36 protein-coding genes (2 of these 36 only partly in view) are annotated in these 57671 nt (G+C 68.8%); 17 read left to right on the forward strand and 19 right to left on the reverse strand.

Annotated features, from left to right (window positions below; translation table 11 throughout):
* Together DVK44_RS30210 and DVK44_RS30215 are read right to left on the reverse strand one after the other, a co-directional pair.
* Window positions 1-212 carry the start of a class II fructose-bisphosphate aldolase gene (locus DVK44_RS30210; RefSeq protein WP_114663802.1) on the reverse strand. 652 nt of this gene lie to the left of the window's left edge, so only the first 212 of its 864 coding nucleotides appear in the window; it begins with the start codon at window positions 210-212; its stop codon lies beyond the left edge, outside the window.
* Between the two features lie 61 nt (window positions 213-273).
* Complete coding sequence (locus DVK44_RS30215; protein ID WP_114663803.1) at window positions 274-1155, reverse strand: SIS domain-containing protein; 882 nt, start codon at window positions 1153-1155, stop codon at window positions 274-276.
* 186 nt (window positions 1156-1341) lie between these two features.
* Here DVK44_RS30215 and DVK44_RS30220 point away from each other — a divergent pair, with 186 nt between their 5' ends.
* Window positions 1342-2172 (forward strand): DeoR/GlpR family DNA-binding transcription regulator, encoded by an 831-nt coding sequence (locus tag DVK44_RS30220; protein ID WP_114663804.1) that lies wholly within the window; start codon window positions 1342-1344, stop codon window positions 2170-2172.
* On the opposite strand, the gene DVK44_RS30225 is transcribed toward DVK44_RS30220, so the two are convergent.
* Together DVK44_RS30225 and DVK44_RS30230 are read right to left on the reverse strand one after the other, a co-directional pair.
* Complete coding sequence (locus DVK44_RS30225) at window positions 2159-3514, reverse strand: NAD(P)/FAD-dependent oxidoreductase (RefSeq protein ID WP_114663805.1); 1356 nt, start codon at window positions 3512-3514, stop codon at window positions 2159-2161. The genes DVK44_RS30220 and DVK44_RS30225 overlap by 14 nt on opposite strands.
* Window positions 3465-4841, reverse strand: a complete 1377-nt coding sequence (locus tag DVK44_RS30230) for an MFS transporter (protein ID WP_228447430.1) — start codon at window positions 4839-4841, stop codon at window positions 3465-3467. Before DVK44_RS30230 ends, DVK44_RS30225 begins: the two co-directional genes overlap by 50 nt.
* 56 nt (window positions 4842-4897) lie before the next feature.
* On the opposite strand from DVK44_RS30230, the gene DVK44_RS30235 reads away from it, so the two are divergent.
* Window positions 4898-5467: a CGNR zinc finger domain-containing protein gene (locus DVK44_RS30235; protein ID WP_228447431.1), complete on the forward strand. Its 570-nt coding sequence runs from the start codon at window positions 4898-4900 to the stop codon at window positions 5465-5467.
* 198 nt (window positions 5468-5665) lie between these two features.
* Window positions 5666-6640 carry an aldo/keto reductase gene (locus DVK44_RS30240; protein WP_228447700.1) on the forward strand — a complete coding sequence of 325 codons (975 nt, stop codon included), beginning with the start codon at window positions 5666-5668 and terminating at the stop codon, window positions 6638-6640.
* A gap of 43 nt (window positions 6641-6683) precedes the next feature.
* On the opposite strand, the gene DVK44_RS30245 is transcribed toward DVK44_RS30240, so the two are convergent.
* The 4 genes from DVK44_RS30245 to DVK44_RS30260 all read right to left on the reverse strand — a co-directional run bounded on the left by DVK44_RS30245 (window position 6684) and on the right by DVK44_RS30260 (window position 10782).
* Window positions 6684-7553, reverse strand: a complete 870-nt coding sequence (locus DVK44_RS30245) for a helix-turn-helix domain-containing protein (RefSeq protein WP_114663808.1) — start codon at window positions 7551-7553, stop codon at window positions 6684-6686.
* A 129-nt stretch (window positions 7554-7682) separates the two neighbouring features.
* Window positions 7683-8537 carry a carbohydrate ABC transporter permease gene (locus DVK44_RS30250; protein WP_114663809.1) on the reverse strand — a complete coding sequence of 285 codons (855 nt, stop codon included), beginning with the start codon at window positions 8535-8537 and terminating at the stop codon, window positions 7683-7685.
* Window positions 8534-9472 (reverse strand): carbohydrate ABC transporter permease, encoded by a 939-nt coding sequence (locus DVK44_RS30255; protein WP_114663810.1) that lies wholly within the window; start codon window positions 9470-9472, stop codon window positions 8534-8536. The genes DVK44_RS30250 and DVK44_RS30255 overlap by 4 nt, the downstream gene beginning before the upstream one ends.
* Window positions 9469-10782 carry an extracellular solute-binding protein gene (locus tag DVK44_RS30260; protein ID WP_181957563.1) on the reverse strand — a complete coding sequence of 438 codons (1314 nt, stop codon included), beginning with the start codon at window positions 10780-10782 and terminating at the stop codon, window positions 9469-9471. The genes DVK44_RS30255 and DVK44_RS30260 overlap by 4 nt, the downstream gene beginning before the upstream one ends.
* Before the next feature lie 381 nt (window positions 10783-11163).
* On the opposite strand from DVK44_RS30260, the gene DVK44_RS30265 reads away from it, so the two are divergent.
* A complete protein-coding gene (locus tag DVK44_RS30265) occupies window positions 11164-12579 on the forward strand; it encodes an MFS transporter (protein WP_114663812.1) in 1416 nt (471 codons plus the stop codon).
* A gap of 58 nt (window positions 12580-12637) precedes the next feature.
* Window positions 12638-13588, forward strand: coding sequence for a fumarylacetoacetate hydrolase family protein (locus DVK44_RS30270; RefSeq protein WP_114663813.1), 951 nt, complete (start codon window positions 12638-12640; stop codon window positions 13586-13588).
* Here the strand turns inward: DVK44_RS30270 and DVK44_RS30275 are convergent.
* Entirely contained in the window at window positions 13567-14370 is an 804-nt protein-coding gene (locus DVK44_RS30275) for an IclR family transcriptional regulator (RefSeq protein WP_114663814.1), read from the reverse strand. The genes DVK44_RS30270 and DVK44_RS30275 overlap by 22 nt on opposite strands.
* 282 nt (window positions 14371-14652) lie before the next feature.
* Between DVK44_RS30275 and DVK44_RS30280 the strand changes: the two genes are divergently transcribed.
* From DVK44_RS30280 to DVK44_RS30290, 3 genes are read left to right on the forward strand one after another with little or no spacing between them, the layout of a single operon-like run.
* A complete protein-coding gene (locus tag DVK44_RS30280) occupies window positions 14653-15387 on the forward strand; it encodes an RraA family protein (RefSeq protein WP_114663815.1) in 735 nt (244 codons plus the stop codon).
* Window positions 15384-15968, forward strand: coding sequence for a nuclear transport factor 2 family protein (locus DVK44_RS30285; RefSeq protein ID WP_228447432.1), 585 nt, complete (start codon window positions 15384-15386; stop codon window positions 15966-15968). Before DVK44_RS30280 ends, DVK44_RS30285 begins: the two co-directional genes overlap by 4 nt.
* A gap of 16 nt (window positions 15969-15984) precedes the next feature.
* On the forward strand, window positions 15985-17166 hold the full coding sequence (locus DVK44_RS30290) for an L-talarate/galactarate dehydratase (RefSeq protein ID WP_114663816.1): 1182 nt from the start codon (window positions 15985-15987) through the stop codon (window positions 17164-17166).
* Window positions 17167-17229: 63 nt separating this feature from the next.
* On the opposite strand, the gene DVK44_RS30295 is transcribed toward DVK44_RS30290, so the two are convergent.
* Genes DVK44_RS30295 through DVK44_RS30310 form a run of 4 tightly spaced genes read right to left on the reverse strand, consistent with a single transcriptional unit; the run spans window position 17230 to window position 26854 of the window.
* Window positions 17230-20328, reverse strand: coding sequence for a pPIWI_RE module domain-containing protein (locus DVK44_RS30295; RefSeq protein WP_114663817.1), 3099 nt, complete (start codon window positions 20326-20328; stop codon window positions 17230-17232).
* A gap of 44 nt (window positions 20329-20372) precedes the next feature.
* Entirely contained in the window at window positions 20373-24086 is a 3714-nt protein-coding gene (locus DVK44_RS30300; protein WP_114663818.1) for a pPIWI_RE_Z domain-containing protein, read from the reverse strand.
* The gene (locus DVK44_RS30305) at window positions 24079-25266 is read right to left on the reverse strand and encodes a pPIWI_RE_Y domain-containing protein (RefSeq protein WP_114663819.1); all 1188 of its coding nucleotides are present in this window, start codon (window positions 25264-25266) and stop codon (window positions 24079-24081) included. Before DVK44_RS30305 ends, DVK44_RS30300 begins: the two co-directional genes overlap by 8 nt.
* Window positions 25259-26854 (reverse strand): PD-(D/E)XK nuclease family protein, encoded by a 1596-nt coding sequence (locus DVK44_RS30310; protein WP_228447433.1) that lies wholly within the window; start codon window positions 26852-26854, stop codon window positions 25259-25261. The genes DVK44_RS30305 and DVK44_RS30310 overlap by 8 nt, the downstream gene beginning before the upstream one ends.
* Before the next feature lie 383 nt (window positions 26855-27237).
* Here DVK44_RS30310 and DVK44_RS30315 point away from each other — a divergent pair, with 383 nt between their 5' ends.
* A complete protein-coding gene (locus DVK44_RS30315; RefSeq protein ID WP_114663820.1) occupies window positions 27238-28737 on the forward strand; it encodes a serine/threonine-protein kinase in 1500 nt (499 codons plus the stop codon).
* A 27-nt stretch (window positions 28738-28764) separates the two neighbouring features.
* Here the strand turns inward: DVK44_RS30315 and DVK44_RS30320 are convergent, their stop codons facing one another.
* On the reverse strand, window positions 28765-30795 hold the full coding sequence (locus DVK44_RS30320) for an N-6 DNA methylase (protein WP_114663821.1): 2031 nt from the start codon (window positions 30793-30795) through the stop codon (window positions 28765-28767).
* A gap of 84 nt (window positions 30796-30879) precedes the next feature.
* Window positions 30880-33090, reverse strand: a complete 2211-nt coding sequence (locus DVK44_RS30325; protein WP_114663822.1) for a UvrD-helicase domain-containing protein — start codon at window positions 33088-33090, stop codon at window positions 30880-30882.
* Window positions 33091-33230: 140 nt separating this feature from the next.
* On the opposite strand from DVK44_RS30325, the gene DVK44_RS30330 reads away from it, so the two are divergent.
* The 4 genes from DVK44_RS30330 (at window position 33231) to DVK44_RS30345 (ending at window position 43554) form a co-directional block, all read left to right on the forward strand.
* Window positions 33231-34193 carry a serine/threonine-protein kinase gene (locus DVK44_RS30330; protein ID WP_114663823.1) on the forward strand — a complete coding sequence of 321 codons (963 nt, stop codon included), beginning with the start codon at window positions 33231-33233 and terminating at the stop codon, window positions 34191-34193.
* Window positions 34194-34268: 75 nt separating this feature from the next.
* Complete coding sequence (locus DVK44_RS30335; RefSeq protein WP_162794122.1) at window positions 34269-35813, forward strand: serine/threonine-protein kinase; 1545 nt, start codon at window positions 34269-34271, stop codon at window positions 35811-35813.
* 113 nt (window positions 35814-35926) lie between these two features.
* A complete protein-coding gene (gene drmD / locus DVK44_RS30340) occupies window positions 35927-39232 on the forward strand; it encodes a DISARM system SNF2-like helicase DrmD (protein WP_114663825.1) in 3306 nt (1101 codons plus the stop codon).
* The gene (locus DVK44_RS30345) at window positions 39229-43554 is read left to right on the forward strand and encodes an Eco57I restriction-modification methylase domain-containing protein (RefSeq protein ID WP_181957564.1); all 4326 of its coding nucleotides are present in this window, start codon (window positions 39229-39231) and stop codon (window positions 43552-43554) included. Before drmD ends, DVK44_RS30345 begins: the two co-directional genes overlap by 4 nt.
* Window positions 43555-43563: 9 nt before the next feature.
* On the opposite strand, the gene DVK44_RS36555 is transcribed toward DVK44_RS30345, so the two are convergent.
* The 3 genes from DVK44_RS36555 to DVK44_RS30360 form a co-directional block, all read right to left on the reverse strand.
* Window positions 43564-44292: a type IIL restriction-modification enzyme MmeI gene (locus DVK44_RS36555; RefSeq protein WP_162794124.1), complete on the reverse strand. Its 729-nt coding sequence runs from the start codon at window positions 44290-44292 to the stop codon at window positions 43564-43566.
* A 1161-nt stretch (window positions 44293-45453) separates the two neighbouring features.
* Window positions 45454-45675 (reverse strand): DUF397 domain-containing protein, encoded by a 222-nt coding sequence (locus DVK44_RS30355; protein ID WP_114663827.1) that lies wholly within the window; start codon window positions 45673-45675, stop codon window positions 45454-45456.
* Window positions 45672-46514: a helix-turn-helix domain-containing protein gene (locus DVK44_RS30360; RefSeq protein WP_114663828.1), complete on the reverse strand. Its 843-nt coding sequence runs from the start codon at window positions 46512-46514 to the stop codon at window positions 45672-45674. Before DVK44_RS30360 ends, DVK44_RS30355 begins: the two co-directional genes overlap by 4 nt.
* A 281-nt stretch (window positions 46515-46795) precedes the next feature.
* Here DVK44_RS30360 and DVK44_RS30365 point away from each other — a divergent pair, with 281 nt between their 5' ends.
* Window positions 46796-47995 carry a hypothetical protein gene (locus DVK44_RS30365; RefSeq protein ID WP_114663829.1) on the forward strand — a complete coding sequence of 400 codons (1200 nt, stop codon included), beginning with the start codon at window positions 46796-46798 and terminating at the stop codon, window positions 47993-47995.
* 140 nt (window positions 47996-48135) lie between these two features.
* On the forward strand, window positions 48136-50517 hold the full coding sequence (locus DVK44_RS30370) for a DUF2786 domain-containing protein (RefSeq protein ID WP_162794126.1): 2382 nt from the start codon (window positions 48136-48138) through the stop codon (window positions 50515-50517).
* A gap of 72 nt (window positions 50518-50589) precedes the next feature.
* Here DVK44_RS30370 and DVK44_RS30375 read toward each other — a convergent pair whose 3' ends face one another.
* Window positions 50590-53136 carry a GmrSD restriction endonuclease domain-containing protein gene (locus tag DVK44_RS30375; RefSeq protein ID WP_114663831.1) on the reverse strand — a complete coding sequence of 849 codons (2547 nt, stop codon included), beginning with the start codon at window positions 53134-53136 and terminating at the stop codon, window positions 50590-50592.
* Between the two features lie 146 nt (window positions 53137-53282).
* Here DVK44_RS30375 and drmA point away from each other — a divergent pair, with 146 nt between their 5' ends.
* Both drmA and drmB read left to right on the forward strand, forming a co-directional pair.
* Entirely contained in the window at window positions 53283-57206 is a 3924-nt protein-coding gene (drmA, locus tag DVK44_RS30380; protein ID WP_114663832.1) for a DISARM system helicase DrmA, read from the forward strand.
* Window positions 57203-57671, forward strand: partial view of a DUF1998 domain-containing protein gene (gene drmB / locus DVK44_RS30385; protein ID WP_114663833.1) — the start only. It continues 1427 nt past the right edge of the window; the window shows 469 of its 1896 coding nt (coding positions 1-469); the start codon lies at window positions 57203-57205; the stop codon falls past the right edge of the window. Before drmA ends, drmB begins: the two co-directional genes overlap by 4 nt.

Genomic DNA, 57671 nt, shown 5'->3' on the forward strand with positions numbered 1-57671 from the left:
GCCGCGAGCGCGGCGACCGCCGCGGCCAGGGGCGTCACACCGCCGTGGTAGCGGACGGCGTTGTGACTGATCTGGAGGATGGCGGGCAGCCCGGTCCGCTCCGCCGCGGTGGCGACGGCCTCGGCGTGTTCGAGCGTGATGACGTTGAACGCGGCGACACCGGTGCCCGACTCCCGGGCGGCGGCGACCAGTTCGGCGGTGGTGCTCAGCATGGTGGAGTACTCCTCGCGGTCGGTAACGTTACGGGCCGCGTCGCGGTCGCTGGTTCGGGCCTCACGCGTCCAGCACCACGGACCGCGTCAGATTCCGGGGCCGGTCCGGATCCAGCCCCTTGCGCCCGGCGAGCGCGGCGGCCAGCCGCTGCACCCGTACGAGATCGACCTGCGGATCCTCGGGATGGTCCACGAACAGCGCGCCGGTCGGCGCCACATCGGCGCGCAGCCCGTCGGCGTCGGGGCCGAAGTGCCAGACGATCCGGCCGGGGGCGGCGATGCTGACCGGCCCGTGCCGGTACTCCATGGAGGGATACGCCTCCGTCCAGCCCTGGGTGGCCTCACGCATCTTCAACGCGGCCTCGCGCGCCACACCGTGGGCCCAGCCCCGCCCCAGGAAGGTGATCTGGTCCGCGCTGAGCCACTCCTCGGGCAGCGGCTCGGTCCGTACCGACTCGGCCGCCGCGGCCAGCGGTTCGACCGGCTCGCCGAGGCTCGCCCGCAGCGCGGTGAGCGCCGTCGTCGCGAACAGGGTCTGTACGACGGAGCGTTCGTCGGCGAAGGAGAGATCGACGAGCTGACCGGCCACCCCGGCGATCGGGGTGGCGGTGTCGGCGGTGAGCGCCACGGTCGGGCGGATCCCGCGCTGCCGGTCGAGCAGCTCCAGGATCTCCGTCGTGGTCCCGGACCGGGAGATCGCCACCAGCCGGTCGTACGGGCGCCCTTCCGGGAACTCGGACGCGGTCCAGAAGTCCGTCTCGCCGAGCCCGCGCCGCTCGCGCAGCACCGCGTACGCCTCGGCCATGAACCACGAGGTCCCGCAGCCGACCACGGCGACCCGCTCGCCGGGCTCCGGCAGTCCGGTGCCGCCCTTGGCGACGACGGCGGCGGCCCGGCGCCAGGCCGACGGCTGCCGGTCGATCTCCTCGTCGATGAACGACATACATGCTCCTCACGTGCGATGGGGGCAGTGCTTGAGGCAGGTCTGAGATGCAAGGTCCCCGGAAGCGTAGGCGCTCGTAAGTGGCCGCTCAATGGCATCTGTGAGCAGTTTCGAGCATTTCTGCTACGATCCGGCAACCTCGCGCGCCGGCCCCCGTGCGCCGGGGACGAGGGAGGGACCAGGGCCGTGAACCGCTACGCCCGGATGAACGCGCTGCTCGACGCCATGGCCGCCGAGGGCCATGTCGATGTCGACAGCCTCGCCAGACAGTTCGGTGTCTCGCCCACCACCGTCCGGCGCGACCTCAACCACCTGCACGAACAGCAGCTCGTGACCCGCACCAGGGGCGGCGCCGTGGCGACCACCGTCAACTACGACCTGCCCATCCGCTACCGCCGCGCCAGCCACGCCCCGGAGAAGACCCGGATCGGCCGGGCCGCCGCCGCGCTCGTGGGCACCGGCGACGTGGTGGGCATCAACGGCGGTACGACGACGACGGAGGTGGCCCGCGCGATAGCGGAGGGCCGCCCGGACGACGACACGCCGGGCCACGACCTGGCGCGTTCCGACGCGGCGCGCCACGACACGAGGCCGCCCGAGCAGATCACCATCGTCACCAACGCCATCAACATCGCGGGCGAGCTGACCGTCCGCCGGCACGTCAAGCTGATCATGACCGGCGGGGTGGCCCGGCTCCAGTCCTTCGAACTCACCGGCCCGCTGGCCTACGACACCCTCGCGCAGATCGACCTCGACTACGCGATGCTCGGTGTCGACGCCTTCGATCCGGCGCTCGGCGCCAAGGCGCTGGACGAGGACGAGGCCCGGATCAACCGGCTGATGGCCGAGCGGGCCCGTACGGTCGTCGTCGTCGCGGACAGCAGCAAGCTGGCCGCCCGCGCCTTCGCCCGGATCTGCCCGCCGGGCGCCGTCGACTACCTGATCACCGACACCGGCGCGCCGCTGGTCGTGGTCGAGGAGATCCGCGACGCCGGGGTGCGGGTCATCGTGGTCTGAACGCGTGTGTCCGCGCCTGGATCTGATCGGGCGTCAGATAGGTGTCGGTGTACTCGAAGTCGCGCAGGGTGGCCGGGCGGCGGAGCTGGAAGCCGGTACGGACGTAGTCATCGCCCGCCGTGGCGTTGAGGATCCAGTTGGTGAGCGTACGGACCTTGGCGACATTGGTGCGCAGCGCCATCAGATGGTAGCCGCGCGCCACCGCCTGCGCGGGGAGCCCGGTCAGCTGGAGGCCGAGCGGACGGGAGACGGCGTCCTTGCCGCCGAGGTCGACGACCAGCCCGAGATCCTTGTGGATGTAGGGGCGGGCCGGTGTCCCGCGCAGCGCGGCCACCACATTGGCGGCGGCGGTCCGCCCCTGGCGCTGTGCGTGCTGTGCGGTGGGCGGGCAGATCGCGCCGTCGCCCTTGGCGAGGTCCGGCACGGCGGCGGCGTCCCCCAGCGCGAACACCCCGTCGGCGCCGGGGACGGTGAGCCGGCTGGTCACGGCGAGCCGGCCGCGTACGGTCTCGGCGCCCAGGGTGGCGACCAGCGGACTCGCGGTGACACCCGCCGTCCAGACGAGGGTGCGGCACGGCAGCGCGCGGCCGTCGGTGAGGGTGACCAGCTCCGGCTCGACCTTGGCGACCGAGACCCCGAGCGACACCTCGATCCCGCGCTGCCGGAGCACCCGTAGCGCGTCCGTGCCGAGCCGGTCGCCGAGTTCGGGCATCAGCTTCGGCGCCACGTCGATGAGATGCCACTTGATCAGCCGGGTGTCCAGCCGCGGATAGCGGCGGGCCGCGGCGGTGGTGATGAGCTGGAGACAGGCCGCGGTCTCGGTGCCCGCGTAGCCGCCGCCCACCACGATGAACCGGAGCCGGGAGGCCCGCTCGGCCGGGTCGGTCGCCGCGTCGGCCAGATCGAGCTGGGCGATGACATGATCGCGCAGGTACGCGGCCTCGGCGAGCGTCTTCATGCCCCGGGCGTGCTCGGTCAGGCCCGGGATGTCAAACGTACGGGTGACACTGCCGGGCGCCAGGACGAGGTGGTCGTACGGTTCGTCCACGATCTCGTCGGTGATCTTCCGGACGACACATACCTTGGCCTTGGTGTCGATACCGATGGAGCCGCCCGGGATGACGCGGGTGTGGTGCAGCCCCCGGCGCAGCGAGACGGCCACGGACTGCGGGGTGAGCACACCGGAGGCGACCTGCGGCAGCAGCGGCAGATAGAGCTGGTAGCTGAACGGCGCCACGAGGGCGATCCGGGCCTCGCCCGGCGACAGCGCGCGTTCCAGGCGGCGGGCGCACTCAACTCCGGCGAAGCCGCCGCCGACGATCAGGATCCTTGCTCGTGTCATGCTCCGACTCTGCGCGCCGCGCGGGGGATCCAGTACCGGTGGAGCGGCATTCGGGGGAACGGGGGCCGGGACCGGCCCCGGCCCCGCGCAGTGCTCCGTACGCGGCGACGGCCAGCAGCTCGCACAGGGCGGCGGCCGTCAGGGCGGCGGCCAGGGACCGTTCGGCGAGCGGCCCGGCGAGCGCCGCGCCCACGGCGAACCCGGTGATCTTCAGGCTCGCCCCGGTGGTGAAGATCTGGCCGCGCAGCCGCTCCGGCGCCTCCCGGTGCCGTACCGCGAACAGCGCGGTGAGCTGCGGACCTTCGGCGATTCCGGCGAGTACCACGGCGCCGGCGAGGAGTACGGGCCCACCGGCCGCCGCCAGCAGAAAGGCCACCGCCAGGACCAGCGCCCCACACCACAGGACGGTGTCGGGACGCGGCTGCCGGGGGAGGGGGAGCCGGGCGAGCACCGCGTTCGCCCCGAGCGACACGGCGGCGACCCCGGCGAGCAGCAGCGCGCCCCGGTCCCCCGAACCGAGATCCCGCGCGCCGAGCGCCGGCGCACACACCACCAGCGCGCCGGCACCGGCGGAGGAGATCACCGAGGTCAGCGTGGCACGGGCGAGCGGCCGGTTACGGCCGATGACGCGGAACCCGGCGGCGAGATCCCCGAGGACGCGGGTGGCGCCGGAGGTGCCGGAGGCGCCTGGGCTGCCCGTGGCGGCGCTGCCCGCGCCGCCGGAACGTTCCGAGTCGGCGCGCCCCCGCCCCCGCCCCCGCGCCCGCGGCAGCGGCAGCGCCAGTGCCGAAGGAAGCGCCAGGCAGATCAGCGCGACGGACGTCAGTACGCCCGCGTGCGCTCCGTACAGGCCGGCGATCAGGCCGGCCAGCGCCGGGCCTGCCAGGCTCGCGGCGTTGAAGGTCATGGCGTCCAGCGCCGTGGCACGCGGCAGCGCTCCGGGCGAGGGCACGACGCGCGGCAGTTGGGCGGTCCAGCCGCCGGACAGGGCCGGGCCCAGCAGTCCGGCCGCCGCCGCGATCAGCAGTGTGACCGCGACCGGCGCGCGGCCGAGGCACAGCAGGACGGCGACGAGCGCCGCCGCGTAACCGGCGAGCGCGCCGGCCAGCAGCCGCCCCGGCGCCGCCGAGCGGTCCAGCAGGACGCCGAGTACGGGACCGCCGGCCGCCGCCGAGACCAGCACGGCCGCGAGCAGCGACGACGCGGTGGCGGTCGAGCCGGTGACGGCCAGGCCCGCGAGCAGCAGCGCGGGCCCCGACATCTCGTCGCCGGTACGGGCCACCGTCGCCCCCGCCGTGTACACACTCAGCGCGTAACGCTTTCTCATGCGCGTCACGTTACGTGTGTAACGTAAAGAGTAATGACATGCGTTACATTGCCCGGATGGAACCCTCCCTCGACGACAGCCACGACGACTGGTCCACCCGGCACTCCGTCCGGGCCACCGCCCTGCGCACCGTCGCCCTCGTCAACGCCCTGTCCGTCGAACACCCCGACCCGGAGGGCGTCGCGGACGTACTGCGCGCGCACGGCGAGAGCGGCGACCTCGGCCTCACCCCCGACGACCTCGGAGACCTGCGGGCCGCCGCCCTGCTGCTGCGCGAGGTCTTCGCCGCGCGGCGGGTGGACGACGCGGTCACCGCCCTCAACCGGCTGCTCGCGCGCGGCGGCACCGGCGCGCTCCGCCTCACCTCGCACGGCGCCACCACCCCCTGGCACCCCCATCTCGACAGCGACGACGACGCGCCCTGGGGTGAGTGGTTCCTCGCCTCGTCCTGCCTCGCGCTGACCGTCCTCCTCTGGGACGACCAGCGCCCGCCCGGTGCGCTCTGCGCCTCTCCGGCCTGCCCGAACGTCCTGCTCACCCAGGGCGGCGGGCCCCCGCGCCGCTACTGCTCCCGGCGGTGCGCGACCCGGGAGCGGGTGGCGGCCCACCGCCGTGCGAAGGCATAAGGCATGTTGGAAACTGTCGGAAATTTTCGGAACTTGTTTGTCTTCCGTGCCGCGCTCCGCGTGTGTAGCGTCGGCACGGACCGGTTGCCGTCCGTACGGTGCCGTCCCGGCACGCTTCCCGCACCGGCCTCGGCCATGTCACAGGAGAGTTCGTTGAAACAACCGCCCTACCTCGCCGCCGCCGACCGCTACGCCGACATGCGGTTCCAGCGCAGCGGTCACAGCGGGGTCAAGCTGCCCCAGGTCTCGCTGGGGCTGTGGCACAACTTCGGTGACACCGCGCCGCTGGAGAAGCAGCGCGCCGTGCTGCGCCGCGCGTTCGACCGGGGCGTCACCCACTTCGACCTCGCCAACAACTACGGCCCGCCCTACGGCAGCGCCGAGGCGAACTTCGGCACGCTCTACGCCCAGGACTTCCGGCCGTACCGCGACGAGCTGTTCATCTCGTCCAAGGCGGGCTACGACATGTGGCCGGGCCCGTACGGCGAGTTCGGCTCGCGCAAGCACGTACTCGCCAGCCTCGACCAGTCGCTGGAGCGGATGAAACTCGACTACGTCGACCTCTACTACTCCCACCGGTTCGACCCCGAGACCCCGCTCGAAGAGACCATGGGCGCGCTGGCCACGGCCGTGCGGCAGGGCAAGGCGCTGTACGTGGGCCTGTCCAACTACCCGACGGACCAGATGCGGCGCGGCGCGGAGATCCTCAAGGACCTCGGCGTCCCCCTGCTGATCAACCAGCACGCGTACAACATCCTGGACCGCACCATCGAGCGCAGCGGTCTGATCGCCGCGTCCGACGAGGTCGGCGCCGGGGTCATCGCGTTCTCGCCGCTCGCGCAGGGACAGCTGACCGACCGCTATCTCAACGGTGTGCCGGCCGACTCGCGGATGGCCGTGGGCCACTTCCTGAAGCGGGACGCGCTCAGCGACGAGAAGGTCGCGCTGCTGCACGCGCTCAACAAGCTCGCGGGCGAGCGCGGCCAGACCCTGGCCCAGCTCGCGCTGGCCTGGGTGCTGCGCGACCCGCGTGTCACCTCGGTCCTGATCGGCGCCAGCGGTGTCGAGCAGCTCGACCAGAACCTGGTGGTGCTGGACTCGCCGGCCCTTGCCGAGGACGAACTCGCCGCGATCGACCGGATCCTCGCGGACCACGGGATCACCACCCCGTAGCACACCCCGCACTCGCGACGGACGGGCGCGCCCGTCCGTCGCGTCAGCGGTCCAGCTCCGCCCGGAACCCGGTCAGCAGCTCCTTCGTCCGCGTCGCGGGCTCCGCGTGCGTCACCATCCGGTCCATCGCCTGCATGTGCGCCAGGACCTCGCTCTCCTCGTCGAGATAGAGCGCGCCCGTCAGATACTCGATGTACACCATGTCGCGCACCTCCGGGATTCCGAACCGGAAGAGCACGAACGGGCTGTACGTGCCGGGGTGCGGCCCCGTGGCGAACGTGGCGATCTGGAGCGTCACCCGCGGCATCTCGATCGCCTCCAGCAGCCGGTCCAGCTGCGCCCGCATCACCGCCGTCGACCCCACCGCCCTGCGCAGCACCGTCTCGTCCAGCACCGCCCAGAACGCCGGCGCGTCCGGCCGCTCCAGCAGCGACTGCCGCTCCAGCCGCAGGGCCACATGGCGCTCCACCCGGTCGCGGTCGACCGTACGGCCGATGGAACCGGAGGTCAGCACATGGCGCGCGTACTCCTCGGTCTGGAGCAGCCCGGGCACGAAGTGCGGCTCGTACGCGCGAATCGTCCTGGCCGCCTCCTCCAGGCTGACATAGCCGCTGAACCAGTCCGGCAGGACATCGTGGAACCGCTGCCACCAGCCCGGCTTGTTCGCCTCGTCCGCCAGCCGCAGGAAGACCTCGGTCTCCTCGGGGTCCAGCCCGTAGGCGGGCAGCAGCAGCTGTACGTACGGGATCTTGAGCGCGACCTCGGCCATCTCCATCCGGCGGACGGTCGCCGCGGTGACCCGCAGCAGCTTGCCCGCCTGTTCCCGGCTGAGCCCCGACTTCTCGCGCAGTGACTTCAACTGCCGTCCCAGGACGAGCTGTCCGATCGTCGGGGCGGACCGGGGCTCGCTCACACCCCACCACCGTGTGCCAGCGCCATGCCGGGCAGTCTGCCACAGCAACTGGCGCGGGGGCAGAGCCGCTTGACAACTCTTACGGAACTGATCACCGGCCCCCGTCCGCCACGGTCCGCCACCGCCCGCTCACTGACCGGCCAGTCCCGTCCGCGCCAACCCCCGGACGATCTGCCGCTGGAAGAGGGCGAAGACGACCAGCAGCGGCAGCCCCGCGATGACCACCGACGCCATCATCTGCGCGTACCGCAGACCGTACGAGGACTGGACGTTGACGAGCCCCACGGGCAGGGTCATCCCGTTGGGGTCGGTCGTCACGAGGAACGGCCAGAGGAAGTTGTTCCAGGTCGAGATGAACGTGAAGATCGCGACGGCGGCGAGCACCGGGCGCGACAGCGGCACCACGATCGTCCAGAAGACCCGCCAGCGCCCCGCGCCGTCCACGAACGCGGCCTCCTCCAGCTCGCGCGGCACCCCGTCGAAGAACTTCACGAGAATGAACACCATCGCGGGCACCGCGACCTGCGGCAGGATCACTCCCCAGTAGGTGTCCACCAGCCCGAAGCTCACCATCTCCGCGAAGAGCGGCGCGATCAGCACCTGGGGCGGCACCATGATCCCGGCCAGGACCACCCCGTACAGCGCCTTCCTGCCCCGGAAGTCGGTGCGCGCGAAGCCGTACGCGGCCATCGCGCAGCACACGACGGTCAGCAGGGTCGTCATCACCGAGATATAGGCGGTGTTGAACATCCAGCGCCCGATGTCACCGGCCTCCCACACCTGCCGGTACGCCCGCAGCGTCACGGTCGAGCCGATCCAGCGCAGAGGGGTACGGGTCGCCTCCGCCTCCGGTTTGAGCGAGGTCGCCACCGCCCACGCGAGCGGCGCCACCCACACCGCGGCGAGCACCACCGCCCCCGCGAGCAGGGCGAGCCGGCCGGGGGTCCAGCGGGCCCGGCGTCCCTCGTCGGCGACGGCGCTCATCCGGACTCCTCACCACGGCGACGGGACAGCCGCAGCTGCACCAGGGAGACGATCACGATCAGGGCGAAGAAGAGATACGAGACGGCGGAGGCGTAGCCGATGCGGTATCCGGTGAAACCCGCCTGGTAGACGTACTGGAGGATCGGCCGGGTGGAGTCGTCGGGACCGCCGCCCGTCATGATGTACACCTGATCGAAGATCTTGAGCGACGCCAGGACCTGGAGCACGACCACCACCCCGGTCGTCCGGCGCAGCAGCGGCAGGGTGATGTGCCACAGCCGCCGCGGACCGCTCGCGCCGTCCAGCTCCGCCGCCTCGTACACGTACCGCGGGATGGACTGGAGCGCCGCGAGATACAGCAGGAAGTTGAAGCCGACCGTCCACCACACGGTGGCGAGGACGATCGACACCATCGCGTACCGCTCGTCGGTGAGCCAGCCGATGCCGGGACGCAGGCCGACGGAGGCGAGCACCTGGTCCGCGAAGCCGAAGTCCGACGGGTAGATCACCCAGAGGAAGAGCAGCCCCACCACCCCGGAGGGCAGCAGGAACGGCGCGAACCAGGCGAGGCGCCAGAGCCACTCGACAACGCGGAGATGGTGCGAGAGCAGGGCGAGCACCAGCCCGCACACCACCAGCGGGACCGTGGACAGCACGGTGAACCAGACGGTGTTGCCCATCGAGGACCACACATCGGGGTCCCGCACGGCCTCGGCGTAGTTGTCCAGACCGACGAACTCGCCGCCGGATCCGGTGATGTTGTCGCTGCGCAGGCTCATCCTGACGCCGGAGACCAGCGGCCACAGCAGGAAGAGGGAGTAGGTGATCAGGAAGGGGGCGACGAACAGGAGCCCGTGCTCGGTCCACTTGCGGCGGATTCCGACGGGCTTGGTGGTGCCGGTGGTTTCAGCGGTCCGGGCGGAAGGCGAGGTCACGCGGAGCCTCCCGTACCGCCGAGCGGGTCCGGTGTGTCCAGCAGCTGCCGCAGCCGCGCCTTGGCCTCGCGCAGCGCGTCCCGGGGCGTACGGGAGCCGGTCAGCACCCCGGAGAACACGGCCCCCAGCTCGATCCACAGGAGGGAGGCCGAGCCCGCGAACCAGGCCGGCCGGTCGAGGACGACGTCGTTGATGACGGAGCGGTACGCGGACTGCGGGGTGAGCCGCAGATAGTCCGGGTCGGCGAGGGTGGGCAGATACGCGGGTACGTGACCGCCCTCCGCCCAGTCCGCCGAGTGCTTCAGCATCCAGGCGGTGAACGCGTGCGCCGCCTCGTTCGACGCGCCCGAGCGGCCCTGCTGGTGGGGCAGGACGAAGGAGTGGCAGTCGGCCTGGACGGTGGCGCGCCCGAAGAGCGCGGGCACCCGGGTCATGGAGAACGGCAGCCCGGAGGTCTTGAACGTGGTCACCTCCCACTCGCCGTTGAGGTGGAAGGCGGTCCTGCCGTCGTTGAACACCCCGATGGAGCCCGGGTAGTCGGTACGGCGCACCATCAGGCCCTCCTCGGCGAGCCGCGCCATGAAGTCGAGAACCTTGAGGGCCTTGGTGTCGTCGAGGGCGAGGCGCTTCCCGTCCTCGGAGAGAACCTCGCCGCCCGTCTGCGAGTAGAAGGTGGCGAAGAGCCGCCAGGGCGTGGCGGCGTCCGGGCCGATGGTCTCGGTGGTGAGCGCCGGTACGCCGGTGTGCCGGCGGGCCGTCCGCAGCGCGGCGAGGAACTCGGCCGTGCCGCGCAGGGGTCCGAGCTGTCCGTCGGCGCCGAGCAGGCCGGCCTTCGCGCAGATGTCGAGGTTGTAGTAGAGCACCATCGGATGGGTGTCGAGGGGGATCGCGTACTGCTCGCCGTCGACCTGACCGCGCCGCCAGATGTCCGGCGGGAACCGGTCGGGGGTGATGCCGTGCCCGGCCAGCAGGTCCAGGTCGAACGGGTCGAGCAGCCGGCCGGGCGCGAAGCCCGCGAGCCGGGTCAGATGGAGTACGGCGACCTCGGGCGCCCGTCCGCCGGCCCCCGCCATGCCGAGTTTCGTGTAGTACGGACTGCCCCACGCCAGCTGGGTCGCCTCCAGCCCGATGTCCGGGTGCGCGGTGGCGAAGGCGTCGACCATGCCCGTCATCGTCACACCGTCGCCGCCGCCGAAGAGATGCCAGTAGCGCAGCCGGGTCTTCCCGGCGGTGGCGCCCGAGGGCGCGGCGCAGCCCGCGGTGGTGGCGGTGGCGGTGGTGAGGGCGCCGGTGGCGAGCACCGCGCCCATTCCGGTGAGCGCGTGCCGGCGGCTCGGGGCGGATCGCCCTGCTGGATCCGGCTGCCCTGCTGGCTCAGGCCGTTCTGGCTGTTCCGGCCGTTCTGATCGTCCGGGTCGTCCCATACCTCACCTCATTGTTCGGTATTTCGGATGACGCACGTGAGGGCGAACGGGACGCGACCGTAGGGGCGTTGGGGCTCCGCGTCAACGACGCGCACACGGGAACCCCTGGCTCTCCGCCCGCTTCCGCGCCGCCGAGTCTTGACACGTCGCGGCGCGAATCCTACGGTACCGAGTGCCGATAAACGGAACTGCATCCCAATGAATGGGACTTCATGGAGCGCCTGACCGTTCGGCTCCTGTCACTGACGACGGAAGAAGTGGCCGCGTATGACCTCGCACGTCAGTAGCCCGGACCTGTCCGGGCAACACCTTCTGAGCGCCACCGGGAAAATACTCCGCCGGGTGGTCCCGCTCTTCGCCATCATGATGATGTGCAATCAGCTCAACCGTTCCAATATCGGCTATGCCCAGTCGCATCTGGAGGCCGATCTCGGTATCGGGGCCGCCGCCTACGGGCTGGGTGCCGGGCTGTTCTTCGTCGCCTACACGCTCTTCGAAGTTCCCAGCAATGCGCTGATGGCCCGGTTCGGCGCCAAGATATGGCTCTCCCGTATCTGTGTGAGCTGGGGAGTGGTCTCCGCCTGCATGCTCTTCGCGCAGGGGGAGTGGAGCTTCTATTTCCTCCGGTTCCTGCTCGGAGTGGCCGAGGCGGGATTCGTGCCGGCCGTTCTCTACTACCTCACCAAATGGCTGCCGAACTCGCACCGGGGCCGGGCCAACGCCCGTTACGCGGTGGGCGCGCTGGTCGCCTTCTCCCTCTCCGGGCCCCTCTCCGGTCCCCTGCTCGCGCTGGACGGGACATGGGGACTGACCGGCTGGCAGTGGATGTTCCTGACGGAGGGTCTGCTCTCCGTCGTGGTCGGGGTTTTCGCCTTCTTCTGGCTCGACTCGAAGATAGAGGAGGCCCGTTGGCTGACCGACGAGGAACGGCGGGCGCTGACGGAGGCCATCGCGGCCGACGACGCGGTCGCCTCGGCCCAGCACGGCGGCGCGCCCGGCGGTCTGTGGTCGGTGGTGCGCGCCCCGAAGGTGCTGCTGCTCTCCTTCATCTACTTCTCGGTCCAGATGTCCATCTACGCGAACACCTTCTGGCTGCCCTCCATCGTCCGCGGTATCAAGGGCACCAATGACATGACGGTCGGGCTGCTCTCCTCCCTGCCGTGGATCTGCGCCATTGTCGCGATGTTCACGCTCGCCCGGATCGGGGACCGCACCGGCCGCCGCAAACCGCTGCTCATCGGCGCGCTGCTGATGGCCGCGGTCGGCTCGTATCTCGCGGCGATCTCCTCGCCCGTGGTCGCTCTCGTGATGCTCTGTGTTGCCGCCATGGGATTCAAGAGCATCAGCCCGATCTTCTGGCCCATTGTGCAGGGGACGATCCATCCGATGGTCATCGGAATGGCCATCGCGCTCATCAACTCCCTGGCGAATCTGGGCGGATTCGTGGCGCCGTACGGATTCGGCCTGGTGCAGGAGCACACCGGCAGTACGGCCTGGGGGCTGATAGCGCTGGCCGCTTTCTCGCTCATCGCCGCGTGCGCGGTGTGTTTCCTCTCCGACGCCCCGGCGGCGACACGGAAAGACGTGCGTACGGATACGGACAAGGGGACGGGGGCGGGTGCCTCGGGACCCCCGCCCTCCGTGCAGGGCGCTCCCTCAGCACATGGCACTCCGTCCCACTGAATAGGATGCCCCCGCCGTACGGTGGCGGGGGCGCCGTCCCTCCCCGGGAGAACCCCTCATGCATCTGGCCACCCTTGTCCACCAGAGCCGTCGCAGGCTCGCCGGCCGGCACGGCCCCGGCCCCGAGTCCGGCCCCGGACACGCCTGGTATCTCGCGCCGCCCGGTGTCACGCTGGAGGACGTCATCGCGGGCGTCGCCCCACCGCCGGATCCGGACGGCGAGCCGGTCACCGACGCCGCCCCCGTCCTGCCGTACCGGCCGGGCACCCTCCACGGAATCGGCCTCAACTACCGTGACACCATCGCGGAGATGGGCTGGGAGACACCGGCCGAGCCCTATCTCTTCCCGAAGCTCGCCTCCAGTGTCATCGGCCCCGGCGAAGCCGTCGTCTTCGACCCGGAGCTGACCCGGCGGGTCGACTGGGAGACGGAACTGGCCGTTGTCATCGGCGCCGAGGCCCGACACGTACCGCGGGCACGGGCGATGGACCATGTCTTCGGCTACACCGTCGCCAACGACATCTCCGCCCGGGACCTCCAGGACCGTGACGGGCAGTGGCTGCGGGGCAAGGGGCTCGACACCTTCTGCCCGCTCGGCCCCGTCGTCGTCACGGCCGACGCGGTCCCGGACCCGCACCGGCTGCGGGTACGGACCCGGGTCAACGGCGAGACCGTCCAGGACGGCACGACCGCCGACATGGTCTTCCGTGTCCCCGAACTCATCGCCCACCTCAGCCGGTTCTTCACACTGCGCCCCGGCGATGTGGTGCTGACCGGGACCCCGGCCGGCTGCGGGGACTTCATGCGGCCCCCGCGCGCCCTGCGCGACGGCGATGTGCTGGAGTCGGAGGTCGAGGGGATCGGACGGCTCGTCAATCCCGTACGGGAGACGGCGGCCGGGCCCGAACCCGAACCCCGCCCCGGTGACCGCGCGGCCGCCGCCCGATCCGGATCCGGCCCGGCAGCGGCGCGGCGCCCGGCGGTCCCTCAGGAGGCGGGCGGCAGATAGCCCAGGTCCGCCGACAGCTCCCGGCACACCTGTGCCACGACCGGACCGTACGTCGCGACGAGCGGCTCCATCCGCTCGGCCACGCCCGCCACACTGATGCAGGCGACCGGCAGACCGGTGTGGTCGTACACGGCGGCTCCACAGCAGCAGCTGGACTCGTCGAACTCCCGCAGATCCGACGACCAGCCGCGCTCGCGGGTCCGCTCGATCTCAGTGTGCAGCTCGGAGACGGTGGCCGCGGTCACCGGCGAGAGCGGCGAGCGGACCAGCTCCATCAGCGTCTCCTCCAGCTTCGGCTGGGGGAGAGCCGCCAGATAGGCGCGGCCCAGGGAGGTGGAGTGCAGCGGCCGGGAGGCCCCCAGCTCCGCCGTCACGGCGGCGGGCCGGGTGCCGCGCTCGCGGTGCACGAACACCATCGTGAGGCCGTTGGGCACACCGAGACTGACGGTCTCCTGGGTGAGATCGGCGAGCTTGCGCAGGGCGGGCGCCGCCGCGTCCCGCAGATTCGTCGAGGCCACCGCCGCCGAGGCCAGCCGCACCGCCGCCGCGCCCAGCCGCCACTGGCCGGCGGCCGGGTCGTGGGCCAGCCAGCCCTGCTCGTGCAACCGGTCGACCAGCCGGTACGCGGTGGAGCGGGTCAGCCCCAGCGCCCGCGCGATCTCCGGTGTCGAGGCGCCGCGCGCCCCGGCCACATGGGTCAGGATCGCGAGCCCCCGGTCCAGCGCCCCGGCCGCCCGCTCGCCCGTACCGCCCGTGCCGTCCGCCCGCTCCGCCTCGCTCATGGTCCCTCTCGGTCTCTCCCGCGCTCCGCGGCCGTACCCGGCCCGGCGGATGAGACTACCGACCCATCAGTGGCGCTGTCACCGGGACTTGTGCGGCTCTGGGACCGCTTGCTACGTTCAATGTACCCAACCAACAAGACTAAGTCCCAATTAATGGGATTACCTGATGCGTCGGGCAATGCAAAAGGAATGCGATGAGGAGTGCGATGAACGACCCGCCCCGCATCAGCGGCCACCCCGACCGAACCCCAGCCCCCTCCCGACGTTCCGAGGTGAGCCCGAATGTCCCCCGCTCATGAGCCCGCGCCCCTCGACCCCCGGGTCCTGGACAAGCTCCGCCGTACCAGCACGGCCACCCTGGCCACCCGGCTCTTCGCGGTCGGACTGCGCCAGCAGTTCCTCGTCGGGCTCTCCCCGCTCAACCCGGATCTGGACGGATTCGTCGGTGAGGCGTTCACCATGCGCTTCATCCCGGCGCGCGAGGATCTCGACACCCTGGAGAGCCTCCCCGGCGAGGACAACCTCCAGTGGCTGGGCGTGGAGAGCCTCGGCCCGGGACACGCGCTGGTGATCGACAGCCGCGGCGACATCTCCGCCGCCTCGGCCGGCGACATGCTCGTCACCCGTGCCCTGCACCGCGGCGCCGCGGCGTTCATCACCGACGGCGCGTTCCGCGACGGCCATGTCCTGCGGACGCTGCCGCTGCCGACGTACGCGCGCGCCATCACCGCGACCACCCGCCTCACCAGCTTCCACGTCGCCGACCTCCAGGTGCCCATCGGCTGTGCGGGGGTCGCCGTGTACCCGGGTGACGTCCTCGTCGGCGACCGGGACGGTGTGATCGTCGTACCCCGCCATCTCGCGCCCCGGATCGCGGACGAGGCCCTCGAACAGGAGGAGCTGGAGGCGTATCTGCACACCCGGGTCCACGCGGGCGAGGCGCTGCTGGGCGGGCTGTACCCGCCGAGCGACGAGACCAAGGAGCAGTACCGCCAGTGGAAGAAGGCCCGAGCATGACCAACGCCCCCGAAGCGACCGAAGCACCTGAAGCGACCGAAGCCCTCGCCGCGCCCCCGGCCCCCGCCGCGACCCCGGCCCCCGCCCCGCCCGCGTACCGGGATCTCGACGAGCCGGGACGCCGCGCGTGGATGGAGGCCGCCATCCGTACGTACTTCGACGGCTGCAACGAGGCCGACACGGCGAAGACGGCCGCCGGCTTCCACCCCGACGCCGTCCACTACTTCCCGCCCGGTCTCGACGGGCCCTGGACCGGCGCCGCCACCATCGCCGCGCACTGGCGCCGGCTCACCCTCACCATCGGCTCCGCCTGGACCATCGACCGGCTGATCACCGACCCCGCCACCCACCAGGCCGTGATCGAGTGGACCCACTACAAGACCGCGCCGGGCGGCTTCCTGCGCGGTGACGAGTGGTACGCCTTCGACCCGGACACCGGCCTGATCACCGAGATCCGCGCCTACTACGCGTCCCGCTCCGACGGCCGCGACCACGTCGAACTCGAAGGCTTCGACTACGGCGCCCGCGGCTACCAGCTGTCCTGCCCCGTCGACCGCCCGCACCCCGACGCCCAGTACTGAACCGAGGAGACACCGCATGACCTCCGCCATCCGCCCGGACCGGTCCAAGCCCTTCGCGAGCGCCCCCGGGGAAGCCTCCCTCGACCGTATCTCCGCCGTGCGCGTCTCGCTCGTACGGCTGCCCCTGCACGCCCCCATCAGCGACGCCAAGGTACTGACGGGCCGTCAGAAGCCGCTCACCGAGATCGCGTTCCTCTTCGCCCGCATCACCACCGAGGGCGGCCACGAGGGGATCGGCTTCGGCTACTCCAAGCGCGCCGGCGGACCCGGCCTCTACGCCCACGCCCGGGAGATCGCGCCCGAACTCATCGGCGAGGACCCCAGCGACACCGGACGCCTGTGGACCAAGCTCGTCTGGGCCGGCGCCTCCATGGGCCGCAGCGGTCTCACCACCCAGGCCGTCGCCGCCTTCGACATCGCGCTCTGGGACCTCAAGGCCCGGCGCGCCGGACTGCCGCTCGCCAAACTGCTGGGCGCCCACCGTGACTCCGTACGCTGCTACAACACGTCCGGCGGCTATCTGTCGATGCCCATCGAGCAGGTACGGGAGAACACCAGCCTCTCCCTGTCGCGCGGTATCGGCGGCATCAAGATCAAGGTCGGCCAGCCGGACACCAAGGAGGACCTGCGCCGCGTCCAGGCCGTCCGTGAGCACATCGGCGACGACGTCCCCCTGATGGTCGACGCCAACCAGCAGTGGGACCGCACCACCGCCGCCCGGATGGGCCGCACACTGGAGGGCTTCGACCTCACCTGGATCGAGGAACCCCTCGACGCGTACGACGCCGAGGGCCACGCCGCCCTCGCCGCCTCGCTCGACACCCCCGTCGCCACCGGCGAGATGCTCACCAGCGTCGCCGAACACACCGGCCTGATCATGACCGACGCCGCCGACTTCATCCAGCCCGACGCCCCCCGCGTCGGCGGCATCACCCCGTTCCTCCAGATCATGGCCCTCGCCGACCACAAGGGCCTGGCCATGGCCCCGCACTTCGCCATGGAGATCCACCTCCACCTCGCCGCCGCCTACCCCCGCGCCACCTGGGTCGAGCACTTCGAGTGGCTGGAGCCGATGTTCAACGAACGCCTCGAACTCCGCGACGGCCACATGACCGTCCCCAGCCGCCCCGGCCTCGGCCTCTCCCTCAGCGACCAGGCCGCCGCCTGGACCTCGGACGAGATCACGGTCACGGGCTGAATCCCACAGGCCGAATCAGGGGAGCCGGTACGGGCCCGGTGGACCTGGGCTCGTACCTCTCCCTCAGAACAGCGGTAGTTGTTCCAGGGGATCGGACTCCGCGACGGCTGAGCCGTCCTCCGCCCGGTCGGGGTCCGGGTCGCCGCCCCCGTCATCGGTCGCTTCCACGTCGCCGCCCGGCACGTCGCCCTCCTCCTCGACGAGCATCGGCAGAACATAAGCCTGGGCGAGGCCCGCGAGATGAAGCGGGAGAGGCAAGGACAGGGCGTCCGGATAATCCGGCGCCTGCCGCAACTGGTGCATGGCCATCGCGAGAGCCTCCGGACTGTCGGCCCCCTCGTGCCCGGCCGGTTCCGGGTGGCAGCCCAGAACGGCGATTTCCACCAGCCCGGGGTTCCAGGCCCCCGTCCCCGCCTGCGAGATCAGATTGCCCTTCTCCGTCACGCGTGCGGCGAGCCGGTCGAGGGAGGGGGAGATGGGAAAGGACTGGGCGCGCTCCGTTGTGCTGTAGAAGACGCGCCCATCGCTGTGAGACCTGCCTTCCACACTGTCGGGCAGCGCCCAGAATCCCGCCGGCAGGCCGTTGGCACCCTTAGGTCCGTCCGTGCCCCACCACTGGGCCGTCTCCCGCCCCGCGCCGCCGCGTACACGTACCAGTCTCAGATCCTCGTCGAGCCGCTCGGCCGGTGCGTGCCCCAGCTTGACCAAGTCACGGACCGCCTGCCCGTCCTGCAGCCAGGGCCAGTGCGACCTGCTGTTCTGGGCATGGGTGATGAGTACGGTCGGCCGTCCCCTCAGGGAGTGCAGCATCCGCTGAAGGAAGCGTGAGGTGACCTGACGTTGCTCCGCCATGTTTGCGCGCCACTGTCGGGAGGTGACCCGGGGCGGGGCGGGTGCCGTACTCGACTCGTTGCGCGGCGAGGGGATGGCGGAGACGGGCTCGCTGTACGCGTCCGCACCGATCTCCGCCTTCTTCACCAGGCCGAGGAGGAAGGCGGGGTACGGAATCCAGTCGCCGAGGTCGTCGTCCCAGCCCTGTACCCGGGCGAGACCGTCGGGGCCCTCAAGCGGGGTCACGAGCACGGCGACGGGCAAATGCCTGGGCAGCCTTGTGGGGCCGTCCTTGCGGCGTTTGACCATCCACAGCGCCGCGTAACGGAGTTCGGCCGGCAGATCTCCACCCCGGGTGTGCTCGGGGAGTACCCGCACACCGAGCTGTCGTAGACCGTCCAGCCACGCGTTGCGCACCCGGTGGCCCAGGTTGTCGGTGTTCTGGATCTTCCAGTCGTTCGACGGGGTGACGGCGAACTGGGTGAGGACGCCGGCGTCCGCACACCCCAGACGCATGGCGAACTTGGGGTCGGTGCCCGCGGCGAAGAAGGTGCTGCGATGAGCGATCTCCACCAGTCCTAGTACGGGCCTTTCCGGCACGGCGCCATCGGACTTCAGATGGCGCAGTACGGCGAGTCGACGGCTGCTGATGGCCGCCGCGATACGTGCTCCCTTGCCCTTGATTTCCGGGTCCGGTGCAAGACTGTCCCCCAACCCGTCCGTCAGTGGAAGGCAGTTCAACCGAAGGTCGAGTTCGGGTGTCCGCCACTCCAGTACGAATGCGCTGCCCGGCCTGGCAGAGTCGAAGGCTCGCTCCAAGGCATCGGGGTCCTCCTCACTGTTCCGGGGCGCACCGCCGTCACCATCGAGGCCCAGCACCTCGCAGAACGCTTCGATGGCCCGGTCCCGCAGTTCCGGGCTCTGCCACAGCAACCGCGCCTCCACGACGGGGAGTCCGGCGCCGGAAGTGTGATGGTCCGGTAGGCCGTCGCGCGCGTCGAGAGCTGACACCGTGGCGAGCGCGGCCCGCCTGGAATGCGCGGCACGGAGCGACTCGGCCTGCTTTGCTTCCTCCCCGCGAGGCTTGGGGCGTCGGTTGGCCGGGGCTGATACGCCGCGGCCGCGCCGGACCAGATCGGGGAGGCGTACGAGACCTTCCGGCAGGGCCTCCTCGGCCCAGGAAGTGATCTCGGACCGCTGGTTGGACATAAGTCCGGTGCCCACCTCGTGCGCTCCCATGTGATTGCTGTGGACCACACAGGCGCGTACGCCAGGGCCGTCACCGATCCAGTCCACAGGTGCACGGAGCAACGCCTCAGGGGACGGAAACCGTTCGTTCAGGCTCAGCCGGTGCAGGATGCCTGCCGGATCATGGTGCAGCCAATCGATTCCGTTCCCCTCGGAGTCCCGCCGTCGCGTCAGCCTGGCCACGGCGTAGCGGTCGCTGGGCGGGGCGCCGGGAAGCCACGGGATGGTGGGCGTGAGATAGACCGAAGTAGCTTGCCGGAAGGGCAGGTTGAGACGGCCGGTGCGCTCCTGTGGGTGCGTGGCCCAGCGCCGCACCCCGCTGTGCAGATGGAGCCGGGGGAGAGGATCGAAGGGGACGGTGTGCAGCGAGATGTTGAGGATGATGGAGAACCACCAGTCCTTGCGCTTGATCCGGCGGCACAGAGGCTGTGACATCAACTCCGCCCCCTGCTGCCTGGGACCGCGCGGTACGGCGCGAAAGCGCAGCTCGCCACCCTCGAAGGGATAAGGCGTAAGCGTCATGATCCGGCGTGCCAGCGCGTCGGTGGCGAGCTGGAACTGGCGGGGGGACGGCACTGCCGTGCTTCCCTTGCTCAGGGACGTCCCCAGCAGGTCCACTTCGGAGACGTCCTGCCATACCGGTAGATCGTCCTGGAGGGCGGCGGCGGTCCGGATCAGCAGGGAGCGGTGTTCGGGATGTTCCTCCACTCCCTTGGGGCCCAGCGTCCGCAGCCACGCGGCCAGCAGTCCGCGCATCGCGGAGTCGGGCAGCGGATGCGCCGAGTCGCGTGGCGCGTACAGCCAGAAGTCTTCCTCCACGGGGGCGTCCTGGCCGAGTGGGGTATGCGGTCTGGGGCGGACGATCAGCTCAGGGGCCAGCGTTTGAAGGACTCCGTCGAGCCTGCGAGTGGGCACGGTTCTGTGCTGGTCGGGGCTGTTTCTGCCGAGGTTGTGGAGGGCGAGCAGCTCCGCGCGCCAGTGCTCCGGGAAGGACAGGGCTCGGTAGTCGGCGGTCCACGGGATCCTGTTCGGCGCTGTATGGGGGACCGACTGGTATGCGGCACGGCGGATGGTTTCGTACATGGTTCTACCTCATGGCGTGGGCGTAGGTGCGCAGGTCGGGCAGTTCAGGAAGGGGTGGTGCCGACATGGAGCCGGTCCAGCGCCTCGTACAGAGGTTGGTAGAGCATCCGGACCAGCGCGGCGTCGGCGGCGGGTATGCCATGACCGTCACGGAAGTAGGGCGCGAGCACCTGCCGAAGCCGCACCAGCAGCCCAGGGTCCTTGAGCCAGGAATGGGCCCGGCCCGTCAGCGGCAACGGCGCTCCGGAAGCGGCGAGCAGGGGCGCGAACGCGGCATCGACGAAGACGACCCTCGCCGGCACACCGCCACGTACCAGACGTCCGATGACCTGCCAGATCGCGACCAGCTGATCCCAGGCGAACGACCACTTCTCGCCGTCCGAGAGGCGGGAGTACATGTACTGCCGCGACAGCAGATGCCGCCACTCGCGGCGAGAGGCGGTCCGGAACGACTTTCCGGCCGCGTCGAGGTGACTCTCCTTGCCCACCATTTCACCGAAGGTGCCCTGCGCGAGACCGGGATGGTCCCGTACGAAGCGGGTGGCCCAGTCATTGATCGCGAAGATGGCCAGAGAGAGGTCGTCGGGGCGTGGATGAGGCCGGACGAGGAAGAAGACCGTACCGAAGGCGGCCACCCGCTCCTCGTTGGGCCGCTGCGGGACGGTGAGAATGTTGTGACCGCGCTCGATCGCGAGCAATGGCGCCACCAGGATCTCCGCGTCCGGATCCTCGGCGAACGAGGCGAGATCGCCGCGTCGCACGACACCGGCCGCCGGGGCACCGTCGGGGTAGGCGGAGTTGTGGCCCGTCAGGCTGACGTCACCCACTGGATCGAGTTCGGCGTCGTCCGCGGCGAGAACCCGGACGCCGGCCTGCCATCGGGGGATGTGGCGTAGCGCCTCGGCAGCGGCCGTGGCCTCGCGATAGCTCCCGACGAGCAGCAGCGCCCGGCGGCGGCGCGCGTCACCGATCTGCGCGAGTTCACGCTGGAGTGGGCTGGTGTCCCCGCCTCGGCCGGGCCTGGCCAACTTGTCGATCATCAGACGCAGTACATCCGGCCGGGTGTCCGGATCCTGCCCGGAGAGCCTGATGGGTCCGCCCTGACTGTCGTAGAGGAACTCGGTGCGGAAGCTCGTGCCCCGGATGGCTTGGAGTGCCCGCTCGTTGGGTTTGAGGACGGCTCGGACAGGCGCCAGGACATGGGCGCGTGTCGAGGTGCCGGCCCAACTGGTGCCCGACATCAGCAGGACATGAGGGCCACGGTGCCCACGCACATGGTCGGCACCGAGATCGGGCAGGTTCAGCAGTAGTTCGCGGCCGACCCCCGCACATCGGAAGAAGCGCAGAGTCCCGATGCAACGCCCTTCTGAGTCACGAGCGTTGGACTGCTCGTCCGGAAGGTACTGGAACCCCAGGACATTGCCCATCGGGGCTTCGGGAACCAGCGGCGCATAGTCGAGCGGAGGACGGCGGGTGAGGTCACCGCCGTCGGTGTCCAGATGGAGAGCCGCCTCGACCTGGGGCCAGGGAAAGGTGAGTCGGTCGAGCCGCTGATGCAGCACCGCGAGGATCAGTGTGAACTCCAGCCTCCACGCCGCTCGCTCGAACCAGGCTTCCGACCCCCGGACCGAATCGGGCTCGGTTGTCTCGTCCTGGTCCGCCGGATCCGTCGATGGATCATGCTCGGCGGTCAGCAGAGCGTCGAGGAACGTACGCACCCGTCTGCGGGTGTTCTTCTCGATCAGGGTGTGCAGCAGGTCATGGGCGAGACGGATCAGTGTGTCCGTTTCCGTGCCGTACGGACCGCGGTCGCCGAGCGGATCGTCACGGAAGGCATCGAGCAGCCGGGTCACCTCCTGGCGGCGCCGGGCGCGGGCGTCGACCGGTGGGCCGAAGGCCGGATCCAGCTCCTCGTCGTCCTCGTACAGTTCCCACTCGTTCTCCACCTGTGCCTCCGCAGCGGAGTCGGAACCGGAGGCGGAGGGGTGCGCCGGGTACCACTCGTGCAGCAGCTTCTCCTGAAGGGTCCAGGCACTGAAGTAGTCGATCTGGGCCCAGTCGCGCAACTTCTTGTCGCTGATGAGCATCGCGTACAGCCGGTTGGTGGCCGCGCTGACCACATCGAGCGAGGCCGACCACCGCTCCACATCGCGATCGGAGAGGGGGAGTCTCCCCTGGCGAGCCAGCTCGGCGATCTCATCGGTCTGGAGCCGGTCCAACCAGGAGTCCGGCCCCTTGGTGACCAGAGTGGCGGACGGGGCGAACATACGATCCAGCGTCATCTGCACACGGTCGACCTCGTCCACGATCATCATGTCGCTCCGCAGACAGGCGAGTTCCAGATACCGCAGACGCTGGGCATTCAATTGCCGCGGTACCGGAGACAGGACGAGGCTCGCCGGATTCGCCACCCAGATCAGCGCGTCGACAAGGTCGCGCGCCACCGAGTGCCGGGGGCAGGCGCTCCACAACGGGCAGGCGTGCACCGGTTCCTGGGGTCCTTCGTCCCCGGCGCCCGCCGCCGGCACTCCGAGGCTGTCGTCCGGAGAGGCGGGCGCGGCGCCACGGGCCCGCAGCAGTGCGAGACCGGCCTGGAGCACCGGCGACTGCGGTTGCGCGGAAGCCTGCCGTACGGGGTGCAGACCGCCGCACGGCGCGTCCGCGTATCGCAGTGGCACGGCGGCTTCGAGGCCGCGTTCCGCGTCCAGCGGACAGGCGGTGCTCAGCAGATCGAACGCACGGTCCTGGTGAGCCAGCAGAGAGGACTCGCCCCGGGCCGAGAGCCGACGGTGCAGCCGCTGGGTGTGCTGCTCCCGAGTGGTGTTCCCCTGGATCGGCGCGGCGCTCAGGCCGAGGGAGCGGAAGATTTCGGTCAGGGTCAGCTGCTCGGCGACATCCCCGACGACGAGCGTGGTACGCAGACCCTTTCGATGGCCCCAGACAGCGATCAGGCTCATCAAGGTGCTCTTTCCGGCACCGACCATTCCCACCAGATGTGTCAGCCCATGGAGAGTGAGGCGATCGGCCTTCTCGAAGGCGATGCCGTCGGACGCGCGCGTGTCCAGCTGGAGGTCCCCGAGGCGCCGCGACCAATTTCCGGGGCGCAGCCCCTTGCGCGACTCCTCCGCGTCCATCCAGCCGGCGGTCTCGGCCAGTTCGGTCAGCGGCACATCGAGGGGCCCGGCGGTCGCGGTCCGCACATCGACGAGGGGATGGCCGACGGCCGGTTCGAGAACCAGGTCCTCCGGCACGGACACGGAGGCGTACCGGCCGCGTTCCAAGAACCGGTGGGAACCGGCTCCGGCCCGGGGCAGCGGGTTCTCACTGAAGTCGGGAACTCTTCCCAGGTGTTTGTCGTAGAGGCCGAAACGGTACGAGGCGACGGGTGGATCCACACGCCGGGCCGGCCCCCCGGCCAACGGCACCCGGTAGCCACGAAGGCGCTCCGGGAGTTCCAGGTACGCGTCGAGACTCTGCTGCCACATACGGCGGCGCCGCAGCGGCCACAGCAGATGGCGTGCGGCCACCAGCGCCAGCTCCTCGGCGGGGCCGGCTGCGATCCCCGCCGCCTGCGCGAAGGGGTAGCCGCCGAGCAGCACCCACACCCCGTCGGCGGCCTGCCCGGGGTCCAGTGTCTCCAGCAGCCGCAGACCCAGCTCCACCTGGCACAGCAGAGCCGGCTTGGTTCCGGCGTGCTCCTGCGGCCAGGGGCGGAACCCCTTGACCAGGTCGCTGTACCAGCCACTTCGGTCACGCATCCGGAGTTCCTTTCCGCGGGTGGTCAAGAGGCGCGATCCGGGCAGTGGCGCCACGTTCGCCACGCAGCCGGGCGGCTGCGGCGGCTGTGAGTTGACTGTCCGTCATGAGCCGCAGGCCGGCCGCCCGGTCGCCGCGCTCCCGTTCGTACGCGGCCAGATAGTCGCCGCGTACCTCCACCCGGAACCGCGGCACCACCCAGCACGCCTCGTCGTAGTAGGGATCGGGGCGTACGGCTTCCGCCTTGCTGCCCAGCAGCCCCGGATGAGCCCAGTCCTTGACGTCGACTGCCCAGACATGGCCGTCGGGGAAGGTGATCCGCAGGTCGTACGCGTCGTAGCCGGGCCACATCTCGACGGTGACGTCCATACGCCGCAGCGTTCGTTCGAGGTCTGTCTCGGCACGCCCGGGGCCGGTGACGAACTGCCGCAGCGGTCGCCTGAGCTGGCGGACCTCACCTGCCTCGTCGACGGGTAGGGGGCGGCCAGGGACAGGGACGCCGTAGTACCTGCACTGGTCCCGCTCGCACCACCAGCCGCCGTCGGCCAGGGGTGTGAGCAGGGTGCGGCAGCGAGCACACGGGGTGTACGCGCCGTCGCGGACGAGGCCGGCCGGCACGGCGGCGTAGATCTCGTCGAGAAGCGCCCGCACCGGATCCAGATAGAGATCGGTGGTGATGTCGAACCAGTCGGCGCTGGTCAGCACGGGACGCTCGACCAGAAGCCGGCGGAACGCGGTGTACGACTCGGGTGAGGAAGCGTCGCGGCACGCGCGCATCGCCTCACCGATGACAAGCCGGTCGTACTGCCGCGCGGCGCTGTCGCCGCGCTCGTGCACGGCCCATTCGTGACAGAGCTGGCTCGGCGCACCCGAGGCCGGGTCGATCAGCCGGTCGTTCTCACCGAACACATCGGGGGGCAGTCGATCGAGTGGCCAGCCACCGACGGCCCGCGTCCGGCACCAGCGCAGCAGATCCGGCAGGCTCGCCGGTGGCCGGGCGCCATTGCGCAGACACGCCAGTACGACGCGGTCCAGAGCTTGCTGCGCCTCCGCGGGATAGGGAAGGGTGAACGAATCGAGTCCGGAGACATCGGCCAGCCGGACGACGGCTGTGGCGACACTGCGCAGCAGACGGACATCGGGGTTGGCGAGCCAGTCGGTGACGGGCGGTGCGTCAGACATGTGCGGTCCCCTCGGGCTCGGGGACGGTCGCCGCCGCGGGCGCGGCCGTCGGTTCGGACATCGGTTCGTGCGTCGCGTTCGCGGCGACATGGTCCGTGCCCGCCAGGCACCATCGCCGCGCGTCGCAGTCGTGACAGTGCCGTCCGGTCCGCGGCTCGTATGCCGTGTCGTGGAGCAGCGGCTGCGCCAGATCGGCGATCACTTCACGCGCCTCCTCCACCACCTCGGGTCTGCCGGGATCGATGGATTCCAGGGCGGCGTCCGTCGCGTTCAGCAACTCGAACTCCACCCGGGTGCGTGCGGGATCACCCCCCACCGCGCCGGCCGCCAGCAGGAGCACTCCCAGGGCCAGTTGCGGGTACTGACGCATGAGCGGCCTGCCTTCCCACAGAGCGCGGGCGGAGGTCTTGGTCTCCCGCCAGATCCAGTGGCCGGAGCGGGTGTACAACAGATCGGGGACGGCGAGTACCACGACATCCAGCTCGGGCACGTAGCCCGTCACCTGATGCTGCGTGAGGACTTGCTCGGTCTCTCCGAGCCTGTCCAGTGGGCACAGTCTGCGGTGCTCGTCGAGCATCCCCGCGGCCTCCCGCGCCGACTCACCTTCCAGCCGGTGCCCGTCGGCCGACCAGGTGTCCCGATCCGGATGCGGCGGCAGATCGCGGCAGCCTCGCGGTAGTCGCGTGGCGTGGGCCTGGTTCAGCCAGGCGTCCACGGCGCGCCCGCGCCCGGCCCCTGGGCCTTCGGACGCCAAGGAGGTCAGGCCGAGCCGGCGTGTGAGGTGGTATTTGGCGGGGCACTCGCCATGGACCCGCAGATCCCATGCGGAGACGGAACGTCGGGGCCGCGGTGGTACGACGGGCGTTCCGCCCCACAGGCCGGGGGTTCTGGGCAGGGCGTCGCAGTCTCCGATGACCTTGCAGGAGACGCAGCTGGGTCCCGGCGCGGTGGCTGTTCCCGTGGCGGCCCGGTGGAAGGCCGGCGCGGCGTACGTGGTGAAGTGCGTCCGTACCTCCTCGCGGCCCCAGTCCAGCAGCGGTGCCGCGACCCCGTCCGCGCACCCGAACCCGAACACCCGTACCCGGTCAGGCAGTCCGGACCCGCCCGGAGCCTCGGGATACGGCTTTCCGTACCGGGGGCGCCGGCATGCCTCGCCGTTTGCCAGTACGTGTGCCAGCGCGCCTTTTTCGGCCTTCGGTCTTTCGTGCCTGGCCCGGCCGAAGGACGGCAGCCACAGATCGCGCAGCGTTCCGTCCGCCGACGCGTACCGGCGGCCCCACGCCGTGTGCTCGTACTGCCGTGCTCCACGCCCGTCGGGCATGCCGGAGATGGGGGTACGGGCCATCCACTCCAGCCGCTCGGGCTCGGTCCCGGGCAGTCCGGCGGCCCTTGCGGCCCGTTGCTCCTCGGCACGGGCGAGGACAAAGCGCTCCACGGCCTCGGCTGTCCAGCGCAACAGTGCCGGATCCGCGGGCGCCTTTCCCCGGCGTCCGAAAGTTCCCCGGGTGAGGGAGAGTTGCTCGATCGTCCTCTCCAGAGGCCATTTCTGGTGTTCCATGGCATCCAGGGCCGCCATGAAGGGCCCCATTCCGAACTCCTCGCGTGGATTGGCTCGGAAGGAAGTGGACGGGATCGCCGGAACGAGCGGGCGTACGGCCGCGTGTACGGCGGCGGGGCAGTGGCGCGGGGACGGCCGGGTGACGGTGCTGCTCACCCTGATGAGCCAGCGCGGGTCGTGCGGAGTGCGGGGAGTTGTCGGCGGATTGGGCATTTCCACCCCCGGGGGATAGGGCATGGCGGACAGGGCCGTGCTTTTCCGGATACGCCTCGGATGACCGGGGCGCACCCCAGCATGGCACATGTCTGTGAACATAGTCCATGAAGATAAGAGGTGGTGATCGATTCACGCTATGCTGCCGGTGCGGCAGCCGGTGATGGCGCCGGCCGCTGGAACAGCGTGGAGAGGCGGACATGCGGGATTCGGAAGTGCGCGACGGGGAAGTCATCCGCGACCGCTACAAGCTCGTGGCGCCGATCGCCAGCGGCGGTATGGGCCATCTCTGGCGAGCCGAGGATCTGCTCGACGGCGGATTCGTGGCGGTGAAACTGGTCCGCTTCGACCAGGAGAATCTGCGCCGACTCGACACGCGGGAACGGGTGGCGGAAGAGGGGACGCTGCGAGGCCGGTTCAAGAACGAGGGGGATGTTCAGCGCTGGTTGAAGCACCCCAACATTCCGGAGATCTACTGCCAGGGTGTGCACCGGGGGATGGACTACCTGGTGATGCGCCTGGTCGAGGGCCAGTCGCTGCACGACTTCTTGGAGGGGGGTCGGCAACTCCCCCTCGGGCCCGCCGTTGCCGTGGCCGTACAGGTGGCCGAGGCCCTCGCCTGCGCGCACGACCGGTCGGTCGTGCACCGGGATGTCAAACCCGAGAACATCATGCTGCCCTGGGAAGGCGGAGCGATGCTGCTGGACTTCGGAATCGCGCGGTCTCTCCATTCGGCGGCGCCACGGTACACCAAAGAGGGCACCAGCATCGGAACCCTCGGGTACCAGGCCCCCGAACAGATCGTGGGGAAGGAACTCACCACCCGCACGGACTCGTACGGCCTGGGCTGCGTCATGTACGAAATGCTCACCGGCCGCGGCCCGTTTCTCGCCGCGGACCCGGACGTGCTGGCGGCCAAGCACCGTTTCGAGGAACCCCTGCCGCCCAGCTGTCACGCCGCCGGTATTCCCCCTGAACTTGACGACCTTCTCCTGCGTATGCTCGCCAAGGACCCCGGCCGACGCCCCGGTATCCATCAGGTACTCGCCGAACTCCGTCCGTTCCAGCCCGTTCTCGGCGACCCGGCGCCGCAGCCCCGCCTGCACCCGGATCCCACGCTTCCGCTGCGTGTCCCGCCGGAGAACCCGCCCTCCACCGCCCCCCTCAGGCATCCCGGCGGCCCCGTGCAGGACGAATGGCTGAGCGAGTCGGCGACGAAGAAGACATGCGAACAGGCGGAGTCCGAACTGGCCGTGGGTGCGCCGGGTGAGGCGGTACGCCGCCTCGCCGAACTCGCGCCACGGGTACGGGAGGAGTGGGGAGCCCGGCGTCCTCTGGTCCGCCGGGTGTGGGAGCTGGCGGCAGAAGGACTGCGGCTCCTCGGGGACTGCGCGGAGGCGGCCCCGCTCTACGAACGGCTCGCCGAGGACGTGAAGCGCCGTACATCGGACGAGGACCGGACGGAGTACGCGGTGCTGCGGCTGCGTGCGGCCGAATGCGGCCTGGTCTTCGGAGAGATCGAGCCGGCCGCGGCGGCGCTGGCGGAGGCCCGCTCGCTCCTCGGGCAACTCTCCGATCCGCGACGAGCGACACGAGTGCGGAGGGTGATTCAGGAGGTGGGAGCCGACTCACTGGAGGTGTGCACCGACCCCGGGATCACGGCGGCCATCGAGGACGTCCTGCGCGAGCCCGGCGCGTAGTCCCGAAACCGCGCGGCTTCCACGCGCTCACCGTCCCGTGAGCCGGCCCGCCACGAGCCCGTCACTGAGATCGTGCACGATCTCCTTCCCGAGGATGTCCAGCCGGTTCAGCAGCGACTCGAAGTCGGCCAGATGACGGAACGCTTCGCTGTGCCGCTGTTGTTCCCCCAACGGCATTTGCAGTACCTGGAGTTTGCGAACGTCCACCCGGGACGTGCTCGACGCGTGTGTCCCCGCCTGACGGCCGTTCGAGGGTGCGCGCAGACACCCCGCGAGAAACCAGGGGTCGAGCCGCTCCGGAGCGGCCCGCAGGGCGTGCAGCTGCGGGCCGAGCAGCATCGGCGGGCCCTGGTGCACCCAGGCCGAGAAGCCTCTGCTCACTCCCACCACCACGACATCGCCCGGTTCGGCCAGCACCGCCGATGGAGCGTCCGCCGCCTCGGCGGGGAGCCATCCGCCGGGCCGGCCGTCGTACAGCACATCGGGCACAGTGAGCACGGGGACACCGGTGCCGGGGAACAGGTCACTTGCCGGGGCCGGTTGTACGGTGGGCTGCTGTCCGGTCCGCAGGGTGAGTGCTCCGGCGCGGATGAGTTCACCGACCGTCGTCGTGCGCTGTTTCCCCGTCTCGTCGGAGACGAGCGTGAGCCCGGCCAGTTTCCGCCCGATGTCCCGCACGCCATCGGCCAGTTCACCGAACCGGATCCATGAATCGCGGAGTCCCGGTGCGTCCTGACCGGGGGCTCTGGGAACATGCCGCGCCGGTGTGAGGTCGACCTGGTCGTCCAGAAGCTCGATGGCGGGTACGGCGACGGCGCCGCCGGCCCCCTTCGCACCGTTGTCGAGCGCGTCCGTGATGTACGCGGTCAGTGCGGGCCAGTCGACGCCGGAATCCCGGAGAGTCTCACGCTCCGGGCCCGCCGCGTCGATCAGGAGGAGGTTCCCCGTCCCTGGGTAGGAACCCGCCGTCCCCGTGACATCCGGGGCGCGCAGCACCCACAGCTGGAGCGAGACGCTGTGCGGCTGGGCACAGCCGGCCGGCAGTGCGATCACCGCGCGCAGCAGTCCGTTGCGCAGCAGCCCGCCCCGGATCCGGCGCCCGGCCTTGCGGGAGGCCACCGCCGGAGGCAGCAGCACCACAGCCGTTCCCCCGGGGGCGAGCCTGGCGGCGATGTGCTGCACCCAGGCGAGTTCGGGCTCCGTACGCGGTGGCAGACCATAGGTCCAGCGCGGGTCGGTGGCGAGTTCCTCGTACCCCCAGTCCCGTTCGTTGAAGGGCGGGTTGCACAGGACGATGTCGGCCCGTGCGGAGGCGAACGGATCGGCCCGCAGCGAGTCTCCCTGCCGTACATCGCCGTGCCCGGGTCCGCCGGAGGCGGTACTCGCCACCTCCAGCCGCGCGGCGGCCAGCGCGGCGAGCGTGGAGTCCTTCTCGCACCCGCTGAGCGTGGCGGGACCGAGGCCCTCCGACATCGCCGCGGCGGCCAGGAGATGGCCCGCGCCGCAGGCCGGGTCGAGTACGGTCGTCGGCCTTCCGGTCACGGCCGTGCCACGTGCCCGGACGGCGATGCCTGCCATGAGGGCGGCCAGTGGTTCGGGTGTCGCACTGATCTGCCGTACGTTCACGTCGAGCCAGCGTCGCAGCAGGAAGGCATAGGTGTCCGCCGCGCCTTCACGACGGCCCAGCTCCACCGCCTTGCGTACCAGCTTCTCCGCGTCGGCCGACAGATTGAACGGCACCGGGCGGCCGGAGCCCGCTGCGCCGCGGCTCATCCGGTGCCCGGCCGCCGCGATCGCGAGGCCTGTCTCGTCCCTGCCGCGCAACGCCTCGAACTGGGGCCAGAGCCATTCGCGGCCCCCGGTCTCCTTGATCTTGTTCTGCGCACGCAGCCAGGTCTCGACATCGGCCAGCGCGAACTGGGGGCTCGCCTCGGTGCCGCCGACGGGTGCGGGGAAGGAGCTGTGCCGCCGCCGCCAGTTGCTGACCGCCGCTCTGCCCACTCCCGCGATCCGCGCGATCTCCGCGAGGGTCACCGGTACAGCGCGAGCTGACGTCATCAAGATCTCCGGGGTCGAGTTAACTGGCGGGTCACGTCAGGCTACTACGACCGTTGACTTTGTTCACAGTGTGCGAGGGGATGTTTACGCGTTCATGACCGGGTGTCCCCGGCGAGGGCCGACGGCAGGGAGCAGGAATCGGCTTGGCTCTCCGTGCCAGGACACGTGGAGCGCTTCGCGCGCCCGGGTACAGGCGACGAACAGCAGGCTCAGTTCGCTCTCGAGGTCTTCCTGATGTCGCTGGGCATCGACGGCCGCGGGAGTGATGGCCGCGGGCATCGGCACCGTACCGTCACTCACACCGGCTACCGCCACACAGCGGAATTCCAGGCCTTTCATCCGATGCATCGTGCCGACCCGAACACCCGGTCCCGGTCCCGGCGCGCCCGACCCCAGGACGTAGGCGGCGATCCCGTCCCGCTCCAGGGCCCCCGCCAGTTCGCGCCCGAACTGGGCGTAGCGGACGGCGACGCCGATGTCCTCCGGTTCGACGCCGGCGGAGATCCACTCCCCGGCGCGCGTCACCAGCGCGCCGATCTCCTCCGTCCTGCCGTCGCAGCCGAGCGTTTCGGGGCGTGCGCCCCGCAGCGTCGAGCGGTAGCCGGACAGGGTCTCGTCCCCGCCGTCCATGTCGTCCGGCTCCTCGCCGGTCAGCAAGGACGCCGCCCAGGCCAGAATCTCCCGGGTGGTGCGGTAGTTGATACGGAGCCGGTACGAGCGTCCGACCACCTGGACGCCGATGGAGCGGAGCGAGACCTTGTTGCCGTAAATGCGCTGATGCGTGTCGCCGGCGAGGAAGAGATCGTCGGGTCCGGGAGGGACGAGCGCACGCAGGAACCGCCACTGGGCGGGGTGGAGATCCTGCGCCTCGTCGACCACCACATGCCGGAACGGGCGCCCGCCTGCCCCCGTTCCCTCCCCACCGCTCTCCCCGGCCCGCTCGTCGAGCACGCGTGCCGCCTCCGAGCACACCTGCAGAAACGTGAACTCACCGTTCTCGGTGAGCTGTTTCTCGAACTCCGCCACAGCGCGCCACAACCGGGCCCGTTTCAGCGGCGCGAGCCGCGTGCCACGGCCTGCTCTGACCGCCTTGAGGTATGCCTCGGGGGTGCGGATGGCCTGCGCCAGCACCACCTGCCGCCACTCCTGGTCGAGGAAGACATCGGTGAAGTCCAGCCCCAGCCGATCGATGATCCGCGTCCAGCGCGCGGTGATCTCCCGCTGGTCGACGAGCAGTTTCAGCGGCTTCCCGCCGTTCGCCGTCCGCAGGGTCTGGTTGGCCAGCGCGTCGACATGGACCACCCGCACCTTGGCCCGTACGGTGCGGTCCGTGACCAGCAGCTCCAGACAGCGTTCCAGCTCGGCCGCGAGATCTTTGGTGTACGTGGTGAGCAGGATCGAGCCGTTGGGCGCGTCCGCCGGGAGCCGCCGGGCCAGGTGGTACGCGCGGTGGAGCGCGACCACGGTCTTGCCCGTCCCCGGGCCACCGCTGACCCGTGCGGGTCCGGCGTACGAGCCCCGGTAGGCCACCCGATGCTGACTCGGATGGAGGAAGATCCGCCACGCGTCGAAGGGCCGCCGGAGGATCTCCATGAGCTCGTCGGGCCCGGACACCAGCGTGACCCGGCCGCGCGAGCGTGCCATCGCGCCGGCCAGCCCGTCGTCGTCGGACGTATCAGGGGTCTCGGCGGCGGTCTGGGCGTACGCCTGAACGAGTTCGCGGTCGATCTCCTCCGGTTCCATGCCGGTCGCGAGCCCGAGCAGCACGTCGTACTGCTGCTCCGGCAGGACCTTGTGCAGCGCCTCCAGGTGCCGCTCGTCGGGGATCAGCCGGATGATCGGCAGGATCTCCGTGTCCACACCGAGACTGCGCAGGATCTTGTCCGGGTACGAGGCCACGGTGAACAGGCGGCTCGGCTCATCGGCGGCCACGGCCCGCAAACTGGCCGTCGCGCGCTCCAGGGCGACATCGTTGCGGATCTCGATGCCTTGGGTGGCCTCGTTGACCGACGCACGGTGTTTGGACGCCCAGGCGTTCGCCTTGTCGTGCGGCAGGACCTTCAGCAGGAGGAAGCTGTCACCCCGCTCGGACTTGAGGACGACGCCCCGCCAGAAGTTGTTGATCCTGATGGTGCGCAGTCTCGGATCCCGCTGGTGTGTGAGTTTCTCCAGGTGCAACCCGCTGTGGGTGGCGGAGGCGAATTTCTCGAACGCCTCGTGGACCCGCTTCTGTACCGGCTTCTCCAACGCCGCGAACTCCAGCAGGAAGTCCCGGTGCATTCCCAGCGTCGCCATCCCAACCCCTCGCGCTCCGTGCCCGCCGTGTGATCCGATCACTGTACTGACCAGCCGCTCAACCACGAGGCCCGTCAAGGAAGTCGTACTTCTGGACTCCCGGACGGACTCATCGGCGAGGAAGGAACGCCACGGACGCCATGAACGCCATCTACGGTGCCCCTCGGGGAGACATCCGGGCAGGAGCCCTGCTGGGCCATCGATACCGCCTCGAACAGCCGCTCGGTCGAGGGGCGATGGGCCAGGTGTGGCAGGGGCGCGACGAGCACCTGGAGCGAAAGGTGGCGGTGAAGACAGTCGTCTCCGAACTGCTTGTCGAGGCGGTGGAACGTGAGCAGGCCCAAGCTCGTTTCCAGCGGGAGGCGAAGGCCGCCGCGGCGCTCGATCACACCAACATCGCCACAGTCCACGACGCGGACATCTCCGGTGATGTCTTCTGGCTGGTGATGCAGCTCGTCGACGGAGCGACACTCGCCACCGTCCTCGACGAGCGGGACCGCCTCGATCCGGACGCGGCCGCCGCGGCCGGCGCCCAGCTCTGCTCCGGGCTGGCCGCCGCCCACGCCGCCGATCTGGTACACCGTGATCTGAAGCCCGAGAACGTCATGGTGCGCCGGGACGGAGTCGTGAAGATCCTCGACTTCGGTCTGGTCAAGTTGGTCTCGGACCCGGGCCCCCGGCTGACCGCCACCGGGATGCGCGCCGGTAACCTGCTCTACGCGTCACCGGAGTTGATCGGCGGCAGTCGGGATCTGGACGGCCGCAGCGACCTGTACAGCGTGGGTTGTCTGCTCCACCACATGCTGACCGGTGCGCCGCCCTTCCCGGCCGCCGGCCCGGCCGCTCTTGTGCGCGCGCATCTCACGGAGCCGCCGCCCGTGCTCGCCGACTCCGGTGTCACCGTGCCCGACGGCCTTCAGGAGTTGGTGCACACCCTGCTTGCCAAGGACCGCGACGACCGTCCTGCCTCGGCCGCCGAGGTCTACGCGGCTCTCGGGCCGTTCCTGCCGGTCTCCGCACCGGGCGCCGACACGCTGCGGCGGTTCGGGCCCGAGGACCCCCGGCGGCCGTTCGTCATGCCACTGGGGCCCTACCCGGTGTGACGAGTGGGACACGCAGAGAGTGAGAGGATGAGCGGGGCATGCGGGGCGGGGCGCCGAGACAGTGGGGGACAGAGCGTGAATCAGTACGTGAATCAACGGATCCTGGGGCGGTACACGCTCGAACACCTACTGGGCCGGGGCGGCATGGGCGAGGTCTGGGCGGCGCGCGACGGGCGGCTCGAACGGTCGGTCGCGGTCAAGTTCCTCGCTCCCCGGGGCCAGAGCAGCTCCCTTTCCGCGATCGAGGAACGGTTCCGCCGCGAGGCCCGGTACACGGCGCGGATTCGGCACTCAGGTGTCCCTGTCGTCCACGACATCGGCCGGCTCGAGGACGGCCGGCTGTATCTGGTCATGGAACTGGTCCGCGGAGACACGCTCGCGACGCTGCTCAAGGACGGCGGACCGTTCGCCGTACCCCGCGCGGCGGCTGTCGCCGAGCAGACCGCCGGCGTACTGGTACGGGCCCATGGCGTCGGTGTGGTGCACCGTGACCTCAAGCCCTCGAACCTGATGCTCACCCCGTCCGGAAAGGTCAAGGTCCTCGACTTCGGCATCGCCGCCGCGCTCGAACCTCGCCCCGACGAACCCAGGCTCACCACGACCGACGGAATCCCCGGCACCCCCGGGTTCATCTCGCCCGAGCAGGCGGACGGCGGCCCCGCGACCGAAAGCAGCGACCTGTACGCGGTCGGCTGTGTGCTGTACGAACTCCTCGCCGGGGTGGCGCTGTTCGCGGCGCCAACCCCGCACGCTCTGATGTACAAGCACGTGTACGAGACGCCCCGGCCGCTCGGGGAACACCGTGCAGATCTTCCCGCGGACCTCGCCGGTCTGGTGATGCGATTGCTCGCGAAGAAGCCCCAGGACCGGCCCGGCGCGGCGGAAGTACGAGAAACGGCCCGTCGCTGGACGGTTCGTTCGCCCGCTGAGCGGCCGGCGAGGACCGGTACTCCCGAGCGCCGTACGGACCCCGCGACCCTACGGCTGCCGGGCGGCCGGGCGGACCGGGCGAGCGCGCCGGGCCGGACCGCGGCCGGTGACGACGCGTCCGATGTGGTGCGGGCGCGGCTCCGGAAGGTGCTCGACACACAGGACGTCCAAGGGGCATTGGCCCTGGTGAAAGAGCAGCTTCACGGTCTGAGCCGGCCGCTGGACTGGGTCGTGCCCGCGGCCGACTGGCTCAGACTCTTCGAATTCCTGATGGGCGCGGAGATCTACGTCGTGGCGATGTCCGGCTATCGGGGGCTCCGGCAGGCACTGGTGGAAGCCGTTCCTGAGGCCCGCGACAAGGACATCCTGGCCTGCCGTGCCGGGTTTGCCAGATGCCTGGCCGAACTCGGTCGGACGCAGGAGGCGCTCAACGCCTACCAGGCCCTCCTTCCCGCCCAGCGGAGCGCCGTCGGCCCGTCCGACCCGGCCGTGCTCGATATGCGCTATGAGATCGCCGCCATCAGGGCCCGCATGGGAGACCGGCCGGCCGCACAGCGGGAGCTGCGGGACTTGCGCCACGACCTGATGCGTCACCTTCCGGACGACGGTGACCGCAACGAGCGCGTGGACGCGCTCCTGGGACGGCTCGCCCGTATCTCGCGGGCGGTACCCACGGATCCTGCACATTGATTGTGAACTGTGTTCACGATCGGCTCTCTTTGTTACGCTGCCCCAGTGCTCGCCCCTGAGACAGCGCAGACCACCCGCACGCCCCGCCAGGACCGAGAGAAGGCGATCCAGCGATGACGCAGGCCGCTCACCGTGCAGCCACCCCGGCCTCGGCGCCGGCCCCGGACGCACGGCTCCCCAAGGAGAACGAGCTGGTCGAGGTACGCGGCCAGAGCTGGGTGGTCGCCCGGGTGGAGCCCGGCGGACCACCGTCCGAAGCCGCTCCCGTATCCGCTGCCGCCGCCACCGCGACCCTCGTCCATCTCCAGTCAGTCGCGGACGGTCGCTTCGGTGACACCCTCTCCGTCATCTGGGAGGTCGAACCGGGCCGCCGTGTGCTCCCCGCCGGATCGCTCCCCGACGCCTCCACCGGCCAGTACGACACACCGTCCCGCCTCGCCGCGTTCCTCGACGCGGTCCGCTGGTCGGCGGTCGCCTCCGCCGACGCCAAGACGCTCCAGGCTCCGTTCCGCTCGGGCGTCGCGATCGAGCCGTACCAGCTCGAACCCGTCTCCCGGGCCGTCGGGGCTCCGCGTGTGAACCTCCTCCTCGCCGACGACGTCGGCCTCGGCAAGACCGTCGAAGCCGGGCTTGTCATCCAGGAACTGCTGCTGCGCGGCCGGGCCCGCCGCGTCATGGTCGTCTGCCCCGCCGGACTGACACTGAAGTGGCGCGACGAGATGGCCGAGAAGTTCGGCCTTGACTTCACCATCGTCGACTCCGAGCACTGCGCCCGGCTGCGCCGCACCCACGGCACCGCCGCGAACCCCTTCCGTGTGCACCCTCTGACCATCGTCTCCCTCCCCTGGCTGCGCGGTCAGAAGGCACAGCGCCTGCTCGGCGAGATCATCCCGTCCGGCGAGCGTACGGACGAGGCGGTGCCGGGACGCGACAGTGAAATCAAAGAAGCCGACGGACCGCGCCGCTTCTTCGATCTCCTCGTCCTCGACGAAGCCCACCACGTGGCACCGGCCGCGCCCAAGCAGGTCTACGCCGTCGACTCCCAGCAGACGAAGCTGATCCGATGGCTCGCCCCGCACTTCGAGCACCGGCTGTTCCTCTCGGCCACCCCGCACAACGGCTACCCCGAGTCGTACACCGCCCTGCTGGAGATCATCGACAACCAGAAGTTCATGCGGGGGATGAACCCGGACGACAAGGCAGTCCGGGAGGCCGCCAAGGAGACGGTCGTCAGACGGCTGAAGAGCACGGTCAAGAATCCCGACGGTACGGACCGCTTCCGCACCCGCACGACACAACAGCTCCCGGTCGACTACACCGACCGCGAACGCGAGATCCATACCCTCCTCTCCGAGTTCGCCGCCCTCCGCAAGAAGCGCATGACGAACAAGGCACGCGGCGGACGCCGTGCTGCCGACCTGGTCACCCTGCTGCTCAAGAAGCGGCTCTTCTCCTCCCCGGCCGCCTTCCTGCGTACCGTACGGATCTACCTCTCCCACCTGGACAACACCGCCGGCCGGCCCCGCGCGGCAGCGGCCGACATCCCCGACTGGCTGGCCGAGTTCCCCGAACTCGCCGCCGAACTCGACGACGAGTCCCTCGCCGACGCCGAGGACGACGCACTGACCCGGTCCACCCGGCTCACCCCGGAGGAGGACGGCGAGGAACTGCGCCTACTGCGCGAGATGGAGCGCTGGGCGCTCACTCACGAGGCCACCGCCGACTCCAAGGCGGCAGAGCTGATCACCTATCTCAAGGCCGTCTGCCGCACCGACGACCAGCACTGGCAGAACGAACGGGTCGTGGTGTTCACCGAGTACCGGGACACCCAGAAGTGGCTGGTCGACCTGTTGCGCCAGGAGGAGATGACCGACGGAGGCCGGGTCGCCCAACTCCACGGCGCTCTCGCCACTCCCGAACGCGAACAGATCCGCCTGGGCTTCCAGGCCGCCCCCGACGGCGACGAGGGCAGGGTACGGATCCTCATCGCCACCGACGCGGCCAGCGAGGGTATCGACCTGCAGAACCACTGCCACCGTCTGGTCAACTACGACATCCCCTTCAACCCCAACAAGCTCGAACAGCGCATCGGGCGCATTGACCGCTGGGGGCAGCGGAAGAACCCGGAGATCTTCCACTTCGTCGGCACGGGCTGGGAACAGGCGGACGTCGGTTCGTACGAGGCCGACCTGGAATTCCTCTCCCGAGTCGCCAAGAAGGTCGCGAAAATGGAGGAGGACCTCGGCTCCGTCAACGCGGTCATCGCCGACGCCGTACAGCGCAGAATGGCCGGCGACCCGACCCCCGTCGACATCGAGAACGCCAGACCCCGGCTCATCGCCGGCCGCAGCACCGGCGGAAACGTCGCCGCCGACCAGAACATCACCGCCCAGGCCAGACGACTCGCCGAACAGTACGACGAGTCCGTCACCACCCTCGGCCTCAACCCCGCCACCATCAAACGCGTCGTCGACACGGCCCTCGCCCTTGACCACCAGCAGCCGCTCAGCCCCTGCCACGACCTCGCCCAGGACATCGACGGCGACCTGTTCACCGTCCCGCCGCTCACCGGCACCTGGGAACGGGCGACCCGCGGCCTCGCCCACAAGCTGCGCCCCGCCGAACTGCGCCCGGTCACCTTCGACGCGAAGGTCGCCGCCGAGGGCCGTGACGACGTCGTACTCGCCCACCTCAAGCACCCGCTCGTCGCGCTCTCCACCCGGCTGCTCACGGCGGCCGTATGGAACGCCGACAGCGTCGGCCTGCACCGCGTCACCGCGGTGGTCACCGACGATCCCGCCGTCGAGACCACTCTCGTCAGCGCGTACGCCCGCTATGTCCTCACCGGCACGGACGGTACCCGGCTGCACGAGGAAATCCTGTACGCGGGCGGCTGGTTCGGCGACACCGGACGCTTCCGCCGCTGGGAGTCGGTACGTTCCCAGGGCGCCACCCTCGCCCACGCGCTCACCACCGGCACACCGGCCGCGCCGCATCTGCGCGACGGCCTCTCCGAAGCCTGGCCCCGGCTCGGCAAGCCGCTGTACGACTCTCTCTCCGCCCGCGCCCGCGAACTGCGCGCGAGCCTGGAAAGGCGCCTTCAGGAACGCAGGGACGAGGAAGAACGCCGGATCAACGCCACGCTCGACCGCTTCGAGGCCACTCTGCGCGCCAAGCTCAAGGAGGAGGGCGACAGCGTCGGCGACCAGATGGCCCTCTTCGGCGACCGCGAGGTCACCGCCACCGAACAGCACCAGTACCAGGAAGACCGCAAGCGCTGGAAGCTCCGCCTCGACAGCCTCGACGCGGAACGCACCCGTGAGCTCGCCGCCATCGCCGGCCGTTACCGTGAGCCCGGCTCGCACCTCTTCCCCGTAGCCGTCGTCTTCGTCATCCCCACCAAGGAAGCCCGCCGATGAGCCGCCGCCCCGACTCCGCCGCCCGCGGCCTTGCCGCCGCCAGGGCCAAGGCCCTCGACGGCCGGGCCCAGCACCAGGAATGGCTCGACCTCACCGAGGTCACCGGCCCCTTCCTCACCCTGCCCGTACTGCGCGGGACCTGGCCCCAGCTCGACGCCATCGAGAAGTCCCAGCGCGAGGCTCTGCGCGGCCGGCACGCCGACTGGCAGACCGATCCCAGGGCGGGTCGCGACGAATGGATCGCGCATATCCTGCGCGACCTGCTGGAGTGGGGCGACGCGCTCACGCTGCGCCAAGGGGATGACGACGATCCGCTCCTGGACCGCTTCACGATCCACGTCCCCGAACACAACGCGCGGCTCAGGGCCGACTTCGCTCTACGTGAGCCCGGCAGCGACCCCGCCGCCGAACCCGACACGGCGGCGGCGGCCAAGCGGGTACCCCTCCTCGGCATGATCCTGCCCGCGGGTACCGTCCCCACCGCGCGCGACGACGGCGCGGGCGGCGGCACGCGAAGCGGCAACGGTACGGCCGGGAGTACGCGAGGAAGCGCGGCGGGGAGCACGGCCGGAAGTATGGCCGGGAGTACGGGCGGCACCTGGTCGGCCACCCCCGCCGACCGCCTGGCCCGCCTCTGCCGCCACCACGGCATCCCCCTCGGCCTTGCCACCGACGGCCGTTGGTGGTGCCTGGTCTGGGCCCCGGTCGGCGGGGTGACCACCACCGCGGTCCTCGACTCCATCGGCTGGAACGAAGCGGCGGAACGCAACGTCGTGCGCGCCTGGATCTCGATGCTGCGCAGATCCCGCTTCTTCCAGTACGAGGAGAAGGACACCCTCGTCGGGCTCCTGAAGCGCAGCCTGGAAGCGGGCGAGGAAGTCACGGACGCACTCGGTGTGCAGGTCCGCCAGGCGGTTGAGCTCCTCGTCGACGCCATAAGCCGGGCGGACGCCCGCGCGATGGAGAACGGCGCGCCGGGCCTGTACCGGGAGGACATCGCGGCCGACGACGTCTACCGGGGCGCGGTCGCCGTCATGATGCGCGTCGTCTTCCTGCTCTTCGCCGAGGAACACGGTCTGTTGCCGGCGGACAACGAGGTCTACGCCCGCTCCTACTCGGCCCGTTTCCTCCGCGCCGAACTCAAGGCCCGGGCCGACGCCGAGGGCGAGGCATCCCTTGAACACACCACCGCGGCCTGGCACAGGCTGATCGCGCTCTTCCACGCCGTACACGGCGGTGTGAACCACCCGGAGCTGAACCTCCCCGCGTACGACGGCTCACTGTTCGACCCACGGAAATACGCCTGGCTGGAGTCCACCAACCCGCTCCTCCCCATCGACGACCGCACGGTCCTCCACATGCTCCAGGCCGTACAAGAGGTCCAGGTCGGCACGGGAAAGAACCGCGAGATCCGCACCCTCAGCTTCCGCACCCTCGGCGTCGAAGAGATCGGCTACGTATACGAGGGTCTCCTCTCGTACGACGGCGAGCGCGCGGTCGACACCGTCGTCGGCCTGATCGGACCGACGGGCCGCGAGCACGAGGTCGAGCTGCGCGAGCTGGAAGCCCTGGCAGCGGGCAGCCAGAACATCAAGACGTTGGCGAAGAAGATCGTCGACGCGTACAAGGAGCCCAAGCCGGGCATCGGCACACCGGCGAAGATCGAACGGCTCCTGGCACCCCTCACGGGCGAGCAGCGCACAGAGGCGGAACGCCTGATCGACGCGGCGTGCAAGGAAAGGGAGTTGACGCAGCGCCTGCTGCCGTTCTTCGGCATCATCAGGCGTGACCTGCGCGGCCTGCCGGTCGTGATCAGGCCCGGAGCCCTGTACGTCACCGAGTCCCCGCTCCGCAAGAACACCGGCACGCACTACACACCCCGGCGCCTGGCGGAGGAGGTCGTCCACCACGCGCTGGAGCCCCTGGTGTACGAACCGGGCCCGCTGCAGACGGCGGACCGCACGCAGTGGGTCCTCAAGAAGCCCCATCAGATCCTGGAACTCAAGGTCGCGGACATCGCGATGGGCTCCGCGGCCTTCCTGGTGGCGGCCTGCCGCTACCTTGCCAACAGCCTGATCGAGGCATGGGAGAACGACGGCCGCCCGGAGGCACTGCGCTACCGGGCGGGCCGGCGAGGCGACGCGATCACGGCGGTCGACGCCGAGTCGGACCAGGTCGTTGTCGAAGCGCGCCGCCAGGTCATCGAGCACTGCCTGTACGGCGTGGACATCAACCCCATGGCCGTCGAGATGGCGAAACTCTCGCTCTGGCTGGTCTCGATGGACCCGACCCGCCCGTTCACCTTCCTGGACGACCGCTTGGTGGCGGGGGACTCGCTGCTGGGGGTAGCCAACATGCAGCAACTTGAGTCCATCCATCTGAAGCCGACAGGCCACGACGACATTTTCGGATGGGTCGAGGGCGCTCGCACGCGGGTGGACCAGCTAACTCGCGAACGGCTCGCCATCACTGCGATCAAGGGCATTGATCTGCCTGCGCTGCTCGACAAGCGTGAGCGCTTGGCACAGGTCAACCTTCACGCAGCACGGCTTCGGCTTGTCGGCGACTTGATCGTCGCGGCGGGGCTTGCCACGTGTGCCTCCGGCCGTGTGCACTGGTACGACGAGCAGGGTGGTACCCGCTTGCGAGACCTGTTCCCCACGGCGGCCAGCATCGTCGGTGGCATTGTCGCCGCAGGGGTAGCTGACGATGCAGAGTCGGTGTGTGCCGCACGAGCGTCGGCGAATGAATGGCTGCGCAGCGAACTACCTGACGGTGGCCTGGAACGGCGTCCAGTGCATTGGCCGTTGGAATTCCCCGAGGTGTTCTCGGGACGCAGTGGGTTTGACGCGATCATTGGCAACCCGCCGTTCCTTGGAGGACAGAAGCTAACGGGCGCGATGGGGGAGGCGTATCGGGAGTACCTGGTGGACTACCTTGCGGGCGGTAAACGGGGTAGCGCCGATCTTGTGGCCTACTTTGAGCTAAGAGCGCACAGTTTGCTGGGTGAATCCGGGCAAACTGGACTAATCGCGACGAATACCCTGGCCCAGGGTGACACCCGTGAAGTCGCCCTTGATCAGCTCATGGACGGCAAGTTTCAGATTCGCCGGGCTGTAAAGAGCGAGAAGTGGCCTTCGAGGTCTGCCGTGTTGGAGTATTGCGCGGTGTGGACCACGGCTCGTCCTCTTGACGCTGGCGCTGTGAGGATCCTTGATGGCTTGGAGGTTCGAGGTATCACCTCGTCCCTGTATCCAGAGTCGCGGGTGTCCGGTCGTCCGCATCGTTTGGCGTCCAGGGCGGGGCAGTCGTTCCAGGGTTCGAACGTGCTCGGCAAAGGATTCGTTCTCACCTGGGAGCAGGCCGAGGAGCTCATCGAGAGCGACCCGCGCAACCGGGATGTGATCTTCCCTTACCTCAACGGAGAAGACCTGAACTCCCGGCCAGACTGCTCCGCAAGCCGTCAGGTGATCAACTTCCACGACTGGACTGAGGAGCAAGCCCGCGAGTACCCGGAAGTATTCGCCATCATCGAGCGAGACGTGAAACCTGAACGAGCCAAGAACAAGCGAACCGCCAGGCGCGAACGGTGGTGGCAATACGCCGAGCGCGCGCCGAGGTTGTACGCAAGCATCGCCGGGATCGACCGTGTCCTGGTGGTAGCACGCGTGAGTAAAACAGGACTTCCAGTTCTTACATCCACAGCCCAGGTGATGAGCGAACAGACAGTTGTTTTTTCTACCGGTCGACTGCACCACCTGGCCTTTCTTAGTAGCGGGGTCCACTACACGTGGGCCGTCACCCGGGCGTCAAGCCTAAAAGGCGATCTTCGCTACACGCCGTCTGATGTTTATGAGACGTTGCCTCAGCCTGTGGCAACGGAACAAATGGAGAGAGTCGGAACCGCGCTCAATGAGTTGAGGGGCGGGATTATGGCCGATCGGCAACTGGGATTGACGAAGCTATACAACATGATCAACGATCGAACTGTTGTGGATAGCGATATTTCCTCCCTCCGCGGTGTCCACCGAGAGATTGATGCAGTCGTGACCGAGGCGTACGGGTGGTCTGATTTGACTCTCGGGCATGGTTTTTATTCAACCCGACAGGGCGCAAGATTCACGGTTGCACCTTCCGTGCAGACTGAAATTCTAGACCGTCTCCTGGAACTGAACCATGCTCAGTACAGAATGGAGGCAGTCAATGGGATTCACGCATCAAGGACGAGGTCATCAATGCGTCGAAATGCATCCACTCTCGGAGGATCGCCCAATAAATCAAACATGAATACCGATTCCGTCGCCTTGGATTCACTGTTTTGATTTCACGGATCAAAAAAGCGCGTCCATCCGCGCGGGCCCGGAATTTCCATCTTTGTCGCCGGTTGACCTGCCGGGTAGCAGAGTTTGACTACCGACGCTGATCAGGCAATGCGCACTCTCGGCATTCTTTTGTGTGTGATTAAGCTCAAGGAGACGGTCCAGAATCTCGGTCTGCACGCGAGGCGAAACTGTAAACCTTGTGCCCTGTCGGGTTGAATAAAAACCATGCCCGAGAGTCAAATCAGACCACCCGTACGCCTCGGTCACGACTGCATCAATCTCTCGGTGGACACCCCGGAGGGAGGAAATATCGCTATCCACAACAGTTCGATCGTTGATCATGTTGTATAGCTTCGTCAATCCCAGTTGCCGATCGGCCATAATCCCGCCCCTCAACTCATTGAGCGCGGTTCCGACTCTCTCCATTTGTTCCGTTGCCACAGGCTGAGGCAACGTCTCATAAACATCAGACGACGAGTAATTAAGATCCGCCTTCATCGTTGATGAGTTGCGCCATGCCCAACTTGAGTGCAATGAACTCGACATGAGGGCGAGATTCGCGTTGTCGGGCAGGGTGAAGACGCCCAACTTGTGAGACAGAACCTGCCTGCTGGGAACAAGAGTCGGCATTACCGTTCGGCTCACAAGCGATACCACCAGGACACGTTCCAAGTCGTGAATAGCCTTCAGCATCGCTGGCCGCTTCTCGGCGTACTGCCACCAATAGCGACTGTACATCGTCCGATTATTTGTCAGCCGCACAGGTTTCACGTCTCGCTCGATGATGGCGAATACTTCCGGGGATCGCCCCGCTTGTGTCGATAGTTAAACGTCCTACATTGGTAAAAACGTCAAGGGAGTGCGATCAATCAAGATAATAATCGTTCAAAATTTGACAGATTCCTGACGAATCGTTTAACGATCTTGTAGGGTGATCATTTTTTGCATATGACCCTTGATAGTTATGCGGCGTCCCAGCGTGCTGACGGTTACTCGCAGAACACCATAAATGCCAGAGTTCGATGCGTTCGAGCTATTGCCCGGGCTGCTGGTGTGGAGCCGGCGGGCTTGCGTGTGGAGCACGTTGGGTCGTACTTGGCTGCGAGGCCCCTCCTTCCTTGGTCGCGTCGAACTTATCTCAATCACCTGAAGTCGTTCGGTAGATGGTTGGGGGTTGATTTGGTGAAAGGGATAAGGAAGCCTCCTGCGCCGCGTTCCACGCCTAACCCTATAGCGGAACAAGACCTCAAGAAGCTGTCCGCTTCAGCGCGGGGTGTTCAGAGAGCGTGGGTGCTGCTTGGTGCCTTCTGTGGTTTGCGTGCTCACGAGACTGCCAAGATTGATCGAAAAGATGTGACGATACTTGAAAACGGAGACGTTTTTCTTCGCGTGATGGGAAAAGGTGGGCGAACGGATGTTGTGCCTGTCCCGCCTGTAGTCTTTAAGGAATTGAACCTCTCGGTTGAAGGTCCATTGTGGGCTGGTGTGCGTGCCGAAAAAGTGTCGCGGTCAATAGCGATTGCCGCATCGAAGCTTGGCATTCGAATGAGATATCATCAACTGCGACATAGATATGGCACTGCAGTTTATCGGGCTTCAGGAAAGGATCTACTGCTTACGCAGAAATTGATGCGGCACGCTTCTCCCGCAACTACCGCCGGATATGCGGCCGTAGCCGATGATCAAGCTTATGTCATAGTTGGAGCGTTGCCAGGTGCTGACCCTAAAACAACAAGACGAGATATCACGAGGAAGTGGACCTCCTCGGTATGTAGTTCCTGTCAATCGCACAAGTAGCAACTGGCGGGGAAGCCGATTCACTGTCAGTGCCGGTGTCATCTCTGGGTCGTCGGCTGTCCTGCCGGCGCTATGCGCTGGCAGGACAGCGACTTGGGGGAATCAGAGGGTTACGTCTTCCCGCCCGCTTGCGAAGTACACGAACGAGCCCCAACTCTCGGCTGCTACTCGCAGTATCGGTCCCGGCGAACTCTTGGAGTCGCGGACGTGTACCGACCCCGGTGCGAGTGCCACTTCCACGCACTCCCCGCCACCGGTACCGCTGTAGCTGCTCTTGAACCAGGCCAGGACTGGAGCGCGCTTGTCCGACTGGTTGTTGTTCATAGCTCCCCTATGGTGCGCTCGATGAGACGTGCAGACTCCTCCATGTTGAGAGCCTGCGACCGGAGCATTCCATAGCGCAGCCAGAACTTGCTGACGTCGTCAGGTTCGGAGATCACCACTCCGATGTCCTGTGATTCGATGTACGCCACGTTCCGGTGTTCTGGCGTCTCCACGAGCACCATGGACCCGTTGAGCCCGGAGTGGGATCCGAAGGCGGTTGGCATGATCTGGATCTGGACGTTGCGGGTTTCGGCGCGTTTCAGCAGTTGGTGAAGCTGCCGCTTCATGGCCTCTGGTCCACCCACTGGCCTGTGGAGGACTGCTTCCTCGATCAGGAAGGATGCCACAAAAGGCGGCTTTTCGCGGTTCAAGATGTTTTGTCGGTCCATTCGAGCCGCGAGCCATTCGTCGATGGTGCCGGTGTCCAGCGGCGGAAAGTGGGCTGTGAGCAGGGCCCGCGCATACTCCTCAGTCTGGAGCAGCCCCGGGACGACGTAGCCGCCATACCAGAAGAAACTGACCGCGTCCGATTCGATCGACGCGAAGTTCTGGAAGAACGTCGGCAGTCGCGCCAGGTCCACGTCCTTCTGCAACGCCTCCAGCGTCCCGTGTGCGGACAGCCTCGTCTCCGCTGCCTTCGTGAACACCGGCTTCGCCGGTCTGCGGCCCTGTTCGATCGAGCCGACCTGTTCGACCGAGTAGCCCACCACCTCGGCGAATGTTTCCTGCGTCAGTCCCGCCCGTTCTCGGAAGAGCTTGACCAGTCTTCCGTAGGCGACCCAGACGCCCGGCCGTTCGTCGCCCTGGGTCCGCTGCTTCGTCTGACGGCTGGTTCCCATACGCCTCACACCTCAACGTGCTGACGTGCGCATCAAGTTAACTGCCCAACGCCACGCACCTCATCCACGTCACGGCCCGCGACTCGTACAAGAGCGACCCCGACCCGTACAAGTTCAACCTTCTACATGAAGCCGTCTCGCATCACCACGTCACTCCATGCGGTGAACTCTGTACGCCGTCTCCGGGCACCCGAACGGCCGGAAGAGACGTGTCAACGGCCTCTTGAACAGATGGAGTTCTCTCCCGGCGCCGCGCCCGTCCACCGGTACGCTTTGGGGCCGTGAGCGAGTACCAGTACTACGAATTTCTGGCCATTGACCGTCCGCTGAGCGCGCGGGAGCGTGAACAGGTACGCGCGCTGTCCAGCCGGGCCGAGATCACGTCCACGAGCTTCAGAAACGAGTACCACTGCGGCGACTTCCGTGGCGATCCCACCCAACTGACGGAAGCCTTCTACGACGCCCACCTCTACTACGCGGACTGGGGCAGCCGGCGCCTCCTCCTGCGTCTGCCCGCGGCTTCCCTCCCTGCCAAGTCCGTTGCCCCGTATCGCATGGAGGAGTCGCTGAGCGCGTGGACGCGTTCTGGGCACACTCTGGTGGACCTCTCCCTCTCGTGGGAGGACGGGGAGGAATGGGACTTCGAGTCCTCGTTCACGTTGGCGTCACTCGTCGGCGTGCGCGCCGAGTTGGCGGCGGGTGATCTCCGTGCCCTTTATCTGGCGTGGCTCGCCGGGCTGACCGAATGGGAGCTTCAAGAGGATGACGAGGAGTCGTACACACTCACCCTGGAACCGCCCGTGCCCGCCGGCCTTGGTGAGTTGACCGGCCCGCAGCGGACCTTGGCCGATTTCCTGAACGTGGACCCCGATCTGCTGGCCGTGGCGAGCCGTGCCAGTGCGCCCGGCTCGGCCGTGCCGCCCACTGTCGCGCCGGACCTCGGCAAGACGGAGAAGAAGGCGCTGGCGGCCTACGTCGCCGCACTGCCCGCCGCCGAGAAGAACGCCCTGCTCGTCAAGGCCGCGCTCGGAACAGGGCCGCATCCCGGGCCGCACCTGCTCGCCCGGTACCGCGCCACTCTCGTCGCCGGTCCGCCCCTGTCCGGCGACGCGCCCACCCGCCGAACCGCCGCTCAGCTGCTCGACGCGGCCTTTCGCCATCGCACCGAGCGTGATCAGCGCGAGCAGCGGGCGCGTGCCGAGGCCGAGCGGGTCCGTGCACTGGAAATCACCTCGGCCCGCGAGGCGCAGCTGGCGAGTCTTGCCGAGAACACCGACCAGGCATGGCAGGACGTGTACGACATGGTGGTGGAGAAGAAGCCCACTCGGTACGACCTCGCCGTCACCCTGCTCAAGGATCTTCGCGAGGTTCACGGCCGCGCGGACACCGGTGGCGTCTTCGACCGGCGGATTGCCGAGCTTCGTGCCACGTACCCCAACCGACCTGCCCTGCTGCGGCGCTTCAGTGAGGCGAAATTCTGAGCCGGCGTTCCGAGCCGGCATTCCGAACCGCCCACCCCGCGACGAACCACCTCACGGAAGCCGTGTCGGCGTAGCCCGGTCCGTACAAAGATCCTAGGATCACCGGGACTTGGGGCCGAGACTTCATCGGGGAGAACGACGTGGACCAGCGCGAGACCGACCAGTACCGAAGCGATCCTGCCGACAGGCCCGAGGAGTTCCTGCGGCGACGGCGCGCATGGGTGAGCGGTGTGGTGGACGAGCTCAGCACGTCCTGCGCGAGTCTTGCCCCTGGACTGTGCGCCATGCTTCCCGATGATCTCGGGGACCGTCGGTGGGTTGAGGCGCTGTTGGTCGCGCGTATCGCGGCGGCCGAGGCCGGCGTTCGTCCGCCGGACGAGACGCTGGGGGAGCTGACCCGGATCATCACACCCAGGGAACGTGATCGACGTGCACTCCCCGACACCCTCGATGATGTGCGTGAGGGCCTGCGGAGCAACGAGTTGCCCGTCCTCCGGTCCTGGCACGCGGAGTCGGTGGAGAGCCTTCTCCTTGCCGAGTGGTTCCATGAGCGCGCCGGTTCTGTAGGCGCGGCACGCGCCGAATCCGAGCTGATGTACCGGTGGGGTCTGAGTGAGCCGGGCGAGGCGGTGACCCGTGCGGTGGAGCGGGCCGTACAGGATCATGGGCTGGGGACACTCGCGGAGTTCTTCGGCGAGCCCGACCGGGACGATCCGACGCGTATCTTCTCCGAGGGCTTCTTCGGCCAGTCCTACCTCGCCGAGCGGATGAGGGACCGGACGCTACGGGCCGGCGAGATTCTGGAGACGGCCGGACATCTGACTCAGCTGGCGGAACAGCGTTCCTGGGTAAAGGAGTTCGAGGAGTGGATCGAGGACCAGCAGCAGTGGGCCGAGGCCCCGCACGCGGAGCAGTTCCTGGAACATATCGGGACCGTCCTCGAGGCGTACTCCGCTGATGTGCTCGACCCCGTCCTCGACGCTCTTTCGGCAGTCGAACGCGGCTTGGTGGAGCGCGTCCACGACCCCGAAGCCGACATCGCCGAGCTGTATCTCGCCGAGTTCCTGGACGGCCCGGCCGTCGACGAGGAACAGCCGTCGGGGAACGGGCTGTCCTGGCGAGGTATGCGTGGCTCCCTGCCGGTCTGGTTCCATGTCGTCACGACCCCTCAGGAAAGGGCCGCCGCATTGGCCTTCACCGGGGTGGCGGCGCCGCCCGTGGTGCATATCGAAACGGACGCCCCGGGCGCCGAGGAACCGTTCCAATTTCCCTTCGACTTCGGTGAGAACGAGCCCGACGTATTGCCCGGCGTGCTGGACGCCGGCGAGTGGTATCCGGAGCCGGGGATCCGGCTGGGCTACGGTCGGGACGACGTCGTCGCCCTGTGTGAACTGCTGGTCCTGGGGCAACTCGGTTATGCGCGGTTGGAGTTCCTGATCCGCGACGCGAGCGGAGCGCTCCGCGTTCTGCGAACCGTCCGCGCCGAGCTGCCCGCCGGCCGCGGGAGGGTTCTGGCGTACGCGGCGCTCCGGGCGTTGAGCCGTCTTGTGTCGAGCCCGGAGCAGCTGGCATCGAAGTTGACCGGTGCGTACGAGGAGTTGGACGACGAGTACGGCGACGAGGGCAGCGACGAGTACGGCGAGGAGTGCGAGGGCGGTTCCGGTGGAGAGGGGCTTGCCCATGGAGGCGAAGCCGAAGGAGACAGCGGGGCCGGGACCGGAGCGGGAGCCGGGGTGGAGCGCCGTGACGGCCAGGCCGAGGACCTTCTCAACAAGGTGCGGAGTCTGCTGCGCAAGGGGGAGGACGAGGGCGCCACGAAGGAGGAGGCCGAGACATATCTGAAGAAGGCCGCCGAGCTGATGGCGAAGTACGGCATCGAGCAGGCGATGCTTCATGCCGACCGTCCGGACTCCGATCACCCGGCCGACCAGCTCGTCGTTGTCGCCGACCCGTACGCCCGGCAGAGTCAACGGCTGCTTTCCCTGATCGCGTTCGCGCTGCGGTGCCAGAGCGTGTATCTCGACCGGAAGACCCCCGGGACCGGTCGGGTGGTGCGACGGGTCCACATCTTCGGCTTCGCGTCCGATCTGCGGCGGGTCACCGTGCTGTACGCCGGACTGAGGCTCCAGATGCTGCATGGCGCCGAGCGGGCGGACAAGGTGTTCCGGCGGCCCGACGAGAACAGTAAGGCCTACAAGCGGTCGTGGATGTACGGGTTCATGGCGGAGGTCCGTGTCCGGATCGAGGAGGCGGAACGCGCCGCGCGGGGCGACGCCGAGCGTGAGCGGCAGGCGGAAGAGTCCAGCGACCAGCGGCCGGCCGGGCGGAGTGTCGCGCTGGTGCTGGCCGACCGTACGACTGTGGTCGAGGCTCGCATCGCCGAGACGTATCCCAAGATCAAGAAGGCCGGGAAGATCCGTTTCCAGGGCACTGGCTACCGGCAGGGCCGTACGGACGGGCAGCGGGCCGACATTGGGGGGCCCACGGTGGCCGACGCCGACATCCCCGTTCCCCTGCTCTGACGTCGTTGAGCCGGTGCCGAACCGAGGCGTCCACTCGACGCGTCGGTTCGGCACCGGGTGGACCCGGCGGGATCAGGGCCGACGGGAAAGGTCCAGCGCGGCTGCGTGGACGAACCACTCCAGGACCGCGCTGATCTCCTTGTCATGCTTCGCGAAGACCTGAAGGGGGAACGACGGGCGGAGTTCGAGCTTCGACTCGGGGAGGTCGATGCCGTCGATCTCGTTGAGGCGCCGCAGCAGCTGGCGTCGGTGTTCCGTATCGTCGAAGGGAGCCCGGTCCTTGAGGTACTGGAAGACGACTTCGACCACCCCGGTGACCGGATACAAAGCCATGGGCCACAACCGATGCTCTTTGGAGGCTGTGCCCGCGTCGAGCATGGGAAAGCAACTGGTCTCGTCGTGGCGGCCGTATTCGAGGTAACCCCCCTGCCGTCGCCAGAACGCCAGCGCGGCGAGGACACCGGCTGCCGCTTCCGGCTGGTTCTGTGCCAGTTGGGTCTCGAAACGGTGGGCGGCCTGAGTGTTCTCTCCCTCCGGCAGAGGATCATGCACCGCGTCCTGCGGCACTTCCTTGCCGATCAGGGTGGCGAGTTCGGCGGCGGACAGCCGGTGCGAGGAATGGCCACGGCCCGCGGCGTCGAACGGCACCCCTTCTTGTTCCAGCAGCCCCTGCGGCGTGTCGTCCCGGCCGTCGAGCCAGCGGAACGCGGGAGACACCCTGCCGTCCGAGGTCAGTACGCGGAAGGCACCGATGATCTCCGGAGTGGAGGCAAGATGGTTGCCGACGGGCTTGGGGTGACTGCCGATCAGCTCGGCGATATCGCCATAGGTCGTCCATGTGCCGCTCGGCATCGCGACCAGTGCCGTACGCAGCTCCTGCCAGCCGGCCCAGGTGTCGTCGGCCGTCGCGGTCGAGCCGACGGGGCCCGGCCAGAGGGCGGCGGCCCGCTCGGCGAGGCGGTCCGCGCGCGCCATGATTTCCGCTCTGCCCCAGCGGAGGGATGTGGCGATCTCCTGGTTCATGCGGAGTGCGCTGGAGTCGTAGATCTCCTGCTTGCGACGGAACGGGTGGTTGGAGAGCTTGGTGTTCTCGCCGCTCAGGGTGAGATTGCCGATGGTGTGGACCAGGAGATCGTGCAGTTCCTTGGGAGACTGGTCGACCTCGGTCTCCTCGGCGAGCAGATCGAGCCATTCCCTGGATGGCTTCTGTGGAAGGACATGTTCGATGCTCAGCTTCGCCTTGGTGAAGTCGACGGGTTCGGCGGAACCGTAGCTCTCCTCCAGCCGTCGCAGTACCAACCTTCGCTGCTGTGGCTGTCCGCTCCAGTAGAAGGGCTTGGAACGCATTGCCTGCCGCATCACGTCGTCGGCCGGCCACCGGCGACGGGGGCTGGAGAGGAAGCGGCGTACCGCCTCGGCGGTGGGACGGTCCCGCTCCAGCTCCTTGGGGGCGTCCATGAAGATCCGGGTCAGGCTGTTGGTCGGGGTCTGACAGATCAGGCGCCGGACCAGGTACGACTCCACGTAGAGGAGCGCTTCCGCCGCATCCTCGGCGGTGGTCTGCCCGGTGTCGACGAGGTCCAGCAGATGGAGTGCGAGCGGGAGGTGCGTTCTGCCGCCCCAGTCGACCAGTCGCCGCAGCGCGGAGCGCAGCGGCGCCGAGCGCTCGCGCTCCGGTTCCAGTACGCGTAGCAGGCGGTCGCCGCGCTCGGCGAGTGCGGCGATCTCCTGTTCCAGCGCCGCCTCGTCATTGGCCAGTGGTTCCAGGCGGGTTTGCTGTTCCCGGTAGACCTCGGTCTGGGTGACCTTGTTCCGGCCGCGCACCACGAGATCGAGCCAGGCCAGCAGCTCCAGCCGCTGGGGGCCGAGTTGTTGCTGCATCGGCAACCAGAGTTCCGCGTAGACACGCTCGCCCCGGGTGGGCAGGAGCATGAATACATAGTTGCGCAGAAGATCGCTCTGACGGAGTCCCTCGCCGGTGTTGTTGATCGACTCGAAGATCCGGTAGACGTTGTCGCCGGCCTGAGCCGTGATTTCCACAATGGAGAGAAGATCTTTGAGGACTGTCTCGACGGTCGGTGCCCAGCCATCGCCGTTCTCCGCGGCACCGTTGGCGAACACGCCGCGAAAGTAGCGGTATGCGTTGCCGATGTTGTCGCTCCCGCCCGCCTGGGGGGTGCTTCCCATGCAGGCGGTGTAGGCGGCGCGGTCCGCCTGGGTCGGCAGCAGCCGGTAGTGTCCGTTCCCCTCGTGGAATTCGTTGACCAGGATCTGACGGTGCACCCGGTCGGCCGCCCGTGCGTTTCCGGAGTCCTTGTAGTGGTCGCGCAGCGAGATGAACGCCAGCATCAGTGTGGTCAGCCTCTGCTGGCCGTCCACGATCAGCCAGCGCTGTACGCCGCCGGCCTGGATCAGGCCCGGTGCGAGTACTACTGAGCCGAGGAAATGCGGCGGGTGGGGCGTGTCCGAGCCCAACTGCTCGTCCACCAGTTCGCGCACGTCTTCCCAGAGCCGTTCGAGATGAGTTCGGCGCCAGCTGTAGGTGCGCTGGTACAGAGGTACCTGAAACTGCTTCTCCCCCTGGACGAGTTTGAGAAACGTGATCTCCTGAGCGCGCATTGCTGCCCTGCCTCCTCCACGGTGCACCTCACCGCACTGCGTTGCCGGATTGCGATCGTACCGATCGCTGAGCGCGTTGTGAACACAGTCAATGAACTGTAGCCTCGCTGGGGTCGGCCGCTTCTTTCCGAAAGGTTCCGATCGTCATGCCCTCCCAGCCCGCCCCCGCACCCGGTGTGCCCCACCCCCTCGAAGAGGTGCCGCAGACCTTTCGCGCCGGCGACTCGTACGACGCGCGCGACGGTCTGGCGACGTATATCCGCAGAGACCTTCTCGGTCCGTGGGCGCTGGAGAACGGCGGAGTGAGGGAACAGCTCCCGCAAGGTTCGGCGGGTCCGCGCGACCGCTATCTCGTGGGGATGCTCGGCCCCCGTTCCCAGGGTGTTACGGCTGATCAGCGGGCTCGTACCGCAGCTCAGGCCACGGAGGGCGAGGCGGGCGGCGACGGGGACGCGAGCGAGGGCGAACTGCGGGACCGGCTCACCCCGCAGGCCGCCGGACGGATCTGGGCGTCGTCCATGGGGCTCTCCTTCGTGGTGCCCGCTTCGATCGGCACACTCAGCGTCGTCGCCTCCTGGGGGCGGTACACGCTCACCGACACCGTCACCGACGCCGGTGGTCCGCGGCGGGTGTGGGAGCGCGAACCGGTGTCCCATCCGTGCGACATCGACGTCGTCGGAACCGGCGACCGCACGGTGGTTCTGGAGGGTGACGAGGACGCGGGCATTCACCTGAACGTGCAGGTGCGCGAGCGGGGCGCGGGCCCGGAGCGGGAAGACCTGCGGGTGGTGGAGGTCGCGCTCGTCAACAAACTCCAGGACACGGCGGAGCGCCGCGACGCCAACTGGCTCTTCCAGACGGCACTTGTCGTCACGGCGTTCCCCGACGACCGGGCCGCGGTCTTCCTGCCGATCGACGATCCGCTTGCGCCCGGCGCGGCCGGTGACACCGAGGACCGGGAAGAGGTGCGACTGCGCCTGCTCTACCGCGACACCCTGCGCCACTCGGTCGGCCGCAACGTCGCCGTGAACGCCGAAGTGCGCCGTGGCGAGCGTTATGCCCACCGGCTTGCCACCACCTGGCTGCCGGAGTATGACGTACGGGCCACCACCGCGCCCGCGGCGGAGCAGCAGGACCTCCTGACCGGCCTGGAACTGGGCATGGACGAGCTGGCAGAACTCGCCGTGCCTGCCCGCCGCAAGGAGCTCACCGAAGCGCTCGCCCCGCTCGCCGACGGCTACCATTCCTGGCTCCGGACACAGCTCGCGGCGGCCCAGCCGCTCCCCTCCGATCTGCGGCAGGCCGCCGTGACCGCGATCGAGCAGGCCGAGGACGTCTGCCACCGCATCGCCTTTGGGATCGACGCGCTCAGCACCGACGACAACGCACTCGAAGCGTTCCGCTTCGCCAACCGGGCGATGGCGCTGCAACGGCGCAATACCGCCGTCGCCGCCCGTCGGGCCGGCCGAGAGGACGACGTCTCCTCCTACCGCGAGGCGTACGATGAGGTGTATGCCACCGGGAAGGGCGGCGCCGAATGGCGGCCGTTCCAGCTGGCCTTCGTCCTTCTCAACCTCGCCTCGCTCACCGAGCCCGGCCACCCGCACCGGTCCACCAGCCGCGAAGCCCTCGTCGACCTGCTCTTCTTCCCGACCGGCGGTGGCAAGACCGAGGCGTATCTCGGTCTGGCCGCCTACACGTTCGCGTTGCGAAGGCTCCAGGGCGTCATCGGTACGGGAACCGAGGCGCGCAGCGGTGAAGCCGGCGTTGGCGTGCTGATGCGCTACACACTCCGGCTGCTGACCGCCCAGCAGTTCCAGCGTGCCGCGGCCCTGGTCGCGGCGGCCGAGAAGCTGCGCCGGGACGAATTCGGCCGGTCGAGGTGCGACCGTACGCAGTGTGCCGGGCGCGCGGCGTGTGCCCATCCGAAGCGCTGGGGCAGGACACCGTTCCGTATCGGACTGTGGGTGGGCACTTCTGTCTCGCCGAACTGGTTCACCGACGCGCAGGAGCAGATCGCCGGCGCGAAGGAGAGCGGCAGTGACAAGCACGCACGGGTTCTTCAAGTACTCAACTGCCCTTGGTGCGGTCAAGGCTTGACTGCTCGTCAGAACATGGAACACGACGATGGCCGGCGCCGCGTGCTTCTGTTCTGTCCGCGTGGAGAAGGTGAGGACCGCTGCCCCTTCTCGCGGCGCGACTCGCCCGGCGAGGGCATCCCCGTACTCACCGTGGACGAGGAGATTTACCGGCTGGCCCCCGCCATGGTGATCGCCACGGTCGACAAGCTGGCCCAACTGCCCTGGAACGGCTACGCCGGGCTGCTCTTCGGCCGGGTCACCGAATGGTGCGAGCGGCACGGCTACCGCCACGACGACCTGGACCAGCAGACCGGTTGCCGCAGCAGACATACCGTCAGGGACGGACTGAAGGCGGTCACCGCGCAGCCCGTCCCCGCCCGGCTGCGGCCCCCGGACCTGATCATCCAGGACGAGCTGCATCTGATCTCGGGAGCGCTCGGCACCACCGTCGGACTCTTCGAGGCGGCGGTCGATCAGCTGTGCAGCTGGACCTACACCGACAGTGAGGGCGTCCGCCGGGACGTCGGGCCCAAGATCGTCGCGTCCACGGCCACCACCAAGCGCGCCGCCGAACAGGTACGTGGTGTGTTCGGCCGACGGGTGGCGGTCTTCCCGCCGCAGGTGCTGGACGTGGGCGACACGTTCTTCTCGCGGCAGATGGAGCACAGCCGTGACCAGCCGGGTCGCCGCTATCTGGGAGTGTGCGCCCACGGGACCCGTCTGAAGGCGGCCGAGATCAGGGTGGCCGAGATTCTGCTGCTCGGAGGGCAGCAGCTCTTCGACGACTACGGGGCAGCCGCCGATCCCTATATGACCCTCGTCGGCTACTTCAACGCCACTCGTGAACTCGCGGGCATGCGCAGGTACCTGGACGACGACATCACCACCAGAGTACGGAGCAACGGCGGCCGCAAGGGCAGCGATCCGATCGCCGACCGCATCATCACCCGGGCCGGGATGCTGAACATCCAGGAACTGACCTCCCGCATCTCCTCGGCGGACATCAGTCTGACGCTCAAGCGGCTGGAGAGCGGCTTCGATCCGGAGCGCGACACCTCGCTGCGACGCAAGGCGCTCGCTGCCGAGTACCGTTCCGCCCTGCTGGAGAAGCGTGAACGGCGGGCCGCACTGACGCCCTTCGAGAAGCAGGCGGTGGACGTCGTCCTCGCCACCTCCATGCTTCAGGTCGGCGTCGACGTGTCCCGGTTCGGTCTGATGCTCGTCGTCGGCCAGCCGAAGAACACGGCCGAGTACATCCAGGCATCGTCCCGAGTGGGCCGTGACAGACACCGTCCCGGTCTCGTCGTCACGCTCTACAACTGGTCCCGCCCCCGTGACCTGGCGCACTTCGAGGACTTCGCCCACTACCACGCCACCTTCTACCGGCAGGTCGAGGCGCTCTCCGTCACCCCGTTCACCCGGCGGGCCCTGGACCGCGGCACCGCGCCCACGTACATCGCCGCGCTGCGGCAGGCCACGTACGAGCACTCCCGCAACACCGACGCCCAGCACATCGACCTCGACGGTGAGATCGCGGGCGAGGTCGAGCGGCGCCTGCTGGAAAGGGCGGAGCGGGTCGGTGGCAGCCGCGCGCGGGAGTATCTGCAGGACCGGATCGGGACGCTCAAGGACAAGTGGGCCGATCGGCGCGAGACCGGGGGAGTCCTCGGCTTCCGACGGGAGAAGAAGAAGGACACCCTGGTCACGCCGTTGCTGCACAAGGCGGACGGCTCGCGTTGGGACGAACTCACCGTCCCGATGTCCATGCGTGAGACGGAGAATGAACTCAATCTGCTGATCCAGGGGGGTGGCGCCTTCATGGACCAGCCCTCGAGCAGCGGACCAGGCTGGCGCTTCAGCCCGGCCGGAGGTGATGGCGCGGACACGGACGCCGTCACCGGCGGCGGCGACACCCCCGTCGACGCCGACGAGTACGGAGAGACGGCGGCCGGCGACGGCGCTGCCGGAAAGGGACGGCGACAGCGATGAGCAGCGGCTACTTCCGCAGAGTCGGCGCGGCCCGGCCCAGTCACCTCATGTACACCGCGGGCGTGGGAGCCCTGATCGACCTGCCGAACTTCTCCGTACTGGTCAAGGGCCTCGAATCCTGGAGCCACGCGGGCCTCACGGACTACACCATCGACGAGCCCCGGCTGCGTACCGCGGTCAACCGCTCGCTCCAGCTCTACGGCAACGCGCGGATCACCGAGCTGCGCGCCGCCCCCTGGACCGAGGGCGCGGACAAGTCTCCCAAGGGGACGGCCGCGCAGGACATCGGGGTGCCGGTCATGCCGTTCCCCCAGTGGTTGCGGTGCACCGCCTGCAACCTCCTCGCCGCCATCGACACCGAGGCGTTCGCGTTCATCAACAGCAATCCACGCGCCCCGCACGAAGCGAAGTTCGTGCATGACTGCAAGTCCGGTAAACCGCTTGCCGTGGCGGCCCGCTTCACTC

The sequence above is a fragment of the Streptomyces paludis genome, from assembly GCF_003344965.1.
Classification (GTDB): Bacteria; Actinomycetota; Actinomycetes; order Streptomycetales; family Streptomycetaceae; genus Streptomyces; species Streptomyces paludis.

Excerpts from the sequence above, each read along its gene's own strand:
- DVK44_RS30215 (WP_114663803.1), bottom strand. The coding sequence starts at position 1,155 with ATGTCGTTCATCGACGAGGAGATCGACCGGCAGCCGTCGGCCTGGCGC.
- DVK44_RS30225 (WP_114663805.1), bottom strand. The coding sequence starts at position 3,514 with ATGACACGAGCAAGGATCCTGATCGTCGGCGGCGGCTTCGCCGGAGTT.
- DVK44_RS30230 (WP_228447430.1), bottom strand. The coding sequence starts at position 4,841 with ATGAGAAAGCGTTACGCGCTGAGTGTGTACACGGCGGGGGCGACGGTG.
- DVK44_RS30235 (WP_228447431.1), top strand. The coding sequence starts at position 4,898 with ATGGAACCCTCCCTCGACGACAGCCACGACGACTGGTCCACCCGGCAC.
- DVK44_RS30240 (WP_228447700.1), top strand. The coding sequence starts at position 5,666 with ATGCGGTTCCAGCGCAGCGGTCACAGCGGGGTCAAGCTGCCCCAGGTC.
- DVK44_RS30250 (WP_114663809.1), bottom strand. The coding sequence starts at position 8,537 with ATGAGCGCCGTCGCCGACGAGGGACGCCGGGCCCGCTGGACCCCCGGC.
- DVK44_RS30260 (WP_181957563.1), bottom strand. The coding sequence starts at position 10,782 with ATGGGCGCGGTGCTCGCCACCGGCGCCCTCACCACCGCCACCGCCACC.
- DVK44_RS30265 (WP_114663812.1), top strand. The coding sequence starts at position 11,164 with ATGACCTCGCACGTCAGTAGCCCGGACCTGTCCGGGCAACACCTTCTG.
- DVK44_RS30270 (WP_114663813.1), top strand. The coding sequence starts at position 12,638 with ATGCATCTGGCCACCCTTGTCCACCAGAGCCGTCGCAGGCTCGCCGGC.
- DVK44_RS30275 (WP_114663814.1), bottom strand. The coding sequence starts at position 14,370 with ATGAGCGAGGCGGAGCGGGCGGACGGCACGGGCGGTACGGGCGAGCGG.
- DVK44_RS30280 (WP_114663815.1), top strand. The coding sequence starts at position 14,653 with ATGTCCCCCGCTCATGAGCCCGCGCCCCTCGACCCCCGGGTCCTGGAC.
- DVK44_RS30285 (WP_228447432.1), top strand. The coding sequence starts at position 15,384 with ATGACCAACGCCCCCGAAGCGACCGAAGCACCTGAAGCGACCGAAGCC.
- DVK44_RS30290 (WP_114663816.1), top strand. The coding sequence starts at position 15,985 with ATGACCTCCGCCATCCGCCCGGACCGGTCCAAGCCCTTCGCGAGCGCC.
- DVK44_RS30295 (WP_114663817.1), bottom strand. The coding sequence starts at position 20,328 with ATGTACGAAACCATCCGCCGTGCCGCATACCAGTCGGTCCCCCATACA.
- DVK44_RS30300 (WP_114663818.1), bottom strand. The coding sequence starts at position 24,086 with ATGCGTGACCGAAGTGGCTGGTACAGCGACCTGGTCAAGGGGTTCCGC.
- DVK44_RS30305 (WP_114663819.1), bottom strand. The coding sequence starts at position 25,266 with ATGTCTGACGCACCGCCCGTCACCGACTGGCTCGCCAACCCCGATGTC.
- DVK44_RS30310 (WP_228447433.1), bottom strand. The coding sequence starts at position 26,854 with ATGGGGCCCTTCATGGCGGCCCTGGATGCCATGGAACACCAGAAATGG.
- DVK44_RS30315 (WP_114663820.1), top strand. The coding sequence starts at position 27,238 with ATGCGGGATTCGGAAGTGCGCGACGGGGAAGTCATCCGCGACCGCTAC.
- DVK44_RS30320 (WP_114663821.1), bottom strand. The coding sequence starts at position 30,795 with ATGACGTCAGCTCGCGCTGTACCGGTGACCCTCGCGGAGATCGCGCGG.
- DVK44_RS30325 (WP_114663822.1), bottom strand. The coding sequence starts at position 33,090 with ATGGCGACGCTGGGAATGCACCGGGACTTCCTGCTGGAGTTCGCGGCG.
- DVK44_RS30330 (WP_114663823.1), top strand. The coding sequence starts at position 33,231 with ATGAACGCCATCTACGGTGCCCCTCGGGGAGACATCCGGGCAGGAGCC.
- drmD (WP_114663825.1), top strand. The coding sequence starts at position 35,927 with ATGACGCAGGCCGCTCACCGTGCAGCCACCCCGGCCTCGGCGCCGGCC.
- DVK44_RS30345 (WP_181957564.1), top strand. The coding sequence starts at position 39,229 with ATGAGCCGCCGCCCCGACTCCGCCGCCCGCGGCCTTGCCGCCGCCAGG.
- DVK44_RS36555 (WP_162794124.1), bottom strand. The coding sequence starts at position 44,292 with ATGTACAGTCGCTATTGGTGGCAGTACGCCGAGAAGCGGCCAGCGATG.
- DVK44_RS30355 (WP_114663827.1), bottom strand. The coding sequence starts at position 45,675 with ATGAACAACAACCAGTCGGACAAGCGCGCTCCAGTCCTGGCCTGGTTC.
- DVK44_RS30360 (WP_114663828.1), bottom strand. The coding sequence starts at position 46,514 with ATGGGAACCAGCCGTCAGACGAAGCAGCGGACCCAGGGCGACGAACGG.
- DVK44_RS30375 (WP_114663831.1), bottom strand. The coding sequence starts at position 53,136 with ATGCGCGCTCAGGAGATCACGTTTCTCAAACTCGTCCAGGGGGAGAAG.
- drmA (WP_114663832.1), top strand. The coding sequence starts at position 53,283 with ATGCCCTCCCAGCCCGCCCCCGCACCCGGTGTGCCCCACCCCCTCGAA.